Source organism: Polaribacter sp. 2305UL8-11 (genome assembly GCF_058147165.1).
Window position 1 is genome coordinate 1 of sequence record NZ_JBYVJW010000006.1, and the last position, 57671, is coordinate 57671.

A 57671-nucleotide genomic window follows, 5' to 3' on the forward strand; every position below is an offset into this window, starting at 1 on the left:
TTTCAATAAACTTTTAATTTAATCAGTATTACAAAGGGATTCAGAGGTTTTTACCAACCATTTTTTGCCATTAAGCCCAAAATGACAACTAAATTAACTTTTTAGACAACCTCTTTTTATTTATAGCTTTTGCGTGTTTAGTCTACACAAGTATTAATTATGCACTATATATTTTATCATACAAATCTTGATAAATCTTTTTAATTATAGCACGTTTCATTTTCATAGTTGGTGTTAAATGTCCACCATCTATAGACCACTCATCAGGAGTAAGTTCAAAACGTTTTATTTGTTCCCATTTTCCAAAATTTTTGTTGCATTTATCAACTTCTTTTTGAATTCTTTTTATAACTCTCTCAGAACTAATAATTTCTTCGTTAGAATCTCCAACTTTTATTTGTTTATGTTTTATCCAATCTCTTACAAAATCAAAATTTGGTTGAATAATTGCAGCTGGCATTTTTTCGCCTTCACCAACAACCATTACTTGCTCTATAAATAAAGATTGTTTTAATTCTCCTTCTAATAAAGGCGGAACTACATATTTACCTCCAGAAGTTTTAAACATTTCTTTGGTTCTTCCTGTTATTTGTAAGAATCCATCCTCATCAATTGTTCCTTTATCTCCTGTATGAAAATAACCATCCTTAATAACGCTGTTGGTTTTTTCTTTATCTTTATAATAGCCTTGCATTACATTTGGTCCTTTTACCAAAATCTCGCCAGTTTCTATAATTTTAACTTCTACACCACTAATAATTTTACCAACTGTACCAATTTTAAAACCTTTATTTCTTTGGTCATTAACTGTAACAACTGGAGATGTTTCTGTTAAACCATAACCTTCCATAATTGGCATTCCTGCAGCTGCAAATACTCTTGTTAATCTTGGCTGTAAAGCTGCACTTCCAGAAACCATTAATTTCAACTCTCCACCTAAAGCAGCTTGCCATTTAGAAAAAATTAATTTTCTAGCCAAGCCTAATTGTTTTTCATACCACCAACCATTTGCACCATTTGGTTCGTATTTTAAACCTAAATTTACTGCCCAGAAAAATAATCCTTTTTTTATTCCAGATAAGGCTTCTCCTTTTAAAATGATTTTGTCATAAATTTTTTCGTACAAACGTGGTACTGCTGTCATTACGTTTGGTTTTATTTCTTGCGCATTTTCGGACAACTTTTCTATAGATTCTGCAAAGTATATAGAAACTCCACAATATTGGTATAGATATAAAATCATACGCTCGAAAATATGACAAATAGGTAAGAAGCTTAATCCTTTAGAGCGACCATAGTCTAAAGGAACTCTTTCCATAGAACTTAAAACATTAGATACAATGTTTTTATGAGAAAGCATTACTCCTTTTGGTTTTCCTGTAGTTCCAGAAGTATAGATTAATGTAGCTAAATCATCTTCTTTTACATTCTTTTTTCTGTCTTCTACAATAATTTGATTGCTTTCATTTTGACCTAGTTCTAATACTTCTTTCCAGCTTTTTTCTCCTTTAATATCATCAAAAGTAAAAACTTCTTTTAATTTAGTATTTTTTTTAATCTTATTGATTTTTTTTAAGACTTCTTCATCAGAAACAAAACAATAAATGGATTCTGAATGATTTAAAACATACTCATAATCTTCTTTAGAAATTGTTGGATAAATAGGTACATTTTGAGCACCAGTTTGTAAAACTCCAATATCGCAAATATTCCACTCTGTTCTGTTAGTAGAAGAGATTACTGCAATTTTATCATTCGGTTTTACGCCTAATTCTATCAACCCTCTACTTATAAGGTTTGCTTGGTCTATATATTCTTGTGTAGAAATAGATTCCCATTTACCACTTGCTTTAGAAGTAAATGCATCCTTTAAATTGTAATTTTCTAGTTGATAATAAGGAAAATCAAATAATCGTGTAATTTCTACTGCCATATATTTTAATTTAAGTAAGGCAAATTATGAATTTTAACTTGATTTGACAAATACTTAAGAAAAGAGTTTTTCTTGTGTAAAATATCTATTTTTAGTTGAAAGCTAAGAAATAAAATATTGTAGCTAATTTTAGAAAATTAGTAGTAGATAATATAAAAAAAGAAAGCTAACTTCTTTAGGAAGAAGTTAGCTAAATCTGTTATGGGTTAGCCCCTAACCTAACCTATATCATTAGGTCTGCAAGTTAAAATATGTTTTTAAAATGGCTATAGGTATTAATACCTATTTTTTATCGATTAAGTATTTACTAAAGCTTCTTCCATTAATTTTTGTGTATTTAGAATCGATATCATAAGCAACTTTCATGTTTGTGATATTAAAATCGCCAGAAACTTTCATATATTTTATATTTAAATCTTCTTCAAAATTAGTGTTTTGGAAAGAAACCCCATTATAAAATTGTGTGTACTTAAAAATAGCAGCGTCTTTAAAAACAGCGTTTGAAAAACTTACATTCTTTTTAAATTTTGAATATTTAAAAGTAGCTTCTTCATCAAAAGTAGTGTTTGCAAAGCTAATATCGTCGTCAAATTTGGCATACTTAAAAGTAGTATCATCATCAAAAGAACTTCCAGAGAAATCTGTATTTTGCTCAAAACGAGAATATTTAAACATAGCTTTTCTTTCAAAATTACAGTCTTTAAAAATGGTACTATCTTCAAAACTGGCAACAAAAGTATAACCACTATCTTCATCTGGGATGTAGGCTAGTACATCGTCTTTAAAGGTACAGTTTGTAAAAGAAATTTTTACATCTATTAGTTTTTTTACAGAGTTGTCAGAACTTCCATTCCACCAGCTATTTTTTCTTCTTTTTGGAAGTTTAGCCATAGCTTCATCCATATAAGTAAAATCTAAAGTGCCAACAATAGTTGCGTTTTTGTAAGAAATTGCTTTTCCTGCTTTAATATCTTTCATAATTTTGGAAGCTTCCACAGTTTTTTGAGCAAAACTTATTGTTGCCGTTAAAAAAAGACAAATACTTAAAAGTGTAATTTTATTTTTCATTTTTATTTGAGTTTTAAAGTGTTTTATTAAATGACAACTCAAAAGTTAAAATGTGACAGTTTTAAAAAAATATTTCGGAACTTTTTAAAAAACTAAGCTTGGAGTTTATTTTGAGTGAAGATGAATGGCACTTGCTTTTTTTTTGAATAAGAAAAAAAAGCTCAAGAAATTGTAGTAATCTCTAAAGCATCAACTTTTAGCAATAAATAACGTGGTTTACCTAAAAAAATAGGATATTTATATTTCAAATTTGTACCTAAATTAAAGTATAAATGTTATTGTAAATGTTGTTTTTCCTTTTTTAGAAATAAAATTTATAGTTCCTTTATGCGCTTCAATAATACTTTTGGTAAGTGTTAATCCAATTCCAGAGCCATTTTTTCTTGTCGTAAAATAAGGTACAAAAATGTTGTCTTTAATTTCTTTAGAAATACCAATTCCATTATCCGAAATTTCTAAATGTAGTCTGTTATTATCTTTGGAAAGTCGAATTTCAATTTCTGGATGTTTGGTTTCTGCAAGCGCATACAAACAATTAGAAATTAAATTGATGAGGATTTGTTCTATTTGATTTTTATCGGCATTTATAATAAAATTATTTTCTGCATTAAAAATTAAGTTTATTTTTTTATTTAAAAAATCTTGTTTGTACAAGTCTAATGTATTGCAGATTGTTTCAGTTAAATTAATTTCTTTTTTATTTGGCAAAGGTAACTCTGCCAATTTTCTGTACGTATCTACAAAAGAAGTTAAATGTAAGGAACGTCTTTTAATAATACTTAAACCTTGAGAAAGTTCGTCAATAGTATCTTCATCTGTATTTTCTTCTTGTATTAGAGAGTGTAAGTTTTCTGCCAAACTACTAATAGGGGTAATGGTATTTATAATTTCGTGCGACATTACATTCATTAATTTATACCAAGCTTCTTTTTCTTTTTTGTTTATTAATTGTTGAATGGTTTCTAAAGAAACTACCAAGTATTCAAATTCATTGGTTTGAGTAACAGCAGTTTTTAGGAAAAAATTTTCTTTATCATTGTTTATTTTTAAGGAAATGGTGTTTCTAATTTCTTTCCAATCTTTTATAAAAGCTGATAATTCTCCAATTTTAGTTTGTAGTAATTTCCAGTTATAAAATTTGGGGATTTTTAAAAAGTTAGCAAAGGCTTTATTAATTTGAAAAACCGATATTTCTCCATTCAAATCTTTTTTCAGAATTAAAATTCCAATTCCTAAACTTTCTATGATATTCGTAAAAATAAGTTGTTCTGAAGTTTTAGATAAATTTTGTTTCCTGTGTTTTTCTAATAATAATGCTGTTTTATTATGTAACGGATTCTTTCTTTTTTTAGCAGGAATGGTGTTAGAATAATCATCAAAAAGTAAACAATCTATAGATTTTTCAATATCTGTAAATAGTTTTTTTATGTACTCAGTAAAAAGGAAAAACTGAAATAAAAGGAATAAAGAAAAGCCAATAGTATTTACAATAAAACCTTTTTTAAAACTGTAAACGATAATTACTCCATTAATAATCAATAAAATTAATCGAATTACAATTTGAATATATTGTGGTTTTCCCATTTATAATTGATGTTTTTCTAGTCTTCTGTACAAAGCAGCTCTTGTTAAACCCAAATCTTTTGCAGCTTTAGAAATATTGCCTTGATGTTTTGTAATTGCTTGCTGAATTAGCACTTTTTCGGTTTCTTCTAAATTTAAATTCTCGCCTAAATTTACATCAATTTTTTTTGAAGAAAAATGCAAATCACCTATCTCAATTTCATTATTATCTGTAATAATTACAGCCCTTTCTACAATATGTTCTATTTCTCTAATATTTCCTGGCCAATGGTATTTTTCCATTGCTTTTAAAGCTTCTGAAGTAAAATTGGTTATTTTTTTGCGATATTTTTGGGTTAATTTTTTTAGAAAATGAGTGGCTAGTAGTTGAATATCATTGGTTCTTTCACGAAGAGGAGGTAAGTTCAATTCAATGGTATTTATTCTAAATAATAAATCTTGACGAAACGTTTCTTCTTCAACCATTTTATGAATTGGCGCATTTGTTGCGCAAATAATTCTGGCATCAATTTCTCTTTCTTTTCCTTCTCCTAAACGTGTAATTTTTCGGTTTTGAATAACCGTTAATAGTTTAGATTGTAAATGGATTGGTAAATTTCCAATTTCATCTAAAAAAATGGTACCACCTTTTGCCAATTCAAATCTTCCTAAAGTATCTTTATGTGCATCTGTAAAAGCACCTTTTACGTATCCAAACAATTCACTTTCAAATAAATTTTCATTTAAAGAACCTAAATCTAAATGAATAAAAGGGTGATTTTTTCTGTTAGATTGCAAATGAATTTCTTTAGCAAATACAAATTTCCCAGTTCCGTTTTCACCTAAAATTAAAACATTGGCATCTGTTGGGGCTACTTTTTTCACCAATTTCATGGCAGTTTGCATTGCAGAAGAAGCGCCTATAATATGTTCTGTTTTCTGATGAAATTCTTTATCTTGATGTTTTTGTATGGTTTCTAATTGCGTATTTTTTCGTTTAGAACGTGCCAATTCTACACCAGCATTTACAGCTGCATAGAGTTTTTCTGTGGTCCAAGGTTTTAAGATAAAATCGGTTGCGCCTTTTTTAATGGCATCTACAGCTAAATTTACACTTCCAAAAGCAGTCATTAAAAGGGTGGTAGTTTCTGGGCTAATTTCTTTGATGTTTTTTAGCCAATACAAACCTTCTTTTCCGTCTTCAAAACCAATTCTATAATTCATATCTAACAAAACAACATCAACTGTGTTTTTTGTTAAATGTGCATTTATATGCTGTGGGTTATTTTCTGTAATTATTTTTGAAAAGTATTTTTTCAAACTAATTCTTGCTGAAAACAGAATGTCATCATCATCATCTACAATTAAAATAGTTGCTTCTTTTTTTCTCATAGCACATAATTAGTGTTTTGTTTGATTATGAACAAAAAAATGTCCGATTTTGAACATATTAAAAATCGCTGTAAATCTTAAGTATCTAAAAATCAAATCATTATAAATTGTTTTTTGATGGCATATTTGTGGCATAATAGTTATCAAACGAATTTGAAAAATATGGATAAGCAAATTACACCAAAAAATAAAAAAACAAAAAAGATGTTAATCTGGGGTATTCCAACTTTACTTTTATTAGCGGTTATTTTAATGAATGCTACAAGAAAAAAGCAAGTAAATTTAGAAAAAGATACTATTAGCATTCGTGAAATTATAAAAGGAGATTTTGAAGATGTAGTACTATTTAATAGCACAGTTGAGCCAAAAACCTCTGTTTTGGTAAATGTGATTCAAGGAGGTTCTGTTTCAGAAATATTTGTAGAAAGTGGACAAACAATTAAAAAAGGAACACCACTTTTAAAGGTTTATAACCCTAATGCAGAACTAAACTATCTAACCCAAGAAACAGCAATGGTTGAGCAAATTAATAATCTTAGAAATTTAAGAGTTAATATTAAAAATCAGCAATTGAGTTTAGACCAACAGTTGTTAAGTATAGATAATGATTTCAGAAATGCCTCAAGACAATATAAATTAGATTCTACTTTATATAAAAAAGAAGTAATTGCAAGAAATGATTATCAAAAAACGAGTCAAGAATATACTTTTCAAAAAGAAAGAAGTGGTGTCATTAAAAAAAGTGTTTCTAGCGAAAAGAAGAGTAGAGATGTACAGTTGTCTCGTATAAATTCTTCTTTGATAAATATGGAAAAAAGCCTAGAATTATTGCGTAAAAACAAAGAAAACTTCTTTGTAAAAGCACCTGTAGATGGCTTATTGTCTTCTTTTAACCCAATTTTAGGAGAAAGTTACAAGCAAGGGCAACCTATTGGAAAAATAGATGTTTTAGATGGTTATAAATTGGTAGCAAGAGTAGACGAATATTACATTTCCAAATTGCAAGAAGGGATTCATGGTAGTGTAAAAGTAGAAGATAAAGATTACAAGATTCACATCTCTAAAGTGTTTCCAGAAATTGTTGGTGGGCAATTTAAAATTGAATTAAATTTTGAAAAAGATTCACTTTCATCTTCTGTAAAAAGAGGAATGTCTTTAAAAACAAAAATGTTTTTATCTGGCAAAACAGAAGCTTTGTTAATTCCTAAAGGATTGTTTTATCAAAGTACCAATGGTAAATGGGTTTTTGTTTTAAATAGTAATAACAAAGCCGTAAAAAGAAGTATAAAAATAGGTAGAGAAAATCCTTTTTATTATGAAGTTTTAGAAGGATTAAAGGAAGGAGATAGAGTTATAACCTCTAATTATGATGATTTTAAAGACGTGGAAGAAGTTAATATTGAGTAAAATTAGTTTACAGTATTCAGTTGCAGTTTTCACAAATATCCTGCAAGGTTTCAAAAACCTTGTAGGTATAAAATAAATATAAAACAGATAGTTTTTAGTTGCAGTATTCAATCTGTAATTGGCAGTTGCAGATTTCAGTAAAAAAATAGTTTCAGTTAGAGCGCAGTCTAGAACTATTTCATAAAATAAAAAATAGAAGTTTAATTTAAAACACAGTATCCACACTGATTTTCTTCCCTTTTGGAAGAGTAAGATGGGCTTAAAAATGATAAAAATAACAGATTTAGTAAAAATTTACAGAACAGAAGAAGTAGAAACAACAGCATTAAACAAGTTGAGTTTAGAAGTAAAAGAAGGAGAATTCGTTTCTATAATGGGAGCTTCAGGCTGTGGAAAATCAACTTTGTTAAATATTATAGGTTTGCTTGATGCACCAAATGATGGAAGTTATTTGTTTGATGAAACTGAAGTTGCAAATTTCAACGAAAAACAAAGAGCGAGTTTAAGAAAAGCAAATATTGGTTTTGTATTTCAGAACTTTAATTTAATTGATGAGCTAACAGTTTATGAAAATGTAGAACTTCCTTTAATCTACAATAAAGTAAAGGCATCAGAAAGAAAACAACGTGTTACAGAAATTTTACACAGAATTGGTATCGCTCATAGAGCAAAACATTTTCCATTACAATTATCTGGAGGTCAGCAACAAAGAGTTGCAGTTGCTAGAGCTTTGGTAACCAATCCAAAGTTGATTTTAGCTGATGAACCTACAGGAAATTTAGATAGTAAAAGCGGTAATGATGTAATGGAATTACTAACAGAATTACATGCAACAGGTTCAACAATTGTTATGGTTACACACTCTGCTTACGATGCGCAGTTTTCGTCAAGAATTATCACCTTAAAAGATGGAGAAGTAATTTCTGAAAAAACAAACGAGCATAAAGTAGATGTGTTGGTTCAGTAAATTTTGGTTTGGAGTGTGAAGTTAGGAGTAGGAAGTAGGAAGTAAAGAAAATAGAAGATAGAAAAGAGATGTAAGTTTTAATAATATTTGAGTGAACGATGATTTCTACAATTCTATATGATGATTTTTTGTAAAAAGTATAAAGAGAAAAGAATAAACGTTTTGCGTCTTTATCAAAATAAAAATAGAGAGAATGTTACAAATATGGTTTAAAATATTTTTTAGAAACAGTAAAAAAAACTGGTTAAATGCGTTGATAAATATTAGTGGATTAACACTAGGTTTAGCAGGTTTGTTAATCATTTTACTATATCTAAATGAAGAAAAAAGTTACAATCAATGGAACCCAAATAAAGATGATGTTTACAGAGTAAACATTAAACAGCCAAAATCTGGTGAAGTTTGGTATTCTGTAAATGCTGGAATGTATTTAACCTACCCAAAAGAAATTCCAGAGGTTTTAGAGTCTGTTATGGTTGGTTTACACTACAGGAGTAGAGTTTTACAAGTTGATGATAATTTTGAGTTTACAGACAAAGTAATATTTACAGAACCACAGTTTTTCGATTTTTTTCCATTTGAAATTATTAAAGGTTCTGTGCAAAAATTTGCAGAAACAAGAACCAATATTGCCATTTCAGATGTGTATGCAAATCGCCTATTTAAAGGAGAAAAAGCAGTAGGGAATTTCGTAAAAATTAACGATAAGAATTATGAGGTTACTTGTGTTTATAAACTACCAAAAAATACACACCAAGAACCAGAATTGTTAATTCAGTTTCCTGAACCTTTTGAAGTAAATTGGGGGAATCATAATAATGAATTGTTTTGTAGAATTGACAAAGGTTCAGATTTATCTGATGTAAAAACAAAGATGAATCAAATTATAACAAATGCTTACAAACCTTATGCTAAAGAAGCTGGAGTATCTATTAAAGAATTTGATAAACGTTATGGAATACCAACAGTACTTTTAGATAAATTAGATACCATTTATTTGCACACAAAAGCAAGAAGAGCAGGACCAAGTGGAACAGGAAATTATCAATTATTAATGGTTTTATTGAGTTTATCAATCCTTTTAATTGTTATTTCTTGTGTAAATTTTATCAACCTATCTGTAGCCTCTGCAAGTCAAAGAGCCAAAGAAGTTGGCGTAAAGAAAACTCTTGGTCTATCAAAAAAACAATTACGTTATCAATATGTATTTGAAATTGTTTTACAAGGATTAGTTTCGTTTATTTTGGCTTTAATTATAGTAGAATTAGCAATACCTTTTTTTAATGAATTTGTTCAGAAAGACATATCAATTTTTCATGCCAATTCATTATTCATATTATTTTTAGTAGCCATTTTTATCTCTCTTTTTGTAGGCAGTATTCCTGCTTTGTATTTATCAAATTTTAAAGCCATAGAAGTTTTAAAAGGAAGTATTTCTAAAACTAAAAAAGGAAATTTAGCAAGAAATATAATGCTTGGGCTTCAATTTTTAATTTCAGGTTTTTTTATTATTAGCATGCTAATTGTTGGAAATCAGATTAATTATATGATGGAAAAAGATTTAGGTTTTGATAAAGATCAAGTTTTATCTGTAGAAGTTTTTAATATTAAAGATGAGTATAAAAAATTCTTATTAACGCAACAAGAACTCTCTAAAAATGAAAATATAATTTCTGTTACCTCTAGTATGTTTGTGCCTGGAGATGGTTTTGTAAATGGAACATCTTTAAACCATAAAATAAATGATGTTGGCTTTAATTCTGCATCTAATTTGGTAGATTATAACTATTTAGATTTTGCTAAAATAAAACTTTTAAAAGGCAGAAATTTCTCTAAAAAATATGCATCAGATACATTAAAAATAATTATTAACGAAACAGCTGCAAAAAAAATAGGAATTTATGATAAACCTTTAGGAGAAAAATTAAATGTTGGTTGGTTAGATGACAATCAACCTGGTTTTGAAGTTATTGGTATGATAAAAGATTATCATTTTGATGGTTTTGATACAGAAATAAAACCAATGTTTATGTTGCTTTGGACAGCTCTTGATTTTCCTGATGGTTGGATGCCAGCAATTCAATTTAAAATAAAAGCAGATAATATGGATAGAACTATTTCTGAAATCGAAGCATTTTGGAAACAAAATGTCGATGCCAAATATCCTTTCTCCTACGAATTCTTAGATAAAAATTTTGCTAAAACCTATGATAAGTATCAAAAGCAGCAAACTATGTTCTTAATACTATCAATTCTAGTAATTTTAATATCACTTTTAGGTTTATTCGCTTTAGCAACCTTAACAATTCAGCAAAGATTAAAAGAAGTTGCTATACGCAAAACTTTAGGTGCTTCAGTAAAAGAAATTATGTTTCAATTGCTTAAAAATTTCCTTCAAATCGTAATAATTTCTTCAATTATTTTAATTCCTATAGCATACTATTTTATGCAAAATTGGTTAGATAATTTTATTTACAGAATAGATATGCCAATACTACCTTATATAATTACGCCAATTATTTTAATTGTCTTGGTTTTTGCTGTAGTTGGTTTAAAGGCTTACAATGCTACAAAAATTAATTTAATTAAATATTTAAAATTCGAATAATTATGTTACAAACATGGTTTAAAATATTTTTTAGAAATAGTAAAAAGAACTGGTTAAATATCTTAGTAAATATTTTAGGATTAACTGTTGGGTTTGCAGGTTTATTAATTGTGTTATTATATTTTAATGATGAGCAAAGTTACAATGCTACTAATACAGATGTAAATGAAATTTACAGAGTAATTCATAAAATGTCTGATGGAGATGTTTGGGACAGTAGCACAGATGTGGAAGGAGCAAAATATAAAGAGGATATACCAGAAGTTACCAATTATTATTTAAGCGATGGTTGGTATGGAGATTTTGTAGTAAAAGTTGATGGTAAAGACATTTTTACTAGAGATATGCTAAGAGGTAGTAACAGTTTTTTCGATTTTTTTCCTTTTAAAATAATAGAAGGTAGTGTAGCAACCTTTAAAAAAGTAAACTCTAATGCAGCCATTTCAGAAAAACAAGCAAAACTATTTTTTGGAAATAAATCTGCTGTAGGCAAAACAATAACGTTTAGAGGTAGATCTTATATAATTACAACAGTTTATAAAATAGTGGGTAAACATTATTTTATGCCACAAGTTGTTACTCAATTTAAAGAACAACCCAATAATCATTGGGGGAATTTTTCTAAAAACCTATTTATAAAAACGAATAAAAATATTGTTTTACGTGAAATTAATAAAAAAGCAAATGATGTTTGGTATAAAAATGCCATAGAACCACAAGCAAAAAAAGATGGCATTGATCCTAAAGAATTTAACGAAAAATACGGAACAACCGTAATTTTTGAACCTCTAAAAGATATTCGTCTAAAAACTATAGCAGATGATGCTGGTCCAGAAGGAAAAGGAAATTATCAATTGATAATCATTATGTTGTCTTTATCAATTTTATTAATCATTATTTCTTGTGTAAATTTTATCAATTTATCAATTGCTTCTGCAACCCAAAGAGCTAAAGAAGTAGGTGTAAAGAAAACTTTGGGTTTATCTAAAACTTCACTTATTAGGCAATATTCATCAGAAATTGTATTGCAAGGTTTTATTGCATTTGTATTGAGTTTAATTTTGGTGGAATTAATTTTACCATACTTTAATGATTTTATGAAAAAGGACATTTCAATTCTAAATTTAGGATTGTTAACTAAAGTTGGTTTGTTAGCCATATTAGTATCTATTTTAGTTGGGATTGTTCCTGCAATTTATTTGTCTAAATTTAAATCTGTAGAAGTTTTAAAAGGAAATATTTCTAGAAGTAAAAAAGGTGTTTTTGCAAGAAATATCATGTTGGGACTACAATTTTTAATTTCAGGATTTTTCTTAACAGCTTCTTTAATTATTTACAATCAAGTAGATTATATGATGAATAAAGACCTTGGTTTTAAAGGAGATCAAGTAGTATTTGTTTCTATGAATGATTATGAAAACAGATATCAAAAATATCAATTGGCAAAAAAAGAATTGATAAAACACCCAAATATAGATGTAATTACAAGTAATTCATATATCATTGGAGGAGGAAGTTCTAACTCTACAAACGTAAATTATAAAGATATTGCTGTACAAACTAATGGAAATGCAATTGATTTTAACTATTTGCAAACTATGGACGTTCAACTTTTAAAAGGTAGACTTTTAGAAGAAAACAGAGCATCAGATACTATAAACAACGTAATAATAAATGAAACTTTGGCAAAAGCATTCAATATTTATGATGATCCATTAGGTAAGAAATTAAATGCTGGTTATGGAGACCAAGATTTGAATGTTATTGGTATGATTAAAGACTACCACATTAATGGTATGGATGCTAAAATACCACCTATGATGCTGATGCATTGGAATACTTTTGGATGGATGAAACAAAATTTCTGGAAAATGCAGTTTAAAATAAAACCAGAAAATATGCAGGAAACTCTAAAATATATAGAAAGTTATTGGAAAAAAAACATAGAACAAGGGTATCCATTTAGTCCACAGTTTTTAAATGATCGTTTTGCAAGAACTTATAAAAAATACCAAAATCAACAAACCTTGTTTTTTATATTAACATCTGTGGTAATTATAGTTTCTTTGTTAGGTTTATTTGCATTGGCAACATTAACAATTCAGCAAAGGTTAAAAGAGGTTGCTATTAGAAAAACATTAGGAGCATCTGTAAAAGAAATTATGTTTCAGTTAATTAAAAGCTTCTTAAAAATCACCTTAATTGCATCAATAATTTTAATTCCTATTGCTTATTATTTTATGGTAAATTGGTTAGAAAATTTTGTGTATAGAATAGATATGCCAATTTTACCATTTATAATTACACCAATTGTATTGTCTATTTTAGTTTTTGTGATTGTAGGATTAAAAGCTTTTAATGCCACAAAAATTGATTTAATTAAATATTTAAAATTTGAGTAATTATTAGGGTTTCTTAAGAGTTTATTCTAGAACACAATCTGAAGAGATTTGCTTAAAAAGAAAGAGAGTTCAAACTAAATCTGTAAATAAAAAAGGTCGAATAAAATATTCGACCTTTTTTTCATAGCAACTATATTACTTTATAAATTTTCTTTCTGTAAAGAATTAATATTTAAATATTCCCCTAATAAATTTAAATATTGTTATTTATACTGCAAAAATATAAATAGTAATTCTATAATCTTTGTAAAAAATCGTAATTCCTATTTTTTTAGTGCTTTTTTTACAATTAAATAATCTTCTTTAAAATAGCTTTTAAAAGATTTAGCCGTAAATAATTTAAAATCTTTAGAAAAATGAGACTCATCATAATAATCATACATGTAAATTAAATCCTTTAAATTAATTTGATCTTTTTCATATTTTCTCATTAAATTTAAAAACCGTTTTAATTTAGTGTATTTTTTAGGTGTTAAGCCTACTATTTTTTTAAATTTAGTTTCTAATGTTTTTTGAGAAAAAGGTACCATTTCTAAAATATCTTTTACAGAAACTAACCCCTCTTTTGTATGTATCTCCTCTATAACTGCATCAATTATTAAGGTGTTTTTGGTTTCTTTAATTGGCAAAGAAGGTATAAAAAGTTCCAACTCTTTGAATAGATTTTTAGAATTTTCTTTATGTTTTACAAACAAATGCTCTAATTTTTTAGAAAATGGGGTATTTGTAAGATGAAAAGCAGAATGCCTATTTACAAATTTAGAAAGATCTAAGTTGGTAAGTTTGTGTAAAGCAGTAGGTTTAAAACTTATTCCACAGCAAAAACCAGGCGAATCTACACACATCATATAAGATTTATCAGATTGCCCAAATAAAGATAGTCCTTTTAATTCACTTATTTTATCATTTAAAATAGTGTATTGGTTATCAGAATAAATATAAGCCAAGCTAGAAAAACCCATTGGAATTATAATAGATTTTAAAGGAACAACTTTTTCTGAATATGAGATGCTATAAAATTCTTCTACTAAATTAGAAGCATTATTTGTCTTATAATATTTTAATGTCATAGTCTAAAAATATAGAAAGTTAAGTTATGTAAAAAATCAAAAAAAACCTTTAAAATTTTCTTTTTTTACAATTAAACTTAGCTTTTTAAACTATTCTTTTATCAATCTAAATGTTTCGTAAGAACTTTTATTTTTTATTTTTAAAATATAAACTCCAGCATATAAGTTGGTTATATCTATTTGGTTGTTATTAGAAACTCCTTTTTTTATTAATTTAGATTCAAAATCATATAAATAGTATTGAAAATTTGTGCTTTCTAAATTATAAATATTTAAGATGTTTTTTACTGGATTTGGATAAATAAATAGAAGCTTAGAGTTTTCTTTTGAGGTTTTTTCGAAAGTTTTATTATTACAAGAAAATCTTAAAAACTCTTCTAGATCATATCTATCATGAGTTTTTTCATAACATAATTTTTTTGCTTTCTGTAATAATTCACAAGATTTATTATAATTACCTAAATCATTATAAATAATTCCAAGATTTCTTAAAGCAAAAGAATTCTCTTTGTTAATTTCTAATGCTTCTTCTAAATCGTTAATTCCTTTTTTAGATTCTCCTAATTTGTGATATAGCAATCCACGAATAGTTCTTAGATCTAACTCAGCAGTTCCTAAACCACGTTTGTATAAAGATTTTTCATTCTTAAAAGCAATATTTACAGCTTTCATAGCTTTCTTATAATCCCCTAAATCTGTATAAGCAATTGCCAAAACCCAATTTGCAAACGAATGGTTGGGTACCATTTCTATTGCTTTGTTTAAATATAAAATACCTAAATCGTAATTTTTTATGGTAACAAGATAAGAGCCAAGGTTGTGGTATAATCTACTTTCTTTTGGAGATTTTTTTAAAGCCTTGAATTTATAATGAATAGTATGATTTCTCATTTCGTAACTTTGATAAATACTACCAAGGTTATCGTAGACACTAGCAAGCATTTTTTTAGGAACTCTCTTAACCTTATCCGCTTTTAAAAATGTTTTTCGAATTTTATGAAAGTCGTTCAAAGCTAAGGTGTAATCACGCAAATACATTCTTAAATTTGCACGTAGATATATAGATTTAAAATCTTTTTTGTTCTCTTTTAGCTTTTTATTTAGCTCCTTTAATTTAGCATGTGCTTTTTTTACTCTTTTTTCTGTTCTTTTATTAAATTCAATAATATGGTCATTTCTTTCAATGAGTTTACCATTATCAAAAAGCCATTCTGTTGTTTTATCACCATTCTTATTTAATTTATAAGAAGTTCCATGGTATTTTGATTTATTATAATAGAAAACTTCATTTAAATTACCATTTTTATAATAAGTTTTTAAGCTGTCTAATTTTTTATGGCTATACCATCTGTTTATTGAAACAACTCCATCTTTATAAAAAAAACTTTTTTTTTGAATTGATTTTTTATTTGAATTTTGTGCATCTAAATGGCCAATAAAAAATAAAAAAAATATAATTATTGTTATAAATTTCATGAGTTTAAGGTAATAAAAAAATATAACAACTATTTTTTATTTTCAATCCAGTTTTTAGCATTTACAAAAGCCTCTAACCAAGGAGTAACTTCGTCTTTTCTCCCTTTTGGATAATTTGCCCAATTCCATTGAAAAGTAGAACGCTCTATATGTGGCATGGTTACTAAATGTCTTCCAGATTTATCACATAGCATAGCTGTATTAAAATCAGAACCATTTGGGTTATTTGGATATCCTTCATAACCATATTTGGCAACAATGTTATAATTTTCTTCAGCTTCTGGTAAACTGAATTTTCCTTCACCATGAGAAATCCAAACACCTAATTCTGTTCCTGCTAAAGATGATAACATCACAGAATTGTTTTCTTGAATTTTTACAGAAGTAAAAGAACTTTCGTGTTTTTGAGAATCATTATGATGCATTTTTCCATGCACTTCATGCTCAGGATTTATCAATTCTAATTCCATCCAAAGTTGACAACCATTACAAATACCTACAGACAAAGTATCTTCTCTTTTAAAGAAATTCTTTAAAGCCGTATTTGCTTTTGCATTGTATTTAAAAGCACCAGCCCAACCTTTTGCAGACCCTAAAACATCAGAGTTAGAGAAACCACCAACAGCACCAATAAACTGAATGTCATCCAAAGTTTCACGACCCGAAATTAAATCGGTCATGTGTACATCTTTTACATCAAAACCAGCTAAATACATGGCATTTGCCATTTCACGTTCTGAGTTGGAACCCTTTTCTCTGATGATGGCTGCTTTGGGTTTGTCATTTCGACCTTGTGGAGAAATCTTTTCTACTTTAAGATTCTTCGACTTCGTTTCTCTTCGCTCAGAATGACAAGAGTTAATTACGTCCTCTAATTTTCCAGTAAAATTCTCAGGAAATTTATAAGTTAATGGTTGCTTTTTATAATTATCAAATCTGTCTTGAGCTAAATTGTTAGCTGTTTGTTTTTGATCTAATAAAAAAGATGTTTTGTACCAAACATCTCTCATTTCAGCAACATCAAAAGCGAATTTGTCTTCGTTATTTTTGATGTTTACTTTTCCTGAATTATTTGCAGTTCCAATATTGAAAAACTCAATATTATTTTCTGATAAGATACTTTCAACTGAAGAATCTGCTTGAAAAACAATACCTGAATTTTCAGCAAATAGTACTTTGATTGAATCTTCTTCGTTTAATGAAGAAATATCAAAATTAGCTCCTAAATTTACATCAGCAAAGCACATTTCTAATAAAGTTGTAATCAAACCACCAGAAGCAACATCATGTCCTGCAACAATTTTATCTGCTTTAATTAAATCTTGAATGGTATTAAAAACAGTTTTTACATAAGCTGCATTTTTTACATCAGGAGCTTCATTTCCAATTGCATTTAATGCTTGGTTAAAAGAACTTCCTCCTAATTTAAAATCATCTTGAGAAATATTGATGTAGTAAATAGTACCACCATCAACCTGTAAAACTGGCTCAACAACTTTGCTAATTTCATTACAATTTGCAGCAGCAGAAATAATTACGGTTCCTGGAGAAATTACATCTCCATCAGGATATTTTTGTTTCATTGATAAAGAATCTTTTCCTGTTGGAACATTGATTCCTAAATCAATAGAAAATTCTGAGACTGCTTTTACAGCTTTGTACAAACGTGCATCTTCACCTTCGTTTTTACAAGGCCACATCCAGTTTGCAGATAATGAAACGCTTTTTAAATTATTTTTTAATGGCGCCCAAATCATATTTGTTAATGCTTCTGTAATAGAATTTCTGCTTCCAGCTTCTGGATGAATTAATCCAGAAATAGGGGAGTGCCCAATTGTAGTTGCAATTCCTTCTTTTCCATTATAATCTAAAGCCATCACTCCAACATTGTTCAACGGAATCTGCAAAGGTCCCACACATTGTTGCTTGGCAACTTTACCACCAACACATCTGTCTACTTTATTCGTTAACCAATCTTTACAAGCAACAGCTTCTAATTGTAAAACTTGCTCTAAATAGATTTGTAAATTTTTAGTTTTGTAACGTGGATTTTTATATTTTCTGATGACAGTTTTATCTGTCATAATTGTTTTTGGTGATGAACCAAACATATCTTCCATAGCTAAATCCATAGGTTTAGCTCCATTAGTTTTAGATTCAAAAGTAAATCGATCATCACCAGTAACATCACCAACAGTGTATATTGGAGAACGCTCACGTTCTGCAATTTTTTGTAAAGTTTTGGTGTGTTTTTCAGCAATTACCAATCCCATTCTTTCTTGAGATTCGTTTCCAATAATTTCTTTTGCTGATAAGGTTGGGTCACCAACAGGTAATTTATCTAAATCTATTTTTCCTCCTGTATCTTCTACCAGTTCAGACAAACAATTTAAATGACCTCCAGCTCCATGATCGTGAATAGAAACAATAAAATTCTCATCACTTTCTACCATTCCACGAACTGCATTTGCAGCACGTTTTTGCATTTCTGGATTAGAACGTTGCACAGCATTTAATTCAATTCCTGATGCAAATTCTCCAGTATCTGCAGATGATACTGCAGCACCACCCATTCCAATTCTGTAATTTTCTCCACCTAGAATTACAATTTTATCTCCTTCTTTTGGAGTGTCTTTTATTGCTTGGTCTGCCTTACCATAACCAATTCCTCCAGCTTGCATTATTACTTTATCAAAACCCAATTTTCTTGGGTTAGCATCACTAGATGCAGCATTTTCTTCGTGCTCAAAAGTCAATACTGAGCCTGTAATTAATGGTTGTCCAAATTTGTTTCCAAAATCTGAAGCTCCATTTGAGGCTTTGATTAAAATATCCATTGGAGTTTGGTATAACCAATCTCTAGCTTCAAATTTTTGTTCCCAAGGTCTGTTTTCTTCCAAACGAGAATATGAAGTCATATATACAGCAGTTCCTGCTAATGGTAAAGACCCTTTTCCTCCAGCCAATCTGTCTCTAATTTCTCCTCCAGAACCAGTTGCAGCTCCATTAAATGGCTCTACAGTAGTTGGGAAATTGTGTGTTTCTGCTTTTAATGAAATTACAGAATCGAAATCTTTGGTTTCGTAAAAGTCTGGTTTGTCTGCTGTTTTTGGAGCAAACTGTTCCACTTTTGGGCCTTTTATAAAAGCAACATTGTCTTTGTAGGCAGAAACAATATCATTCGGATTTTCTTTAGAAGTTTCTTTAATCATTTTAAATAGGGAAGTAGGTTGCTCTTCTCCATCAATAACAAAAGTTCCGTTAAATATTTTATGACGACAGTGTTCTGAGTTTACCTGGCTAAAACCAAATACTTCAGAATCTGTTAATTTTCTTCCTATTTTTTTAGCAACTCCATTTAAATACGCTACTTCTTCATCACTTAAAGACAATCCTTCTTGATTGTTGTAGGCAGCAATATCATCAATTTCTAAAATAGCTTCTGGTTGGATGTCTATTGTAAATGTATCTTGATTTAATCCAATAAATTTTTCTGAAATCATTGGGTCGAAATCTGTAAATTCTTCTGAAACTGCTGTAAATTCTTCAATCCTAATAATATCAGAAATCCCCATGTTTTGAGTAATTTCTACAGCATTTGTACTCCAAGGTGTAATCATAGCTGCTCTTGGTCCAATAAAAAAAGCGTCAATTGAAGACGCTTCTATTTTATTTTTATTGCCAAACAACCAAGTTAATTTTTCTATTGTTTTTTGAGCTAATTTTTTCGTGCTTTGAACAGCAAATACTTTGCTGTCTATATTTCCAAAGAAATGAATCATTTTAGTGATGTGTTTGCGTGTTGTTGTAAAAATGCAAATTTACTTTTTTTCAAATTAATTATAGAGGTTTTTTTTATTGAAAATATATAGTTATTCACGGTTTTTAAACAACCTTTATTTTATAAATTTTATCGATTTTATTTCATTTGAATTGTTGATTATTTTCAAAAAATAGATTCCTTTTTTTAAAGATGAAATATCTATTTGATTTTGCATAATTTTTCCATTTAAAATAACTTTACCAAGTGTATTGTAAATTTTGAATTTATTTGCATTGATTGTTGTATCAATTCTTAAGAAACTTGTTGCAGGATTTGGGTAAACTTTAAAATCATTTACATTCTCAGCTTTTGTACTTAATACACCATTATTCCATTGATACCAAGTTTCTCTTGTAACATTTACAATATCTTGTGTTTGGTTTCCATTACCTCCAGAACCGTTATTAAAAATAATATTGATTGCAGAAACTCCAGAAAAAGTATGTTTATACCATTCAGAATTGTGGACTTGCATTTCAATTCCAGGCCAAGTTTGGTCTGCTAAATTATTTTTAGGTGTTGCATTCCACCAATAAATTTTAGGAGTTACAGACCAATTAGCATCTGGTTTAAAATAAACCGTGAAATCTGGTATGTTACCAATATTATATGTTTTGGTTACAATATCAGATTTATTTCCATCTTTATCAATAGCAAACGCTTTTATAGTTGTAGTTTCTGTAATGTTTATGGTTTTTGTTGAAGTTGCAGAGTTTGAATTTATAGTAGGTTCAGAACCATCTAAAGTAAAATAAATTATAGGACTTGGATCTTTAGAGTCTGTTGCAGAAATGGTCACATCAATTGCATTTTCCGAATAATTATTCTCTGGAGTAAAGGAAAGTTTTGGAGCTAAATCTAAATTTTTACCAACCCAAACATGTTGGATTTTTGTTTTTTCAACATTTCCTTTTGTATCTGTTATTTCTACATAATAATCTAATAAAACTTCAGATTTCCCTTCAATTTTGGCATAATATTGATCTGCAATAAAATTGGGCAATACAAAAAAATCAATTTCAGAATCATTAGTAATATTTCCTTTTGGAAAAACTCTTTTGGTCATTAAAATGCTTTCCCAATCACCCACAGAAGTACCTCCAGCATACGTTTCGTTATCATTATTTGTGATTGGGTTTTTACCATCTTTGTCTGTTCTGAATTTTAGTTTTGCAGACTGAATTCCGCTCACATCAAAAGCAAAAGTCCAAACAGAAAAATCTGCAGAGTTTAAGTGTTGTTTATAACCATAAGTTGGTCCAAAACCAATTTCTCCTGGATTGTAAGGATATCTTTGAGGGATAAAAACAGAGGGTTTTGTTGTATCATTATTTAAATGATTATCAGTTACTTGTTTTGCAATTAGAACAGCGTTATTAGCAGCAATGGTTTGTTTAATTTCCATATCAATGGCTTTTCCATAATACATATAACCGCTTGTAAATCCTGGTAAAAGTGCGTTCCAAGCCAATTCCGATTTTTTTGATATAGCAGTTGGGTTTACAATGTTTTTAATTTGATTATTACCTTCTATATCTTCTGCCATAATTACAAAATTTTCTGCAGCAGTTAGCACAGCCCAATTTCTAGCATCTTCTGTCCAGCCATTAGCATCAAATTTAAAATTTGATGTATACATTGGCCATAACCAATTTATAAATTGCGGACTTCCCCAATCATTTGCAGCATTTACCCAGGAGCCATCTTCTACTTTTACTAAAGTATTTTCTGGTACAGGATTATCATTTAAAAATTGTTGAATTGTATTTGGGGTATATCCTTTATTGGCAGCAGCATTGGTAAAGTTTTTTACAGCTTCTTGGTAATAACTTGCTCCACCTCCCCAAGCATTGTCTCCATCATGAGCTAATAATAAAATGGATGGATGATTTGGGTCTGAATAAGGTGCAATATTAGTATCAATATCTCCTGTACCTTGTTCTGAAAAACCATCTTTGTAGCTTAACAAATCTGCCATTGGCACAACTGTTAGTTTATATTCTATACCAGTTTCTGGATTTACATATTTTGCTTTGTGTGCTTGATAAGAGTAGGGTGCTGCAAAAGTGCCTCCTCTACCATCTATTTGTCCACTCCACCAATTTGTACCATTTTTAGTTACTTTATCTGCTTTATTTGGCAGATTTGTATTGACACCAGAAGTGCCGAAATTTGTATTTGGATAATCATTTAAAGTTCTTGCCAAATGACTATTTGCAACCACAGACCACTCAAAACCCTCTTCTACTAAAACTTGAATAATTCTTTCAGAAAAAGAACATTCTGCAGGCCAATATCCTTTAGAAATGTTTCCATTAAAATTGTTTTCTACAATGTATTTGTGACCTTGAATTTCTTTTTTAAGAACTCTATCGCTTACTAGTGGTGATAAAACATGATGCCAAGTAAAACCAGTAACATCCATTCTAGGAAAATTGTTAGTTGTTTTCCAATTTTGAGCTTCTTTTATGTAATCTGTCCAATCTGATTTATAGCCCCAAGCATTATTTGACGCTAAAGAATTCATGTTTTCAATTAAACAACCTCCATAATTTACTTGTGCTCCAGCATTAGTGTGATGTTTAATTGAGTTAATAGCATTTCTAGTTTCCCATTGGTATGCATTTACTCTATCTGCCTTCCCAAAAATTTCTTGTAAGTTATTTAAAGGATGTGCCAAACCACTAGAATAAGTATTACCTCCATTTTGTTTGAGTTGATATGACTCCCAAACTTTTTGATACTCAAAAGGGTTATTTACACTTTTATCTGGCCAATAAATTGGTTGTTGCATGTGCCATAAATACGAAGTATGTACTTGTGCAGAAATTTGTATGCCAATAAATAATAGTAAGAATAATATTCTTTTTTTCATTTTTTAAAAGTATTGAAAATCAACTCTATAAAGTTACTTTTCAATACTTTGTGAAACAATAAAAAGATATTAACATTGCGAAAACGTGTTCGCTAAAAATAAAAAGATATTAATTGATAATAACTTTTTTAGAAATACTGGTTTGATTACTTGTTATTTTAAGTAAATAAATCCCTTTTTTTAAGTCTTTAATTCTAATTTTATGATTTCTTAAAATTGGCTTTTTTGTTTGATATACCCTTTTACCAATCACAGAATACAAAACAATTTCATTTATTTTTAATTGATTAGGAACAGTAATGGTAACACTACCAGTAGAAGATGGATTAGGATATACAGCAACATTTTCTAAAGTAGAAATTGTATTTGTAGATAAAACTTGACCCCAAATTTGTGCAACATATTCTGGTTTGTCTATAAATGGATTTCTATTGCCTTGAAATTTGTATGCCTCATTGTTTCTAACAATTTCTCTTTGGCTAACAGGATCTTGTAAATGCCACTTGTATAGCAATCTAATATACCAGCTTTCGTAAGCTTGATTGTTGGTGCCATTTAATGGATTGTTATTGTCTGTATGGGGTTTCCAATTGTTGCTGGTTATTTCATCTTCATACCTAGTTACAAAATAAAGTAGCATTCTTGCAATGTCTCCTTTAAATTCATTTAAAGGTTCAAATACAGTACCTGAATAGCTAAAAGCAGTATTGCTACCCAATTTTGACCCATTATTAGAAGTCCAAGTTGCATTAGAAACTTCTCCAAAAGGAAAATTACTTCTTTTTTGATTTACAAAATAATCTGAAGGAACCACATGATGAACATCTGTTCTCATAGGTGTTCTTTTGTTAAAAAAACCTTGTGGAAAAATGTGCTCTCTATTGTAACAAGAATTTTCGTTATTACTTGGTGAGCTTCCACAGTTTCTAACCCAATGATTAAAATTGTAAGGATCTGATCCAGTAGGATTCTCTGAATACATATCTAAAACAGTATTGTCTTTTTCAAAAAAAGAATCGTTATCTGTAGTTTTATATGCATCATATAAGGCTCCATATCCTTTATCTATATGACCATTAGATATGATGGTTTTTAATTGTGTTTTTAAAGTGTAACCACTTCCTGTTGCATTGTTGTAATACCCTGTTGGGATTTGTGAATACCCTAGAAAAAAGGATATTGATGCAATTAAAAAAAGTAATTTTTGTTTCATTATTTTTTGATAAATTTTGTGGTAAACAGTTTATTATCAATATCAAATTTAAGAATATAAATTCCTTTTGATAAAAAACGGACGTTAATTTTGTCTGTAAGGTTTTTAATGGTAGCTATTTTTTTACCTAAAATAGTATAAATAGATACGTTTTTAATAATGTAATTTGCTGTATTCCTGATAAATAACCTATTGTTTACTGGGTTTGGATAGAATTGTAAACCTTTTAAATTAAAATTCTCTGTACTTAAAACATTATAATATTTACCAAAATCATCTGCTGTGTCTTTAGAAAAAACATCCCATTCATTATTTAAATTGAATGTTGAATTTGGTTGTATAACCTCTTTTTTTCTTCTTAGTGTTTTATCTTTTGCAAAATTTACTTTTCCACCATTATAAGTACCAATAATATCAATTAAAACATCATTTTTAAACAAACCAATTGGATCATCTCCAGTAAAATTAATAGGAGCTCCAAAATTTGTATTTCCATCATGAACTCTAATATAATCTGCAATAGAAATTAAATAATTTCCAGCAGCAATCGCTTTTTGAGATTTACTTGCAGGATGTTCTCCAGCTGCCTCATTTACAATTACAAAAACGTCTTTGGCTTTTATGATTCCTGTTAATTGTAAATCCCACTCCCAATCAGCACCATTTAATCCACCATTTGATTGTCTTTTAATGGTATAAGCACTTAAATCGATATCTGAAGCTGTTAAATTTACTAATTCTAAGGCTTTATTATTTGAAGAACCTTCTAAATATTCTGAAAAGAAAATTTCTGTAGAAACACTATTATTTCCGTTTGTTGTAGCTGTTACAGAAGCACTTAAAGCAGATTGATTGCCTACTTTATCTTTTGCTAAAACTTGAACGTTGTAAGTAGTTGAAATTGTTAAATTGGTTACAGTGTACATGTTTTCTGTTACAGATGCTATTTTATTACTATCTAAAAAAACATCATAACCAGTAACAGCTGTGTTGTCTGTAGACTTGCTCCAAGAAACCACAAAAGATGTTGTAGTTTGATTACTTATTGTAATATTTGCAGGTACAGAAGGAGCTTTATCATCTACTAATGTAGTAGCTTCTTTAGCATTACTTTGGGCAGATAAATTGTTAGCAATGTCTTTAGCTAACACTGTAAAAGAATATTTTTTATTTGCTTCTAAACCTTTAATTGTTGTATTGGTATTTGTAGTATTTACAATAAGTTTTCCATCAACAAAAACATCGTAGCTAGTTGTAGCTGTATTGTCTGTAGAAGCTGTCCAAGAAATATCTACAGAGAAAGTTGTAATATTTGTAATGGTAACATTTGCAGGCACAGATGGTGCTTCTGTATCTGAGTTTGTGTAAATACCCCAAGTGTCTTCTGCTTTTGCACCACCCCAAATTCTAGTTGCTAAAATTGGGTTGTCTATAAAAGGGTTTCTATTACCTTGTGCATTTTGATTAGAGGTGTTTTCGTGATACGTATTTCGTTGTCTTTCAAAATCTGATACAGGATCTTCTACATTCCATTTTAAAAATAAATCAATCATATCATCTGGAGTAGAGGAGTTGTCTCCAATTCCTATATTAGAGGTTAAACATCTGTCTCCATATCTTACATACATGTACATCATCATTCTTGCAACATCTCCTTTCCATTCATCTCCTGGATACCAACCTCCATTAACTTGGGCTCCAGAATTTCCAGACCCAGCTGTAAATTTTCTGTTATTTCTTGATGAATTTCTTTGTGCGTCTGCTGGTCTTAAATGATGTGCATCTGAACCAGGACCAGAATCTGATAAAGGAGGGACTCCTAAAGATTGCGAAAAAACATGTTCTCTGTTCCAGTCTCCAGAGTTTCCACTATTGTTATTTATACCTCTTTCTCTATCGTTTGTTACATCTGCATCTGTACCGTTTTCAAAACCATAAATTAGCAATACTTGAGAACTGTTATTTGGGTTTACATCTGTAGCTTTACTAGCATCCCAAATTTGATCATAAAATAGAAAACGTGTGTGTGTACTTATAATTTTAGTTGCTAATTCTTCTTTTAAAGTAATGCCAGTAAGATTTAAATTTACATCATTATAATAACTTTGTTGCCCATAAGAAACTGTTGCAAAAGCAAGAGCGATAAAAAGTGATATTTTTTTTAACATACATTGTTTTATTAAACAATTTCTTTTTCTATTTATAAAAACTTTACTGTTAGCAATTAAAAAGTAAAGTTATTTTTTTTCTAAAAGTGCCATATAAAATCCGTCGAAACCAGAAATATGAGCTAATACTTTTTTATCGGATACAAAGGTAAACTCTTTTCCAGCATCAGATGTTAAGAAAGTATTAACTTGATTTTGATTTTCTGATGGCAAAATAGAACAAGTTGCATACACCATTTTTCCTCCAGGTTTTACCATTTTAGAATATTGTTGCAATACTTCTTGTTGTACTTTTTTAATGTTTTCTATAAATTCTGGTTGTAATTTCCACTTAGAATCTGGATTTCTACGAATAACACCTAAACCAGAACAAGGTGCATCAATTAAAACTCTGTCTGCTTTACCATGTAATTTTTTAATGGGTTTTGTAGAATCTATCACACGCATATCTATATTATGTGCTTTGTTTCTTCTAGCTCTAACTTTTAATTTTTTTAATTTACTTTCATAAATATCCATGGCAATAATTTGCCCTTTATTTTCCATTAATGCAGATAAATGCAATGTTTTACCACCAGCACCAGCACAAGTGTCTACAACTTTCATACCTGGTTTTACATCTAAATACGCAGCCACTAATTGAGATGAAGCATCTTGTACTTCAAATAAACCATTATGAAATGCTTCTGTTTTAAATACATTGGCTCTTTCTGGCAATACTAAAGCATCTGGATGATTAGGGACAAATTCTGTAATTACGTTTTCTGCTCTTAGTTTTTTTTGAAGAATTTCTTTAGATATGTTTAAGGTATTTGTTCTTAAAATTACTTTTGCTTGTTGGTTTAAAGCTGCGATTTCTTTTGTCCAGATTTCTTCTCCAAGTTCAGCAACACAGATTTTGTCCATCCAATCTGGAATAGATTCTCTAAATTTTCTAATTTTTGACAACTCTGCAAAACGCCCTTTAATTCTTCTTTCTGGTACATCACCAATTTGATTCCAATCTGGTAATGCAATTCCTCTTAAAATACACCAAACAGAAAATAGCCTCCAAATATTATCTCTGTCATAAGGTAATTTTACTTCTGCAATTTCTGCATATAAACGATTCCAACGAACGATATCATAAATTGTTTCTGCAACAAATTTACGGTCTCTTGCTCCCCAACGTTTGTCTCTTTTTAAGGCTTTTTCTACAGCTTTATCAGCATAAACTCCTTCATTAAATATATCTCTAATACTGTCTATAACAGCAAAGGTTAAATTTCTGTGTAGTCTCATTTTCTAAATTCTAATGAGATGCAAATATACGCTAAATAATAGGTTATCTTATTTTTTAAATTATTTTAAAATAGAGGGTAAGTATGAGTTTAAAACAAAAATAGCGACCTCAAAGTCGCTATTTTTGTTTTATTATTCTATTGATAATTATTCAATAATTATTTTTTTAGAAATTTCACCTTTATTGGTTTGTAATTTTACAACATAAATAGCTGTTGGCAATTTAGAATTTAATTTTAGCTCTAATTTTTGCTTTTGCTCTTTAATATTCCAAGTACTTACTTCTCTTCCTAAGATTGAATAAATTTTAACTTTATTAATATTAATATCTTGCTCTTTAGCAATAACTAATAATTTATTACTGTTATCTGTATAGATTTTTGTGAAATTATTTACTATGTTTTCATTATCATCTACAGATAGAGCAACACTTGGTTTAAAAGCCAAAACAAATCTATCTTTATATTCTCCTTTTTCTAAAGTGAAATTTGCAGTTCCGTTGATAACTTCTTGAGATATTCCTGAAACTTTATCAGTAATGTAAACACTTTGATTTACGTTTTTCATTTCGTCTACTTTAATACTAATATTTCCAGAATAACCCATTACAATTTCTAAAGGAACTTCTAAATCAGTAGAAATATCTTGTACCCCAGCAATTACAAATTTTCTTTCATCATTAGGGAATTTCCAATAAAAATCGGTGTTTCCTAAATCATAGATTTGTGCATCATAACCTCTGTCATATTCAAAAGACGTAAATTGACTGAAAGAAATACCAATTTGTCTATGGTAAAAATTCTCATCAGCATCTGTACCTTTATAATTTAAGCCTAGCTTTATTATTGGTACAGCTGTACTATTGTTATTGGTTCTACTTTTCTTAGCAGTTTTAAAGAAAACAGATTCAGCACCTTCTGTTTTGTACTCTCTTTGCGAGTTATTAAAAACAATTGTACCACCATCAACATCATCACCTTGTACAAAAAATCCTTGACCAATTGCAATATATGGTTTTGGCTCTGTATAAGTAATGCTATTGTCTCCTAAACCTGGAGCACATATAAATTGACCATCTGCATCTTCTAAATTTAATAAATCTATTTGAACGCTATTGGCATCTAAAGAAGTTAATGTAATATTATTTGTAGTTTCTACACAAATTGCAAAGCTTAACAACGCAAAATTGCTAGATGTTGCTGTTAAAGTAACTACTTGTCTTGTAACTCCATTTACTTTTACTTGAATGTCTTTGTCTACATCTGCTTTGTATCTAATTCTTATATTATCTGCAGTATTTGGAATGTTTTTAAATTCTATAGATTCTGTAGCAGCATCTAAAGTAACTACATTAATATTACCATCTGGAGTTGAAACTGTTTGTGTTGTACCTCCAGTAATTGTAGCACTTTCTGCTTGTAAATCCTTATCAACAGCCCCAGAAAAAGCATTTCTAGCAGACACGCCCATTAGAATTGTTCTTGTAGCATAACCACCAATGTAACCTGCAAAATTATGACCTTCACTTCCTACAGTATTTGCTTCTTCTCCAGCATGTTCCCAAAAATATAAGGTACCATTAATTGAATTTACATTGTCTTCTATAAATTCTTTAACGCTAATAGCCGATGAAAATGGGTTTGCAAGCAAATAAGATTCATCTTTACCAATAACTGTGGTTAGGTTACCGTCTTTAGGAACTCCCATAAATGTATAATTTTGGGCTCTACCTGGTCCTTTAAAAATAAATCCATCTGTATTTGGTATTGATCCTAAGCTTTTTTTCTGAACCCAAGAAGCTCTTGTACCCGCACTTGCTGCATAGGTATATATCCAATGACCTGCCAATTCTATTGAACCTGAAGGACTATTTGTGAAATTACCATCATAACCACCTATAAAGCTAATATTTTTGGCTATACCAGTTGCAGTTGAAGCATTGACAACTCCATCAAAATTTGTTGAATTTGTTCCGTCTTTTAAAACATTTGCTACAGTATAATCTGTTGCTCCTGCTGAATTTTTTACTGGAGAACCAATATAGTTATAACGATATTTGCTAGGTACAGTAGAGTTTTGATCAACTAGTAATCTTCCAGATCCAGTAACTAAACTTGAAGATGTATGTGTTTGAATAAATTGAGCGTTGCTATTACCTGAAGGGTCTATTAAACGAATATCTCCATTTAAAACAACATCATTGGTTACAACTAATAGATTGTTAGTAACACCTAATTTATTACCTGTATTTACTGTTAATTTTCTAGCACTTAATCTTGCTGTTGTATGATTGTAATCTTCATTAATAACCACAAAACGAGAACGATCTGGGTATCCATTATTCCAAACTCCACCTGTTCTTGTAGTTATATTTATTCTGTGCAAACCTAACAAAGTATTAGCGTCTGTGTTAGAGTTGATAATTTCTGAAATTAATGGATCATGAGGATGTCTTTCTGCACCACCTGCTCCTAAAAGTCTATATGGGTTTAATGCATCATCTACAAAAACAACCCATTCACTTGGAGTATAATTTGCATTTGTGGTAAGTCTTTCATCAATTCTTACATAAGATGTTTTGTTACCAACTGAAGTTATTGCATCATACCTATTTGCCCAAGAAGTCCCAAAAATAGTAAGAGATAGGGTTATAATATCATCACCTCCTTCTATATCTGTTAACAAATTATTGTCTACAATACTTGCATCTGCACCTAAATTTGCAATTACATTTCCAGTATTTTTAAATAAAATAGATTTACCTGGTGCTAATGATGTAGGTACTGTATATGCAACATCTGGAATTACACCTGTTTGATCTCCTGTTTTATTTTTATATAACTGAATTTTAATCAAATTTCCATCAATAGAATTTGTTGTACTTACATTGGTTATCTCAATCCATCTTTCTGAACCAAATTGATATACTTGTGTAATCATTGGTGTACCTTGAGCACCAATTGTGTCTCTATAATCTAAATCTCCAAGAGGACTACTTGCATCATTATCTCCATCACCTAAATTAGCTGGTGCAGGTGGGTTATGATTGTCATTTACAGTTGATCCAGAAATGGCAGAATCGTCATTATCATCAAAATTATTATCTAAACCATCTCCATCTGAGTCAGTGCCAGATAAAGTATTATCTGCATCTCCGTTTTCTGAAATATCTAATACCCCATCATTGTCTGAATCTGTATCTATATAATCTGGATTGTCTGTACCATCTGTGTTTTCTGGATTTAGACCTACAAAACCTCCTGTTTCATAATTATCATCAACACCATTATTGTTTGCATCTGTAATTCCAGTACCTACACCACTTGGAGCTATATAGCCTTTTGTAGGTTGCCCTTCTATATTGTCTGGAATACCATCATTGTCTGCATCTATATCTAAATAATCTGGAATACTGTCTCCATCTGCTGTTGCTGTTGGAGTATTTCCTGTTCCTGCAGAACTAGGTATTCCATTGGTAGTTACAGTTGTTCCTACTGTACCATCTGCTTTACCATCTCTATTTGCATCTGTACCACCAGATTCTATAACATCTGGTATACCATCATTATCTGAATCTAAATCTAAATGGTTAGGTATACCATCTCCATCTAAATCACAAATTTTTTGAGACTCTTTTTTAATGTCATTAGCAGACCAAGCTGTTGTATTAGAATATCTTACAGCGTCCATTAAACCTCCATAAAATGTTAAAGTGCCTGATTTTGAAGTTGAACCACCATGAATTCCTCCTAATCCACCATCATCAGAATGACCAGGAATACTATTGTAGGTAGCCGTAGTTGAGTTTGATACACCATCTACATATACTGTTAATATACCATTTGCTCCAGAAGCACTAAAAGTTGCTGCTACATGATGCCAAAGACCATCTACTGTTAATGTTACTGAACTTGAAACTGTAGTTTCTGACCCTGCACCACCATTTCTTGTTGTGTACATAACAACTCCATCGTCCATCCATAGAATAGAGCCGTTTGTACCTCCACCTTCTTCGTAAATAATTCTGTTATCACTTACTGTTGATGGTTTAATCCAAGCAGAAAAGCTAATTTGTGTATAGGCTTGCTCCATAAAAGCACCATTTTGACTGTATAGGATTTTGTTAGAAGTACCATTAAAGATTGCAGAATGAGTTCCTTGAATTGCATCTGTTGAAAATGTAGGTGTGTCTGCTGTTCCTCTTTGGTTGTGAGCATTTCCAGAGATGTCATTTGTATTATTGTCTAAAGACCAATAGGCTTGTGGTGTAGTAGAAAAAGTAGCAGAAGGGTTTGTACAAGAACTCTCTACAGTATCTAAAATACCATCATTATCATCGTCTAAATCATCTACATCTGCAATACCATCATTATCTGTATCTAAACCTGCTGTATCTCTATAATCTACATCTCCACCAGAACCAATGTCTCCATCTACATCTCCTAAATTTGAAGCATTGGGAGGGTTGTGATTGTCATTAACGGTTGAGCCTGGAATTGCAGAATCGTTATTATCATCAAAATTATCATCTAAACCATCTCCATCTGTATCTGTTCCAGATAAGGTGTTATCTGTATCTCCGTTTTCATTAATATCGCTAATTGTATCATTATCAGAATTTAAGTCTGTATAATCTGGGTTGTCTTGATTATCTGTGTTAATAGGATTTAAACCAACAAATCCACCAGTTTCGTAATTATCATCTACTCCATTATTATTTACATCTGTAATTCCTGTACCAACTCCACTAGGAGCAATCCATCCGCTTGTAGTTTGTCCTTCTATATTATCTGGAATACCATCATTGTCAGCATCTATATCTAAATAATTTGGTATAGAGTCTCCATCTGAATTGGTTGGTGTATTGCCTGTACCTGCTGTACTTGGAACACCATTTGTTGTTGGAGTAGTACCAACAATACCATCTGCTCTACCATCTCTATTTGCATCTGTACCACCAGATTCGATAACATCTGGTATACCATCGTTATCAGAATCTAAGTCTAATGAGTTTGGTATTCCATCTCCATCTTTATCGTTGAAACTTGCTGGACATTGTAAAACTCCAAAAACGATATTGTCTAAACCAACATCATTTCCTGCACCTCCATTAGGTTGATCGTTAAAAATAACAATGTTAATATTACTAGTAGTGGCAGTAAAATTTAAGACAACTCTTCTCCAAATATCATCATTTGCTACTCCTAGTCCTGTAGAACTAACAGATGCCAATGTAGTACCACTGGTATTTTGAACTTCTAATCTAAAAATAGGTATATCTGGAGTTCCTTCTGCTAAACCTGCTAAATCTAATCGATATCTATAATCTGCGCCCACGATTAAATTTGAAATAGGTTGACGATAAAACTCTACAGGAGCAGAATTAATCATATTAATAGATAAAAATCTGCCAGAAGTAGAACCACCTGCAGGACCAGTGAATTGATCTATATTTGCATCTAAATTTCCATTAGAATTTGTAGTATTATAAAAAGGAAGTCCTGGGTTTGAGGAAGAAATTATTGCATAAGAGCCATCTGGAATAGCTCCACTTGTATCATAAGTATGATTACTAACATTCGGATCTGATACTCTTGTTGTACCTGTACCAAAATCATTGCTATATAAAATAATGACTTCTTCTTTTTGAGAAATATTACAATTCCCATTTTCAATGACATCTAAAATCCCATCATTGTCATCATCCAAGTCATTTGCATCTACAATACCATCATTATCACTATCTAAACCAGGGACATCTCTATAATCTACATCGCCTCCTGTAGTTACATCTCCATCTGAGTCTGTAAAATTATCTGTTTGTGTATTGTCAAAAGAACCATTTGGGTCTGTATAATTATCTCCATTATCTAATGTGTTTATCAGTCCATTGGTACCTACTGCACCTGTAACTTTACCACTACCATCATTTGCAAGACCACTTCCAGATTCTACAACATCAAAAATACCGTCATTATCTGAATCTAAATCTAAATAATCTGGATTGTCTGTGTTGTCTGAATTTTGAGGTGTAATACCAATAGATCCTGCTCCAGTAACACTACCTGTAGGTGTTATATCATAAGCATTGTCTAAACCATCTTTATCAGAATCTAAACCTGTAGGAGCTACATAACCTGTTGTAGATTGTGCTTCTATAATATCTGGAATTCCATCATTGTCTGAATCTAAATCTAAATAATCTGCTACACCATCTCCATCTGTATCTCTAGAGGTAACGCAATTTAAATCTACTGTATACTCTAAAGCATAAGCGCCACTTCCATCGCTACAAAAATTACCTACACCAGCTGCTGTAGTAGCCTGTATTGTAATACCAGGGGTTACTCCAGCTCCAGGGTCTATGTCTATAACTGTAAGATTTCTTTGCACAAAAGGAAAAGCCGCATCTAAAGTTGTACTACATTGTGTACTTCTTACAAACAAACCACTGTCTATTGTGCCACTATTAAAGTTTAAGCTAAAGGTTTCATTACTAGCAGCTCCTCCATCTACATCACCTCTTGCACGAACATTACTTACGGAAACTAAATCTCCAACTTCTAAGCCTAAAGAAGAAACATCTATACTTTGCAAAGTTCCTGTAGCTCCATCTGCTACAGTAATTCTATCTGGTGTTGTTGTTAAAGCAACTCCTGGACAAGCACCTTCTGTAATGTCTAAAATACCATCATTATCATTATCAATATCTACATTGTCTGGAACTCCATCACTATCTACATCATTAAAATTTTCACAGAATGTAAATCCTAATAAACCAGAACCATGAACGGATCCAAGAGTACAAGTATCACAATCTTGCCATACTATTGTAATCGATTTTATTTTATCGGTATCAGAAAAATTTACTCCAACATTGTCATCATCTCCTGCTGTAGAACCATTATTTGTAGAATTGATAATTCCTGTATTATTATCTACTGTATATGATGGATTGGCAGAGCTTGTAAAGGTTGGAAAAATAGTATTATTAAAATTATCTGTTGCTGTTATGGTATATTTATCTCCATTTGTACCATTTCCATTTACATGAAATAAATCGAATCCTACAGAATATACTGGGGTGCTAAAAGAAATTGTTATGGTAACTCCATTTCCAGAAGTAAAACCACTAGTAAAGAACTGTAAAGCTTCACCTGGGTCTGCATCTGTACCAACAGCTGGAGAGTTTGTGGTAGATGTACTTCCTTGCCATTGAGCTAACGTACCAGTTTCTCCAGAAAAGGTATAGGTAATATTAACTCCACTACCATCTACATTGTTTAGTGTTCTTGTTAAATCTCCATCTGGCCAATCAAAATCGTTATTACCAGAAGGTGTTGTACTCCAAATAAAACTTGCAGCTCCATTATCACAACTACTATGTAAATATTGCGAATAAGAATTTAAAGAAAATAGAAATATTAGTATAAAACTAATTTTTTTTAAACGAATTATTCCCCCAAATAATTTCGTTTTTATTAGATATTTAATCATAAAAAAAACATTTTTTAAAAGTTGCAAAAGTAATAAAATGGTTTAACGTTACTTAATTGTAAGACACTAAATATTCTATTAAGTCACAACTACTATTAATATCTACGAAATAGATATGCACTTGGTTTTAAATTTAATAAAAAAAACACTAAGTTTTATGTATTTTCGTTTTTTAAGATTTTCTTAAGTTGAATTTAAACTATCCAATTACATATATTAAAGGAATTAGTGTACAAAGAGCAACGCTTTTGTATACAGAATTAGGTATAAAAACGTGTAATGATTTACTCAATTTTTTTCCTTTTAGATATATTGATAAAACTCGATTTTATCAAATAAAAGAATTACAGCCAAATTCTTCTGAAGTGCAAGTAGTAGGTAAGATAACTAATGTGAAATCTGTGGCTCAAAAAAGAGGAAGTAGGTTAGTAGCCACTTTTCAAGATGTATCTGGTTCTATGGAATTGGTTTGGTTTAAAGGGCAAAAATGGATAAAAGATTCACTAAAGATAAATGAGCCCTATGTTGTTTATGGAAAATTGAATCATTATAATGGTAATTTTAGCATACCACATCCAGAGATGGAGTTACTTACAGAATACAAAAAAAAGTTGCAAACAAAGATGCAACCTGTATATCCATCTACAGAAAAATTGACCAATTCTGGAGTTTCTAATAAGCTGATGCGAAATTACATTCAGAATTTACTGCAACAATTTTACGATAGAATAGAAGAAAGTCTTTCAGAGGAAATTATTAACGATTTTAAGTTGATGAATAAAAGAGATGCCTTATTAAATGCGCATTTTCCTAAAAGTCAAGAAAACTTAGCCAAAGCGCAAAATAGATTAAAGTTTGAAGAATTATTTTTTATTCAACTACAATTATTGCGTAAAAAGCTCATCAATAAAACAAAAAATAAGGGATTTGTATTCGAAAATGTTGGTGCTATTTTTAATGAATTTTATAGCACTAACTTGCCTTTCGATTTAACAAATCCCCAAAAAAGAGTATTGAAAGAAATTCGGAAAGATGTAGCTTCTGGGGCTCACATGAATCGACTTTTACAAGGTGATGTTGGTTCTGGGAAAACTATAGTAGCTTTGTTAACCATGCTTTTAGCAATTGATAACGGATTTCAAGCAACAATTATGGCACCTACAGAAATTTTGGCAAACCAGCATTTTATAGCAGTTTCAGAACTTCTAGAAGGAATGGATGTTAAAGTTGATATTCTTACAGGTTCTGTAAAAACTAAAAAACGAAGAGAAATTCATGCAAATTTAGAAGATGGAAGTTTGCATATTTTAATTGGTACACACGCTTTGTTAGAAGACAAAGTGCAATTTAAAAATCTAGGAATTGCCATTATTGATGAGCAGCACAGATTTGGAGTGAAACAACGCGCAAAATTGTGGTCTAAAAACGAGCTACCCCCACATATTTTAGTAATGACTGCAACACCAATTCCTAGAACTTTGGCAATGTCAGTTTATGGAGATTTAGATATTTCTGTAATAGATGAATTACCTCCAGGAAGAAAAGAAGTAAAAACGGTTCACAGATTTGATAGTAACAGATTGTCGGTTTTTAAATTTATGAAAGATGAGATTGCAAAAGGCAGGCAAGTGTATGTTGTGTATCCTTTAATTCAGGAATCTGAAGCTATGGATTACAAAGATTTAATGGATGGTTATGAGAGTATTTCTCGCGAATTTCCAAGTCCAAAATACCAAATTAGTATTGTACATGGAAAAATGAAAGCTGCAGATAAAGATTATGAAATGCAACGTTTTGTAAAAGGTGAAACACAAATTATGGTAGCTACAACTGTTATAGAAGTTGGTGTAAATGTGCCTAATGCAAGTGTTATGATTATAGAAAGTGCTGAACGTTTTGGGCTGTCTCAATTGCATCAATTAAGGGGAAGAGTTGGTAGAGGAGCAGACCAAAGTTATTGTATTTTACTATCTAGTTATAAATTATCTGAAGAAGGTAAAACCCGATTAAAAACAATGGTAGAAACTTCTGATGGTTTTAAAATTGCTGAGGTAGATTTAAAATTACGTGGCCCAGGAAATTTAATGGGAACACAACAAAGTGGTGTTTTAAATTTAAAAATTGCAGATGTTGTTAAAGATTCTAAAATATTAGTTGCTACTAGAAATACTGCCATTTCAATTCTGCAAGAAGATAGTAATTTATCTCAAGAAAAAAACTTACCTATAAAAAAAGCGTATACAAAAATGACCAAATCGTCTAAGATTTGGTCAAATATTAGTTAAATGATATTTTTAAAATTTTAAATTGATTTTACAACTTCTTTTATTGGTCTTCTAGATTTTGGATTTTTAGAAGGCATATTTCCATCATTTTCATCTCTATAACCAATACAAACACCAACCAAAGCTGTGTAATTTTCATCATCTAAAATAGCATTGTACTTTTCTGGCTCAATACCTTCCATTGGTGTTGCATCAATATTCATTACTCCACAAGCACTTAAAAATACACCTAAAGCCAAATACGTTTGGTCGCTAAACCAAGATTTAATTTCGTTAGCTGGCTTATCTTTTAAAAAGTTGTTGTAATAACCAACTGCACCTTCAGGTAAGCTATCATTTATTTGCTTCTCGAAAGCCTTAATATTATCTATTCTGCTAAAAACAACTAATGTATCACATTGTTCAATTTTTGGAGCATTAAAAAAAGATGCTTCAGCAAATTTTTTCTTAGTTTCTGTATCTGAAACAAATGTAAATTTCCAAGGTTGACTGTTGATTGATGAAGGACTTAACCTTAGAATTTCTTTTAATTCTGTTATTTTTTCTGAACTTATTTTTTTGGTATTGTCATACTTTTTTGTGGTATAACGTTCTTGCATTGCTTTTAAAAAACTCATTTTTATTGTTTTAATTTTATACTATCATTTTTATAGTTACAAAAATATATATAGTTTTGTAAACTCACAAGAACGGTCAAAAAGGATAGTAGTAAATTATTATAAAAATAAAAGAGTATGTATATTGTAAAAGGTAAGGAATATCCCTGTTGTGCAAGTGTAACTATGGGGATTATTGGCGGAAAATGGAAAACTGTTATTTTATTTCATTTAATTAATGCGCCTCTTCGTTATAATGAATTACGTAAAAAAATGAAAAGCGTTACAGAACGTACTTTAAGCTTACAACTAAAAAAGTTGGAAGAAGATGGTATTATAAAACGTAAAGTTTATACCACAAAACCACCCTTAAAAGTAGAATATTCTTTAACTGATTTTGGTAAAACTGCGATACCATTACTAAAATCTATTGCAGAATGGGGTGAATATGTAGTTGATAATAATGAAGATTGAAATTTATAAGTATTAATATTTAAAAAACAATAAGCCAAACTACAATTCCAATAACTTTTTAGCAGCACTAAAAGGCGTTGTTTTTCCGTTTTCTAATTTCTTTATTTCTGCTTCTAAAGCTTCTTTTACTTTTGAATTCTGATAAAAATTAGATTTTAATTGCTGCTCTATGGTAGACAATAGCCAATACTTATTTTGTTCGTTTCTTTTAGTTTGGAAGTAATTATTCTCTTTTGTTAAAGAAATATAGTCAGCAATCATTTCATCAATTTTATCAATTCCAAAATTTTTTAAAGCACTTGCAGTTAAAACTTTGGGTTGCCAATTACTTTCTTTTAAAGGATATAAATGTAAGGCTCTGTTGAATTCGACTTTAGCGATTTTAGCGTTTTTCTCATTTTCTCCATCAGCTTTATTAATTACGATTGCATCTGCCATTTCTATAATTCCGCGTTTAATTCCTTGTAGTTCATCACCAGCACCAGCCAATTTTAGTAATAAAAAGAAATCTACCATAGAGTGAACTAAAGTTTCCGATTGCCCAACACCAACAGTTTCAATCAAAATAGTATCAAAACCAGCAGCTTCACACAAAATAATACTCTCTCTGGTTTTTTGTGCAACTCCACCTAAAGAAGAGCCAGAAGGAGAAGGTCTTATAAATGCATTTTTATCTGTAACTAATTGTTCCATTCTGGTTTTATCACCTAAAATAGAACCTTTATTTACAGAACTACTTGGGTCTACAGCTAAAACTGCTACTTTTTTTCCTTTAGAAGTTAAATGTTTTCCAAAAGCTTCTATAAATGTACTTTTTCCAACACCAGGAACTCCAGTAATTCCTATCCTAACAGATTTATTTGCATAGGGTAAACATTGTTCTAAAATTTCGTTGGCTTTTTGTTGATGTTTAGCGTTTGTACTTTCTACCAACGTAATTGCTCTACTTAAAAAAGGAATATTTCCTGCTAAAATTTTTGTAACAAATTCTTCTACAGAATTTTTTTTGGCTCTGTTTTGTTTTATTTTTTCTGCACTTAATTTATTGGTGGTTTCTGGAGGAGAAACACCATCTTTTTCATGTAAAGCAGAAGAGTTTTTATTATTCAAAAGAGTAATATTTATAGTAAAAATAAGTAAATATTAAAGAATAGGTAAAATTTTTGGTCCAAGAAATTTCATCCAAAGAAAAACACTAGCAAAAAAACCTAAAATCCCATATATTAAAGTTTGAGTTCTTTGTTTGAATGAAAATATTTTTAAGAAAATAAAAGTACCAATTAATAAAAATATTAAACTAGGAATTAACATTAATAAATTTGCTTTTAAGCTATTTTGATGGTAACCATAAATTACTTTTTGTAAATTAATTATAGATTGTAAAACACTAAAGCAACTTATTAATACTAAAAACCAATCTAAGAGAGTAAATATTTTCTTTTTTTTCCATCTTATAAATAGTAATATAAAACATAAAAGCGAAGGTAGAAATTGAAGGAAAAATAATTTATACCTATCAAACCAATTTATATTTGTTTTTAATCGATTTAATTCGCTAAAATTTTCGCATCCAACAAAAGTTCCTCTATAATTATAAACAAAAACTTTAGAAATAACTCCGTCTGTAAAAAGAGCATCAAAAACAAAAACTAATGCATTTTGAAGCTGTGTTTTTAATGGAAAGAACAATAAAAACAAACAAAATATATAGATATTTTCTTTTTGTTTTAAGACAGTTATAACTTTTTTTACCATTGTATAAGTGCTACTTTTTGTAAATTTAAATATAAAATTCAATTCATTTTGCAACATCGATAAAAATGTATCGTCTTTAGAGTAAGATAGTTTTAATGAAACCAATCAAACAATTACATCAACCCATTATTAACTTGTGCAAAGATAATTGCGCAAAGTCGCAAATGCAATTGTACAACTTGTATTGTAAAGCCATGTTAATAGTAGCTCATAGATATGTAAAAGATCGTTTTATAGCAGAAGACGTTATGCAAGATGCGTTTATAAAAGCGTTTAAAAACATCAAAAATTATAAAAACGAAGTCACTTTTGGAGCTTGGTTAAAGAGAATTGTTATCAACCAAAGTATAGATTATTTAAAGAAAAATAAATTAGAGCTAATAGCTATTAATGATGAGGTCTATAAAGTAGAAAATGAAGAAAATTGGAGTGTTAGAAGTGAAGTTTCTGTTGATGGAATTGTAGAAGTTATTAATAATTTAAAAGACAAATACAGGTTGGTTTTAACCATGTATTTATTAGAAGGTTATGATCATCAAGAAATATCGGAAGTATTAAATATTACAGAAAACACTTCAAGAACACATCTGTTAAGAGGAAAAAAAATATTGAAAGAACAATTAAAAAATACGAGTTATGCAGAAAGATATTAGAGAAGAGCTAAAAAATTATAAAGAATCTAATGTAGAGTTATCTACAAATCATGCTCAAAAGTTTGAAAAACTGTTGCTGTCAGAAATGCATCCACAAAAACCAAGGAAAAAAAACCTAAAATGGTTGTCTATTGCAGCATCTGTAGTATTGTTAATTAGTTTAGGAATTAAATTTTATCCCACAAAAAATATAGATACTGAAACGAATTCAGCACAGAAGGAGATAAGTTTAGGAAGTATTTCACCAGAATTTGAAACCATAGAAAAATACTATAAAAACAGTATCAATTTAGAAATCAGTCAGTTAGAATTGACAGATGAGAATAAAGAAATGGTTGATGGTTATTTATTAAAAATAGCAGAACTCATAAAAGAGTACAAATCGTTAACCAAAGAGCTCAGTACAAAAGGTGTTAACGACTCTACAATAGATGCACTAATTAGTAATTTACAATTGCGCTTACAGCTGTTACAACGTTTGAAAAAACAATTAAAACAATTAAAAAATTTAAACAATACACAAAATGAAACACAAATTATATAAACAAATATTTACACTTTTTGTTATTTGCTTTTTAGGAACTGCTTTTGCACAAAAGTTTGATAAAAAAATTACTGACAATTTTAAAGTAAATAAAGATGTAGAAATAGGCATTAATGCTACAAATACAGATATAAACGTAACTACTTGGCCTAAAAATGAAGTTCAGGTAGATGCTTTCATAGAAGTTGAAGGAATCTCTAAAAAAGAAGCTGAAAAGTATTTCAAAAATTGGAATTTTGAAGCTTTAGGTAATAAAAGAAAGGTGAAAATTACTTCTAAAGGAAATATTTCTAATGGTAAAGATTTTATCTTTTTTAATGATATGAATTTCGATTTTGAAATCCCAGAAATAACAATCCCAGATGTAGATGCTATTATAATTCCTGATATGGATTTTGATTTCGATTTAGACTTCGATTTTGATTTTGATTCAATGGAAGATATAGAAGATAATATGAAAAGAAAAGGAAGATATTCTTTTGAATACCATAATGATGATGAACATATTGTTATAAAAACTAAAAAAGAATGGGAGAAATTTAAGAAAAGTAAAAAATACAAAGAATTAAAAAAATCTTTTGAAAAAGCAAAACATAACATAAAAGTTATTGATAAGAAAAAATTGAAAGAATCTTTAGAGAAAGCAAAACTTCAAATTAAGAATATTAACAAAGAAGAAATTAAACTAGGATTGGCAAAAGCAAGAGAAACTTTAAAAAACATGAACTTTAGTTTTGGTTCTTATTCAGATGATTTAATAATTAATGGAAAAAAAGTTAAGATTAAAAAAAGAATCGAAATAAAAGTTCCAAAAGGAGCAACTTTCGACTTAAACACCAAACACTGCAAAGTAAAATTACCAAATACAGTAGCTTCTGGAAATGTAAAATACGGCACTTTTGATGCCAATAACTTAAATGGAGGTAGATTAACCATAAACTACTCTCCAGTAAATATAAACAGTTTAAATGCTTGTACTTTATTTTTAAACAATGTAACTGATGCTAAAATAGCATCAGTTACCAATACAACTATGAGTAATAATTCTTCTAAATTAGAAATTATAAAAATAAATAACAGTGTAAACTTTTCAGATAAATTCGGTAAAATTACAATTGGAGGTTTTAATCCTAATTTTGGAGAATTTATTCTTAATTTAAGTAATTCTGAAGCAATTCTTAATTTTGGAGAAGTGCATTCTAAATTTAAATATCAGGTAAACAAAGTAAAATTAAATAACGAACGTGTAAAATATTTTAAAAACGATAATAAAACTGCTAATTTACTTAAAGTTAATGGTGAGTATAGTAGTATTGTAATTAAGTAAAACACTTCTCTTTTTTTTATTAAACTTCACTCAAATTCCATTTCTCTATTCTCTATAAAGTGCCTATCTTTATCGGCTGTAAATAGTCACTTTTTTAATGGAACGCTACAAAGAAAATCAATTAAAAGTATACAACTCTCTCTCTAAAAAGAAAGAAGATTTTAAACCCATAACAGAAGGCTATGTTGGCATGTATGTTTGTGGGCCAACTGTTTATAGCAATGCACATTTAGGTAATGTAAGAACCTTTATGTTTTTTGATGTTGTGTATAGATACTTACTTCATTTAGGTTATAAAGTACGTTATGTACGTAATATTACAGATGCTGGGCATTTAGAAAACGATGCAGAACAAGGTGAAGATAAAATTGCCAAAAAAGCACGCTTAGAGCAAATAGAACCTATGGAAGTTGTGCAAATGTATACTGTAGATTTTCATAACGTATTAAAAAACTACAACTTTTTACCACCAAGTATAGAGCCAACAGCAACAGGTCATATTGTAGAACAGATAGAAATGATTAAAGAAATCATAGAAAAAGGTTTTGCGTATGAAGTAAATGGTTCTGTATATTTTGATGTTCATGAATACAACAAAAAAGAAAATTACGGAATTCTTTCAGGTAGAAAAGTAGAGGATTTAATTCATAATACACGTTCTTTAGACGGACAATCAGATAAGAAAAATCCACAAGACTTTGCACTTTGGAAAAAAGCAGACGAACGTCATATAATGCGTTGGCCATCTCCTTGGAGTGATGGTTTTCCTGGCTGGCATTTAGAGTGTTCTGTAATGAGTACAAAATATTTGGGAGAACAATTTGACATTCATGGAGGAGGAATGGATTTAAAATTCCCTCATCACGAATGTGAAATCGCACAATCGCAAACCTGCTCAGGTGTAAAACCCGTAAATTATTGGATGCATACAAATATGTTGTCTTTAAATGGTCAAAGAATGGCAAAATCTACAGGGAATTTTATTTTACCAAACGAGATTTTATCAGGGGATAATACTATTTTACCAAAACCATTTTCAGCATCAGTTGTTCGTTTTTTTAACATGCAAGCCAATTATAGAAGTATTCTAGATTTCTCTGGAGATGCCTTAGAAGCTTCAGAAAAAGGGCATGCTAAATTAATGGAAGCAGTTAATTTTTTAGAGAAGATAGAAGCAGGAAAAACATCAACTTTCGATATTCAAAATTGGAAAACAGCTTGTTATGCTGCCATGAATGACGATTTTAACACGCCTATTTTAATATCACATTTGTTTGATGCTGTAAAACTAATCAATCAAATCAAAGAGAAAAAGGCGAGTTTAACTTTAGAAGATGTAGAAGAATTTAAAAGCACTTTAAACAGTTTTGTTTTTGATGTTTTAGGGTTGATGAATGAAAACTCTCAAGACAGTTCAGAAAAGATAAATGGAGTAGTAGAGTTGTTAATTAAATTGAGGAAAGAAGCAAGAGAAAATAAAAACTGGGCATTGTCTGACCAAATTAGAGACGAATTAGTTGAACTCGGAATTCAACTAAAAGATGGGAAAGAAGGGACAACGTTTTCAGTAAATTAAATAAATAATTACGAATTGTAAATTATGAGTTACGAGTTTGTCAGTTCGAGTGATTTCGATTTTTCATCGAAATTGTATCGAAAACTTTTTTAAAACGATTAAAATTTAATTTTTGAAAAAAATACTTTCATACCCATTTATTTTATTAGTTCGTTTTTATCAAACAGCAATATCACCATTTACACCAGCAACATGCAGGTATAGTCCTACTTGTTCTCATTATACAATAGAAGCTTTGCAAAAGCATGGCTTATTTTCTGGAGGTTGGTTAGCACTAAAAAGAATTTTTAGTTGCCATCCTTGGGGAGGCAGTGGTTATGATCCTGTTCCAGAGAAAAAATATAAATAATTGTCACCTCGAGCGCAGTCGAGAGGTTTTTATAAAAATATAAGTAATTAGGTTTCGACTGCGCTCGACCAGACATAGAAAATAATATATGAGTTTTTTAGCAATAGAGTGGAACCCTTCCATTGGAATAGATTTAGGTTTTTTTACCATTCGTTGGTACAGTTTAATGTTTGTAGCAGCTTTCTTATTAGGTTTAAGATTGATGAAAAAAATCTATATAGAAGATAAAATTCCTTTAGAAAAATTGGATACAATTTTCATGTACGTTTTCATTTCTATGTTAGTAGGTATGCGTTTAGGTGATGTTTTCTTTTATAGTTGGGATTATTACCAAGACCATTTATTAGAAATTATTTTACCATTTAAAAATACAGCAGAGGGTTGGAAATTTACAGGTTATACAGGTTTTGCCAGTCATGGAGCAGCCATAGCCATACCAATTGCCATGTATTTTTATGCAAAAAAGCATTTACAAAAACCGTGGTTGTTTATTTTAGATAGATTGGCAATAATGGTTGCTTTAGCAGGGTTTTTTATACGAACAGGAAACTTTTTCAATTCAGAAATTTACGGAAAACCAACAGGTACAGATTTTGGAGTTATTTTTAAAGCTTCTGCAGAAGCAGGTAACATAGCAAGACACCCAACACAATTGTATGAAGCTTTTGGGTATTTAACCTTGTTTTTTGTAATGTGGTATTTATTTTGGAAAACAGAGAAGAAAAAGCAAACAGGTTTTTTGTTCGGTTTATTTATGGTAGTACTATGGTCTTTACGTTTTATAATTGAGTTTTTTAAAGAACCACAAGTACAGCAAAGAGGAGAAGAGTGGTTTTTTAGCCCTTTAAATACAGGGCAAGTACTAAGTATCCCACTAATTTTAATAGGTGTGTGGTTAATGTTTAGAAAAACAAAAAAAGAAGCATAACTATTATGGAAAAGTTAAAACAACGCTGGGGAATTGAAAGTAATTGGTCGCTTTTAGCAATTTTTATCGTTTTTGCAATCAACGGATCTTTTGCAGCTTGGGTAGCTAAACCAATATGTAATTTTTTAGGCTTATATCCAGAAACTATACATCCTATAATTTACTGGCCACTTAGAATTTTACTTATCTTTCCTATTTACCAATTAACACTTCCAATTGTTGGTTGGTTATTTGGGCAGTTTAAATTCTTTTGGGAATTTGAAAAAAAATTTTTGGGCAGATTAGGTTTGGGATTTTTATTCAATAAAGAAAATTAAGCATTAGTACTATTTTCTATTTCTTGTTTTTTAAAAACATAAGTATAAAACCACATTATTGTAAAAGTTGGTATAAAGTCTGAAAAAGGAAAAATCTCTTCTACAAAACTAACAATACCAGCAATTTTTCCTTCTTTACCTTTGTACATTCTTGTTATTAAATAACTGGAGGTTGGTGCCCAAATTAAATCAAAAAAAGGAATTGGAACCATACCAATAGCATCAAAAACAATACTTAAAGCTAAGTTTTTATATTTTTTATTCATATTTATTATTTAAATCAAAATTCTTGCCAAAGACTATTTTAAGTAAATGTGATTTAATAAATTTGTTAAATGTAATTATTTCTTGTGAATTTTATAGATTTCAAAAATAGAATCGAACAACAAAATACTGCCAAGTTAGGAGGTTTAGAAGCACAATTTAAACTAGCCCCTAAGTTAAGGTTAAAATACAATGCAGATAAAATAAAGGCAAATAACCCTAAAAAAGCCGCAACTTTGGCGCTTTTTTATCCTAATGAAAAAAATGAAACTTGTTTTTTATTAACGCAAAGAGCAAGTTATAAAGGCACACATTCTGCTCAAATAAGTTTTCCTGGTGGTAAAATTGATAAAGCTGACAAAAACCTTCAAGAAACAGCTTTAAGAGAAGCACATGAAGAAGTTGGTATACTACCAGCTACAATAAATGTTGTTAGAGAATTGACAGATGTTTATATACCTCCAAGCAATTTTTTAGCGACTCCATTTTTAGGTTTTTTAAATAAAAGACCAAAATTTAAAATTAATTACGAAGTAAAAAGTATTATTGAAGTTACTTTAGAAGAGTTATTAAGTGATGCTAGCTTAACAACAGTAAATATGAACACATCTTACATGAAAAATATAGATGTACCTTGCTTTAAGTTAAATGGATTTATTGTTTGGGGAGCAACAGCTATGATGCTTTCAGAAATTAAAGAATTATTAAAACATTAAATTTTACTTTTTGTTTTGTAAATTTGCCTTTAACCAAGTATTAAACAAACTAACGAATGCCTTTATTTAAAAGAAATCCTTTTGGTCATATTTTATTTTTAAAAAAATGGATCATCAGAATTTTCGGACTCGTTTCTCATGGGAGATACCGTAAATTTAACAACTTGCAGATAGAAGGTTCTGAGATTTTAAGAGACTTACCAGAATCTGGTGTATTGTTTATTTCTAACCATCAAACTTATTTTGCAGATGTTGCTGCTATGTTTCACGTATTTAATGCATCTTTAAGTGGTAGAGATGATACAATTAAGAATGTAGGATACATTTGGAACCCAAAACTAAACATTTATTTTGTTGCAGCAGGAGAAACAATGCGTTCTGGTTTATTACCAAAATTATTTGCTTATGCAGGTTCTGTTTCTATTGATAGAACTTGGAGAAGTGCTGGTAAGAATGTAAACAGGCAAGTAAAAAATTCTGATATTTCTAACATAGGTACTGCAATAAAAGATGGTTGGGTTATTACTTTTCCTCAAGGAACAACAACTCCTTTTAAACCTATTAGAAGAGGTACAGCTCATATTATTAAAACTTACAAACCTGTTGTTGTACCCATAGTTATTGATGGTTTTAGACGTTCTTTTGATAAAAAAGGACTGAACATAAAAAAAAGAAATGTACTACAATCTATGGTAATTAAAGAACCATTAGATATTGATTATGAAAACGAAGATATTGCAGAAATTGTAACTAAAATAGAATATGCAATTGAGCAACATCCCTCTTTTTTAAAGGTACTTTCTAAAAAAGATGCAGAAGCATATTTAAAAGAAGAAGAAGAACTTAATAAAAAACGTGAGTTTTGGAGTTAATAATAAAACAAGCCAACCTCTAATCCTATAAAAAAACTGTACCTTCTTACTTTAAGATTGTGCATTTCTTTTAAATCTGTTCTCTCTGTAATTTGATTTAAGATGCTAATTTTAAATCGATTGTTAATTTTGTATGCAAGTTGTATTGTTCCAGACCAACTCATGGTGTTCTTTCTTCTGTTAATTACCCCTAAACCTATTATTGTAGAAGTATACAAATCTAAATCATCAAGAAATGGCTTGAATGTGTAACCAAATGTAGCTCCATATCTAGAATACGCCTCTTTTAAATTAGCTTTTTCATATTCTATTTCATAAATAAAATACCCAATATTTTGCTCTTTCGCTTCAAATTTTATTTTACTAATAAAATTTAAAGTTCCAGGTTTGTTTCCTCTTTCATCACCAAAAGCTAATAGTTTTAGATCGTGATGAAAAGAAAACTGAATTGCCTTTTGTGAGTGTATACTACAAACAATGAGCAGTAAGAAAAAGAGGAGGGAATTTTTCTTTTTAATCATTACTATAAATTAAACACTGTATTTCTAAAGGTAGTTAAAATATTTTTTACAAGTAATAAGTATATTTAGTAAATTCTAAAAACTATATTTGCACTCGCAAAATTTACTGTTATTTGAATTTTTTATAATAGTAATTATTTTAAATTATTAACTTTAATTAAAATACCCATTATAGTTCTCTTTCCTAAGGAAAGGGTTAGGGATAGGAATATGAAAGCTGGAATTGTAGGATTACCAAACGTAGGGAAATCAACTTTATTTAATTGTTTATCAAATGCAAAAGCGCAAAGCGCAAACTTTCCCTTTTGTACAATAGAACCTAATTTAGGAGTTGTAAATGTACCTGATAAAAGAATTGAAAAATTAGAAGAATTGGTAAACCCAGAACGTGTTTTACCTGCAACTGTAGAAATTGTAGATATTGCTGGTTTGGTAAAAGGAGCAAGCAAAGGAGAAGGTTTGGGAAATCAGTTTTTGGCAAATATTAGAGAAACTGATGCAATTTTGCATGTCTTACGTTGTTTTGATAATGAAAACATTATTCATGTAGATAATTCTATAGACCCAGTTAGAGATAAAGAAACCATTGATATCGAATTGCAATTAAAAGATTTAGAAACGGTTCAAAAAAGACTGGAAAGAGTAAAAAGAACAGCAAAAACTGGAAATAAAGAAGCACAAGCAGAATTAGTTGTTCTGTTAAAAGTGGAAGAAACTTTATTAAAAGGACAATCTGTAAGAACTTTAGATTTTTCTGAAAAAGAGTTAGAGTTTGTTCACCCTTTGCAATTCATTACTTTAAAACCAGTACTATATGTTTGTAATGTTGATGAAAATTCTGCGGTTTCTGGAAATGATTATGTAGAAAAAGTGAGAGAAGCTGTAAAAGATGAAGATGCAGAAGTTATTGTATTAGCAGTTGGCACAGAAGCAGATATTACAGAGCTAGAAGATTATGAAGAACGCCAAATGTTTTTAGAAGATATTGGTCTAGAAGAAGCAGGAGTTTCACGTTTGGTGCGTTCTGCTTATAAATTATTAAACTTACAAACTTATTTTACAGCAGGAGTAAAAGAGGTAAGAGCTTGGACAATTCCTATTGGTTCAACTGCGCCACAAGCAGCAGGAGTAATACATACCGATTTTGAAAAAGGATTTATTAGAGCTGAGACTATTTCTTACGAAGATTATGTTACTTATGGTTCTGAATCTAAAGTAAAAGAAGCTGGTAAAATGAGAGTAGAAGGTAAAGAATACATTGTTAAAGATGGTGATGTTATGCATTTTAGATTCAATGTATAACTTCTTTATGTATTTTTAAATTTTATTTTGACTTTTATTGAGAAATATCAACATAAAAATATAAAACCCAATGAGAAATCGTTGGGTTTTGTATTATAATTATTTTTTCTTAAAACTGATACCTAAAACTAATTGCTTGGTAATTTTCGCCAAAAAAGTTTTGTTCCATAACTGGTTTAAAAGAAACTGAAGAGTTTTCTTTTTTATGCAATTCAGGAATGTAGTACCCAGCTAAAGCACCTAGACCATATCCTAATAATACATCTGTAAGAAAATGTTGTCCAGCTTTCATTCTATAATATCCAACAGCTGCTGGTAAAATTGCTGCTCCTGCATAAACATAAGGAATTGCTTTAGAATTAGGATGAAAATCTTGAAATACTTTGGCTGCGAAAAAAGTAGCTGTGGCTGTAGCTGCAACATGACCCGAATAAAAAGACCTAGTGGCTGTTACACTTTTACGTTGATTTAAAGGAGCATCTGTACCATATACATAAGGCCTAGCTCTATTGGATAGACCTGCAGAAATTGTAAATAATGCAGAAGTAGTCGCTAAACTTTCTATATAAATACCAAATAACTGTCCAGCATGTTTATTTGCTTTATCATCTAAAAGAAGTGCAAAAGGAGCTGCAAAAGAAATGGCAAAAGGAATATCACTTATTTTACTAGCACTTTCAGAATAATTTCCAGCAACCCATTTATCCATAAAATTAATGTTGTTAATTTCACTTCTAATTCTTGCCAAATCAGCATCCGAATATGAATCTTTATTAGATATAATTAACAAACCACCAGCAGTTGCAGCAAAAGCTGCACCAGTCCAAATACCATCTCTTTTCCATCTCCATTCATAAGGAGATTCGTTTTGTTGAGCATTTGTAATTTGACTTGTTAATATCAGTATAATAATAATTTTAAAAAATCGCATAATTTCTTTTTTTACAAAGAAAGTAGGAATCTAAAATTTTAATTATCTCAAATCATAAAAAAATTACCTCAAAAAAATATGTTAAGCTTTTAAGATGAGATCTCTTAACCACTTATTTGGTACTAAGTCTATAGTTAAGTTTATGCGTTCTTCAGTTCCTTTATTAATAACTTCGTGTGGTTTTGTTAAATCTAGATACCAGCATTCACCAGGTTTCATATGAACAGGTGTTTTATTTAAATTAAAAACCATTTCTTTATTATTTAAAATAGGAATTGTTAATCTAATAACAGATTTCTGTACTTCTAAACCTAAAGTTGGGTCTGTATGTTCTTTTACAACAGAATTTGGTGCTAAACGAAGTAGTCTAACCAAAGTAACTTTTGTATGTTTTTGAAATGATGTTACAATACTTTTTAAATAAGGCGATTTTTCTAAATCTGGTGTGTTTAACCAATCTGTCCAAGAACCATCTGCGTAATCTTTTGCTGGAGGAGGAAATGGCAATGAAGTATTTACTAAATGTGCAGGTGCTCTTAACTGAATTACTTTGTAATAAATATATTGGTCTTCTGCTAGAACTCTTGTCTCTTTTAAAAGTGTATCAACATTATAATAAAAGGGTAGTTGAATTCTATCTTTTGTTTTCTTTAAAGTTTGATTGTCTAACATATAAAACGGATTTTTAGGTATTCTAAAATTAACAATAGTTACATTAACAAAAAGGAGTGAAACTACGTGATTTTTAAATCCCCAAACTTTTATATGTTTATGATTAAAGAAACTTTTAAATATTTATATGCAGGTTATTAAAGTTAGATTCTGCGTAAAAAAAACAAACAAGAACTTTTTTGCTTACAAAAAAGAGGCTGTCTTAAAAGTATTAAAATTTGTCATTTCTGTAATGAAGAAATCTTATTTCTTCAAAATCAATGACATAGATTTTTCTACAAAGCCTGTCTTGAGCGAAGACGAAAGGCTCAAAATAACAGATAAATTAACTTTTCAGACAGCCTCTTTAAATCAATATATACAATAAAACATTATCCCTTATAAAAAGGCAACTTAACAATAGTTGCAGGAATCGCTTTTTTACGAACCTGAATGTGTATTTGTGTTCCAGATTTTGCAAAAATTCTTGGTACATAGCCCATACCAATTCCTTTTTCTAAACAAGGACTCATTGTGCCAGAAGTTACATTACCAATAATGTTTCCATTGCCATCTACAATATCATAACCTTGTCTTGGTATGCCTCTATCATCCAATTCAAAAGCAACTAATCTTCTTTCTGGTTTGTGTTCTTTTTCTTTGGCCAAAGCCTCAGCATTCACAAAGTCTTTTGTAAATTTTGTAATCCAGCCTAAACCAGCTTCAATAGGAGATGTTGTATCATCTATATCATTTCCATACAAACAATAACCCATTTCTAAGCGTAAAGTATCTCTAGCAGCCAAACCAATGGGCTTGATACCAAAATCTGCTCCAGCTTCCATTACTTTATTCCAAACTTGTTCTACCTCAGAATTTTTACAATAAATTTCAAATCCGCCAGAACCTGTATATCCAGTCGCAGAAATAATAACGTTTTCTATTCCAGCAAAATCGCCTATTTTAAATTTATAAAAAGGAATATCTGCCAAATCTAAAGAAGACAAAGGTTGCATTGCTTCTACAGCTTTTGGTCCTTGGATGGCTAATAAAGAATAATCTTCTGATAAATCTCTTAAATCAGCTCCAAACTCTTTGTTATATTTAGAAATCCAGTTCCAGTCTTTTTCAATATTAGAAGCATTTACAACTAATAAATAGGTGTTTTCTTTAATTCTATAACAAATTAAATCATCTACAATTCCGTTTTCTGTATTTGGGAAACAACTGTATTGTGCATCTCCAATTGCTAATTTAGAAGCATCATTAGAGGTTACTTTTTGTATTAAAGCTAAGGCATTTTCGCCTTCTACTAAAAACTCACCCATGTGACTTACATCAAAAACCCCAAGAGATTCTCTTACTGTTAAGTGTTCTTTGGTTACACCTTCATATTGTACAGGCATATTATAGCCTGCAAAAGGAATCATTTTAGCTCCTAAATCTTGATGCACTTTTGCCAATGCAATATCTTTCATATATAGATTTCTTAAAATTTAGGCTAAAATATTGAAAAATTCGCAATTATCAATCACTAATTTTTTGTTAATATTTCTGCAAAAAAAATAAATAATATTACATTTACACACCAACCTTATAAACACTTAAAAATGAAGATTTCAAAATTCTTTTTTATAGCATTTTTAGCGATTTCTCTAAACAGCTTTTCGCAAACTCCAACCGATTTTCTATCAAAAGAATTTCATAAGGAAAGACGTGCTACTTTGCGTGCAAAAATGCCTAAAAACTCTGTTGCTGTAGTTTTTTCTAACCCTTTAAGAAATAGAGCAAATGATGTAGATTATGTGTTTCATCAAGATCCAAACTTCTATTATTTAACTGGTTACAGAGAGCCTAATGGAGTTTTGGTAGTTTTTTCTGACAATCAAACAGATGAAAATGGAACAACTTACAACGAAATTTTATACGTCCAAAAAAGAGATAAAAGAGCAGAGCAATGGAATGGAAAACGTTTAGGAGTTGAAGGTGCTAAAAAGGAATTAGGTTTTGAAATGGCATTTAATGCAAAAGATTTTTTGAATTCAAATATCAACTTTAAAAATTTTGATAAAGTTTTTGTTGATGGTAAATTTAAGGATGATTATAGAAATTTAAGTGGTGCAGATGTTTTTGATTTGGTAAAGAGTTTTAAACTAAAAGCAGAGTACAATCCAGCTTTATACTTATCAAGAGCCAAGGAATATGTGTATAATAATATTGTAAATACACCAGTAGAAAGCAGTGCAAATGTGGTGCAAATTATTACAAGAATAGAAGGTAGATTCTCAGAAATTAAAGAAGATAAACTAATTAATGAATATAAAAATGCAACTACAAATGCTTTAAAGAAAGAAATAAAGCAAAAAGTTACTGTTGCATTAAAACCCCAAACAAATATTGATGTCGATTTTTTAGCAAATCAGCTTGCAGATATGAGAGAGATAAAAACTGCAGAAGAGCTAAAATTATTAACCAAAGCAATTAGAATTTCTGCTGTTGGGCAGATAGAAGTAATGAAAGCTATGAAGCCACACATGTCTGAAACAGAATTACAAGGAATTCATGAGTTTGTATACAAAAAGTATGGTGCAGAATATGAAGGATATCCTTCTATAGTAGGTGCAGGAAACAATGGTTGTATTTTACATTATATAGAAAATAATAAAACCAAAGTAGGTAATGATTTGGTTTTGATGGATTTAGGAGCAGAATATAGAGGGTATACAGCAGATGTAACTAGAACAATTCCTGCAAATGGTAAGTTTACAAAAGAGCAAAAAGCAATTTATGATATTGTTTATAAAGCTCAAGAAGCAGGAATTAAAGCAAGTGTTGTTGGAGCAGGTTTTGGAGCGCCAAATGCAGCATCTAAAGCAGAAATTGATAAAGGATTATTGGCATTAGGTATTATAAAAACAATTGATGAAAAGCACAATTATTTACCACATGGAGTATCACATTATTTAGGTTTAGATGTGCATGACCCTGGAACTTATGGAGTTTTTAGAGCAAATTCTGTAATTACTGTAGAGCCTGGAATTTATATTCCAGAAGGTAGTCCTTGTGACAAAAAATGGTGGGGTATTGCAGTAAGAATTGAAGACGATATTTTAATTACAGAAAATGGCCCAGTAAACCTTTCTGCAGAAGCACCTAGAACTTCAAAAGAAATCGAAAAAATGATGAAGAAAAAATCTGTTTTAGATGAATTTGTATTACCTAATTTAGATAATTAATGAGTAAAGAACAACCCAATAACCCAATGCATGGTATAAAATTGGCAACAATTTTAGAACAACTTTTTAAAGAATATGGTTGGGAGGAGTTAGGTAATATTTTAAATATAAAAGCATTTCAAAACAACCCAACTTATAAATCAAGTTTAAAATTTTTAAGAACTACACCTTGGGCAAGAGAAAAAGTAGAAAAATTTTACGAAAAAAATATGCTTAAGTAATTATGAGTCAGGTATTTATAATTTTATTAATAGCTACTTGCTTTTGGTCTTTAACAATAACTGTTACTGCTATTATTAAAATTTTATCAAACGATTTTAAAAGTGAAAAATCAACATGGATTTTAATTTCAATGATTGCTGTTATTGGACCAATACTTTGGATTACGAAAGGTAAAAAACTGCTGATAAAAAATAGTAATTCTGGTAAACAATAATTGAAGTTTTTTGGAGCTATTTCCTGCTTTCACTATTCGCTTTTTTTGCATAAAAATGCAAAAAAGAGTTCAAAAAATTACCCTGTCTTGAGCGAAGTCGAAAGATTCAATCAGGGATAGACTTATTTGTTAGTTTTATTTAAATATTACAAGTTCTTGATTTTTATATTTTTAATTTGCTTTGTCATTCCTGCGAAGGCAGGAATCCATAAATAGTTTTTAGAATATAAATTAACAAAGTTTAGATTCCTGCTTTCGCAGGAATGACAAATCTGCAAAAATTATCTCGAAATTATGTCCAAAACCAATTCTTTTGTCAAAGCTTTACCATTAGCTGCTTTTTTAATATCATCAAAAGTAAAAACAAAATCACAACCTGTTTTATAATCAGAACAACCATAGGCAGTTTTGCCTTTTAAAATGAATCCTTTTTTACATTTTGGACAAGGGATTTTTTCAATTTTATCATTCTGAGTTTGTCGAAGAATCTTTTGACTAGAAGAGCTTTCTCGATTTCGTTCTGCTTTACTCGAAATAACATTTGGCTTGTCATTTCGACTTTGTGGAGAAATCTCTTTATTTTGTAGAGACTTCTCGACTGCGTTCGAAGTGACATTACTATTGTCATTCTGAGCTTTTCGAAGAATCTCATTAGCATTCTTTTTAGGTTCAAATTTCAGCCCAAAAGTCTCATCAAAACGAATTAAACCTTCTGTAGATTTTCCATCAACTTTAAAACCTTTTAAATTGGTTGTGCAACCTTTGTCAATCAATCTTATCAATTGATTTTCAGAAACTTTCTTTCCGTAAATTTCAAACGGAATTTTTAAATCGCAATTATTCTTATATTCAGAACAACCAAAAGCAGAAGAACCTTTTAATAATTGTCCTTTTTTGCATTTGGGACAGGTTTTACCAACAACTTGCTTTTTCGCTTTTTTGTCATTCTGAGCTTTTCGAAGAATCTCCTTATTATTGGTTGATTGCTTCATTTCATTCGCAATGACAGCAGAAATTCGTTTTTTAGAAGTATTGGAACGCACTTCATATACCAATTCATCTACCATTTTTTTCATATTTTTTATGAAAGTTCCAGCATTGAATTCTCCACGTTCAATTTCTTTCAAACGTTTTTCCCATCTACCAGTTAATTCAGCAGATTTCAACAATTCATTGTCAATAATATTAATTAAATCGATTCCTGTTTGTGTAGGGATTACCAATTTCTTTTTACGCTCAATATATTTTCGTCTGAATAAAGTTTCAATAATACTTGCTCTGGTTGATGGTCGTCCAATGCCATTTTCTTTCATCAACTCTCGCATTTCATCATCATCTACTTGTTTTCCAGCAGTTTCCATGGCTCTTAATAAAGAGGCTTCTGTATAATTTCTTGGAGGTTTGGTTTCTTTTTCTAAAAAAGAAGGTTCGTGTTTTCCTTTTTCTCCTTTGACAAAGTTGGGTAGTAAATTTTTATTATTATTATTAGATTTTTCAACTGCGCTAGAAATGGCATTGGATCTCTCATTGTCATTTCGACCTTGTGGAGAAATCTCATTTTTTTTAACTTCAAAAACAACTCTCCAACCTTTATTTATGATTTCTTTTCCAGTTGTTTTAAAAGGAACATCAGCAGCTTTACCAATTACAGAGGTGTTAGAAACATCAGAATCTGGATAAAAAACAGCAATAAATCTTTTAGTAATAATATTATAAACTTGTTGTTGATTGTATTGTAAGTTTCCTTGAATTCCTGTTGGAATTATGGCATGGTGATCTGTTACTTTTTTATCATCAAAAACACGTTTGGTTTTCTTTATTTTTTTACCTAAAAGCGGTTGCGTTAATTCGTTATAGTTTGTTAATTTAGATAAAATTCCATGCACTTTTGGGTACAAATCATTAGGTAAAAAAGTAGTGTCTACTCTTGGGTAAGTAACTACTTTCATTTCATACAACTTCTGAACAATTTTCAAAGTTTCATCCGCAGAAAATCCAAATTTATTGTTGCAATACACTTGTAACCCTGTTAAATCAAACAATTTTGGTGCGTATTCTTTTCCTTTCTTTTTAGTAACAGAAACAATTTCGAATTCAGATTGTGCAACTTTATCTGCTAAAATTTGTCCATCTTCTTTTTTTAGAAAACGCCCATCTTCATAATTAAAAAGCGTATTTCTATAAGTAGTTTGTAACTCCCAATAAGGTTGTGGTTTAAAATCTCGAATTTCAAAATAACGATTCACCAACATTGCTAGAGTAGGAGTTTGCACTCTACCAACAGACAATACTTGTTTGTAACCACCAAATTTTACGGTGTATAAACGTGTTGCGTTTAAACCTAATAACCAATCTCCAATAGCTCTAGAATATCCTGCATAATACAAATTATCGTATTTTTCTGAAGATTCTAAGTTTTCAAAACCCTCTTTTATGGCTTCTTCTGTAAGTGATGAAATCCATAAACGTTGCACTTTTCCTTTATAATTACATTGATTAATTACCCATCTTTGAATCAATTCTCCTTCTGTTCCTGCATCCCCACAATTGATAACGACATCTGCTTTTTTAAATAAACTTTTTACAATATTAAATTGTTTTTTAATACCTGCATCTCCAGTTACTTTTGTGTCAAAGCGTTCAGGAAGCATGGGTAAGTTGTTCAAATCCCAACTTTTCCAATGTGGTTTATAATCTTTAGGTTCTAAAAGTGTGCACAAATGCCCAAAAGTATAGGTTACAGCATAGCCATTACCTTCATAGAAACCATCACGTTTTGTTTTGGCTCCTAGAATGTTAGCAATCTCTCTTGCTACACTTGGTTTTTCGGCTATACAGACTTTCATTTATGTTTTTTGTAAATTCGAAAATAGGAAAATATTTGTTATAATTATTCCTTTTTTTCTTTTTCAAATGATTCCACTAAATCCTTTTTAAAAACCTTTACATTCTTATTACTAGACTCAAAGAAAATATATTCGTTTGTTGCTAAAATAAAATCATAGTTTATGATTTTATCATTAAGATTTTTGTCTTTAAAAACAATTTTTAAATTTACTTTTTCATCACTATGATACTCTGAAACTGCTTTGGTTGATAATCCTACGAAAAAAATAGAAGTAAATAATAAAACAGGAAAAATTTTTAAAGGGTTTTTAAAATATTTAAAACTAATGTTTTGTATTACTATTAGAG

Annotated in this window: 41 protein-coding genes (1 of these 41 running past the window's edge); 19 read left to right on the top strand and 22 right to left on the bottom strand. The window is 29.8% G+C overall.

The window, feature by feature from the left end; translation table 11 throughout:
* Positions 1-157: 157 nt before the first annotated feature.
* From ACY2RW_RS06780 to ACY2RW_RS06795, 4 genes are all read right to left on the bottom strand, one after another.
* Positions 158-1933 (bottom strand): AMP-dependent synthetase/ligase, encoded by a 1776-nt coding sequence (locus ACY2RW_RS06780; RefSeq protein WP_490121953.1) that lies wholly within the window; start codon positions 1931-1933, stop codon positions 158-160.
* A 282-nt stretch (positions 1934-2215) separates the two neighbouring features.
* Positions 2216-3001, bottom strand: coding sequence for a pentapeptide repeat-containing protein (locus tag ACY2RW_RS06785; protein WP_490121954.1), 786 nt, complete (start codon positions 2999-3001; stop codon positions 2216-2218).
* A 261-nt stretch (positions 3002-3262) separates the two neighbouring features.
* Complete coding sequence (locus ACY2RW_RS06790; RefSeq protein ID WP_490121955.1) at positions 3263-4585, bottom strand: sensor histidine kinase; 1323 nt, start codon at positions 4583-4585, stop codon at positions 3263-3265.
* On the bottom strand, positions 4586-5956 hold the full coding sequence (locus ACY2RW_RS06795; protein ID WP_490121956.1) for a sigma-54-dependent transcriptional regulator: 1371 nt from the start codon (positions 5954-5956) through the stop codon (positions 4586-4588).
* 162 nt (positions 5957-6118) lie between these two features.
* Between ACY2RW_RS06795 and ACY2RW_RS06800 the strand changes: the two genes are divergently transcribed.
* The 4 genes from ACY2RW_RS06800 to ACY2RW_RS06815 all read left to right on the top strand — a co-directional run bounded on the left by ACY2RW_RS06800 (position 6119) and on the right by ACY2RW_RS06815 (position 13340).
* Complete coding sequence (locus ACY2RW_RS06800) at positions 6119-7363, top strand: efflux RND transporter periplasmic adaptor subunit (protein ID WP_490121957.1); 1245 nt, start codon at positions 6119-6121, stop codon at positions 7361-7363.
* 265 nt (positions 7364-7628) lie between these two features.
* Positions 7629-8330: an ABC transporter ATP-binding protein gene (locus ACY2RW_RS06805; RefSeq protein WP_490121958.1), complete on the top strand. Its 702-nt coding sequence runs from the start codon at positions 7629-7631 to the stop codon at positions 8328-8330.
* Between the two features lie 193 nt (positions 8331-8523).
* Positions 8524-10938, top strand: coding sequence for an FtsX-like permease family protein (locus ACY2RW_RS06810; RefSeq protein WP_490121959.1), 2415 nt, complete (start codon positions 8524-8526; stop codon positions 10936-10938).
* A gap of 2 nt (positions 10939-10940) precedes the next feature.
* On the top strand, positions 10941-13340 hold the full coding sequence (locus ACY2RW_RS06815; RefSeq protein ID WP_490121960.1) for an ABC transporter permease: 2400 nt from the start codon (positions 10941-10943) through the stop codon (positions 13338-13340).
* A gap of 263 nt (positions 13341-13603) precedes the next feature.
* Here the strand turns inward: ACY2RW_RS06815 and ACY2RW_RS06820 are convergent, their stop codons facing one another.
* The 8 genes from ACY2RW_RS06820 to ACY2RW_RS06855 all read right to left on the bottom strand — a co-directional run bounded on the left by ACY2RW_RS06820 (position 13604) and on the right by ACY2RW_RS06855 (position 34743).
* A complete protein-coding gene (locus tag ACY2RW_RS06820; protein WP_490121961.1) occupies positions 13604-14410 on the bottom strand; it encodes a helix-turn-helix domain-containing protein in 807 nt (268 codons plus the stop codon).
* Between the two features lie 90 nt (positions 14411-14500).
* Complete coding sequence (locus ACY2RW_RS06825) at positions 14501-15886, bottom strand: T9SS type A sorting domain-containing protein (protein WP_490121962.1); 1386 nt, start codon at positions 15884-15886, stop codon at positions 14501-14503.
* A 29-nt stretch (positions 15887-15915) separates the two neighbouring features.
* Entirely contained in the window at positions 15916-19668 is a 3753-nt protein-coding gene (purL, locus tag ACY2RW_RS06830) for a phosphoribosylformylglycinamidine synthase (RefSeq protein ID WP_490121963.1), read from the bottom strand.
* 114 nt (positions 19669-19782) lie between these two features.
* Positions 19783-22584 (bottom strand): starch-binding protein, encoded by a 2802-nt coding sequence (locus ACY2RW_RS06835; protein WP_490121964.1) that lies wholly within the window; start codon positions 22582-22584, stop codon positions 19783-19785.
* Positions 22585-22693: 109 nt separating this feature from the next.
* Positions 22694-23797 (bottom strand): endonuclease, encoded by a 1104-nt coding sequence (locus ACY2RW_RS06840; protein ID WP_490121965.1) that lies wholly within the window; start codon positions 23795-23797, stop codon positions 22694-22696.
* Positions 23797-25965 (bottom strand): endonuclease, encoded by a 2169-nt coding sequence (locus ACY2RW_RS06845; protein ID WP_490121966.1) that lies wholly within the window; start codon positions 25963-25965, stop codon positions 23797-23799. Before ACY2RW_RS06845 ends, ACY2RW_RS06840 begins: the two co-directional genes overlap by 1 nt.
* Positions 25966-26034: 69 nt before the next feature.
* Complete coding sequence (locus ACY2RW_RS06850; RefSeq protein WP_490121967.1) at positions 26035-27246, bottom strand: RsmB/NOP family class I SAM-dependent RNA methyltransferase; 1212 nt, start codon at positions 27244-27246, stop codon at positions 26035-26037.
* Positions 27247-27393: 147 nt separating this feature from the next.
* Positions 27394-34743, bottom strand: coding sequence for a DUF8693 domain-containing protein (locus ACY2RW_RS06855; protein WP_490121968.1), 7350 nt, complete (start codon positions 34741-34743; stop codon positions 27394-27396).
* A 188-nt stretch (positions 34744-34931) separates the two neighbouring features.
* Here ACY2RW_RS06855 and recG point away from each other — a divergent pair, with 188 nt between their 5' ends.
* Positions 34932-37028 (top strand): ATP-dependent DNA helicase RecG, encoded by a 2097-nt coding sequence (gene recG / locus ACY2RW_RS06860; protein WP_490121969.1) that lies wholly within the window; start codon positions 34932-34934, stop codon positions 37026-37028.
* A 17-nt stretch (positions 37029-37045) separates the two neighbouring features.
* Here the strand turns inward: recG and ACY2RW_RS06865 are convergent, their stop codons facing one another.
* Positions 37046-37645, bottom strand: a complete 600-nt coding sequence (locus tag ACY2RW_RS06865) for a nitroreductase family protein (protein WP_490121970.1) — start codon at positions 37643-37645, stop codon at positions 37046-37048.
* A gap of 117 nt (positions 37646-37762) precedes the next feature.
* On the opposite strand from ACY2RW_RS06865, the gene ACY2RW_RS06870 reads away from it, so the two are divergent.
* Positions 37763-38098, top strand: a complete 336-nt coding sequence (locus ACY2RW_RS06870) for a winged helix-turn-helix transcriptional regulator (RefSeq protein WP_490121971.1) — start codon at positions 37763-37765, stop codon at positions 38096-38098.
* 39 nt (positions 38099-38137) lie between these two features.
* Here the strand turns inward: ACY2RW_RS06870 and meaB are convergent, their stop codons facing one another.
* Both meaB and ACY2RW_RS06880 read right to left on the bottom strand, forming a co-directional pair.
* Complete coding sequence (meaB, locus tag ACY2RW_RS06875) at positions 38138-39208, bottom strand: methylmalonyl Co-A mutase-associated GTPase MeaB (protein WP_490121972.1); 1071 nt, start codon at positions 39206-39208, stop codon at positions 38138-38140.
* A gap of 33 nt (positions 39209-39241) precedes the next feature.
* Entirely contained in the window at positions 39242-39853 is a 612-nt protein-coding gene (locus ACY2RW_RS06880) for a hypothetical protein (RefSeq protein ID WP_490121973.1), read from the bottom strand.
* Between the two features lie 95 nt (positions 39854-39948).
* On the opposite strand from ACY2RW_RS06880, the gene ACY2RW_RS06885 reads away from it, so the two are divergent.
* From ACY2RW_RS06885 to ACY2RW_RS06915, 7 genes are all read left to right on the top strand, one after another.
* Positions 39949-40506, top strand: coding sequence for an RNA polymerase sigma factor (locus ACY2RW_RS06885; protein ID WP_490121974.1), 558 nt, complete (start codon positions 39949-39951; stop codon positions 40504-40506).
* Positions 40490-41050 (top strand): hypothetical protein, encoded by a 561-nt coding sequence (locus ACY2RW_RS06890; protein ID WP_490121975.1) that lies wholly within the window; start codon positions 40490-40492, stop codon positions 41048-41050. The genes ACY2RW_RS06885 and ACY2RW_RS06890 overlap by 17 nt, the downstream gene beginning before the upstream one ends.
* A complete protein-coding gene (locus tag ACY2RW_RS06895) occupies positions 41031-42377 on the top strand; it encodes a hypothetical protein (RefSeq protein WP_490121976.1) in 1347 nt (448 codons plus the stop codon). The genes ACY2RW_RS06890 and ACY2RW_RS06895 overlap by 20 nt, the downstream gene beginning before the upstream one ends.
* A gap of 97 nt (positions 42378-42474) precedes the next feature.
* Positions 42475-43953 (top strand): cysteine--tRNA ligase, encoded by a 1479-nt coding sequence (gene cysS / locus ACY2RW_RS06900; protein ID WP_490121977.1) that lies wholly within the window; start codon positions 42475-42477, stop codon positions 43951-43953.
* A gap of 112 nt (positions 43954-44065) precedes the next feature.
* On the top strand, positions 44066-44302 hold the full coding sequence (yidD, locus tag ACY2RW_RS06905; RefSeq protein ID WP_490121978.1) for a membrane protein insertion efficiency factor YidD: 237 nt from the start codon (positions 44066-44068) through the stop codon (positions 44300-44302).
* Between the two features lie 88 nt (positions 44303-44390).
* Positions 44391-45230, top strand: coding sequence for a prolipoprotein diacylglyceryl transferase (gene lgt, locus ACY2RW_RS06910; protein ID WP_490121979.1), 840 nt, complete (start codon positions 44391-44393; stop codon positions 45228-45230).
* A gap of 5 nt (positions 45231-45235) precedes the next feature.
* Positions 45236-45547, top strand: a complete 312-nt coding sequence (locus ACY2RW_RS06915; RefSeq protein WP_490121980.1) for a DUF6787 family protein — start codon at positions 45236-45238, stop codon at positions 45545-45547.
* Here the strand turns inward: ACY2RW_RS06915 and ACY2RW_RS06920 are convergent.
* The gene (locus ACY2RW_RS06920) at positions 45544-45813 is read right to left on the bottom strand and encodes a hypothetical protein (RefSeq protein ID WP_490121981.1); all 270 of its coding nucleotides are present in this window, start codon (positions 45811-45813) and stop codon (positions 45544-45546) included. The genes ACY2RW_RS06915 and ACY2RW_RS06920 overlap by 4 nt on opposite strands.
* Before the next feature lie 84 nt (positions 45814-45897).
* Between ACY2RW_RS06920 and ACY2RW_RS06925 the strand changes: the two genes are divergently transcribed.
* Together ACY2RW_RS06925 and ACY2RW_RS06930 are read left to right on the top strand one after the other, a co-directional pair.
* Positions 45898-46527: an NUDIX hydrolase gene (locus ACY2RW_RS06925; RefSeq protein ID WP_490121982.1), complete on the top strand. Its 630-nt coding sequence runs from the start codon at positions 45898-45900 to the stop codon at positions 46525-46527.
* A gap of 56 nt (positions 46528-46583) precedes the next feature.
* Positions 46584-47399: a lysophospholipid acyltransferase family protein gene (locus tag ACY2RW_RS06930; protein WP_490121983.1), complete on the top strand. Its 816-nt coding sequence runs from the start codon at positions 46584-46586 to the stop codon at positions 47397-47399.
* Here the strand turns inward: ACY2RW_RS06930 and ACY2RW_RS06935 are convergent.
* Entirely contained in the window at positions 47396-47920 is a 525-nt protein-coding gene (locus ACY2RW_RS06935) for a hypothetical protein (protein ID WP_490121984.1), read from the bottom strand. The two genes, ACY2RW_RS06930 and ACY2RW_RS06935, sit on opposite strands and share 4 nt — an antisense overlap.
* A 210-nt stretch (positions 47921-48130) precedes the next feature.
* On the opposite strand from ACY2RW_RS06935, the gene ychF reads away from it, so the two are divergent.
* The gene (ychF, locus tag ACY2RW_RS06940; protein ID WP_490121985.1) at positions 48131-49222 is read left to right on the top strand and encodes a redox-regulated ATPase YchF; all 1092 of its coding nucleotides are present in this window, start codon (positions 48131-48133) and stop codon (positions 49220-49222) included.
* Between the two features lie 109 nt (positions 49223-49331).
* On the opposite strand, the gene ACY2RW_RS06945 is transcribed toward ychF, so the two are convergent.
* The 3 genes from ACY2RW_RS06945 to gcvT form a co-directional block, all read right to left on the bottom strand.
* Positions 49332-50153, bottom strand: coding sequence for a phosphatase PAP2 family protein (locus ACY2RW_RS06945; RefSeq protein ID WP_490121986.1), 822 nt, complete (start codon positions 50151-50153; stop codon positions 49332-49334).
* 81 nt (positions 50154-50234) lie between these two features.
* Positions 50235-50825: an aspartyl/asparaginyl beta-hydroxylase domain-containing protein gene (locus ACY2RW_RS06950; protein WP_490121987.1), complete on the bottom strand. Its 591-nt coding sequence runs from the start codon at positions 50823-50825 to the stop codon at positions 50235-50237.
* A 371-nt stretch (positions 50826-51196) separates the two neighbouring features.
* Complete coding sequence (gcvT, locus tag ACY2RW_RS06955) at positions 51197-52282, bottom strand: glycine cleavage system aminomethyltransferase GcvT (RefSeq protein WP_490121988.1); 1086 nt, start codon at positions 52280-52282, stop codon at positions 51197-51199.
* Between the two features lie 132 nt (positions 52283-52414).
* On the opposite strand from gcvT, the gene ACY2RW_RS06960 reads away from it, so the two are divergent.
* From ACY2RW_RS06960 to ACY2RW_RS06970, 3 genes are read left to right on the top strand one after another with little or no spacing between them, the layout of a single operon-like run.
* Positions 52415-54040, top strand: coding sequence for an aminopeptidase P family protein (locus ACY2RW_RS06960; protein ID WP_490121989.1), 1626 nt, complete (start codon positions 52415-52417; stop codon positions 54038-54040).
* The gene (locus tag ACY2RW_RS06965; protein ID WP_490121990.1) at positions 54040-54261 is read left to right on the top strand and encodes a VF530 family protein; all 222 of its coding nucleotides are present in this window, start codon (positions 54040-54042) and stop codon (positions 54259-54261) included. The genes ACY2RW_RS06960 and ACY2RW_RS06965 overlap by 1 nt, the downstream gene beginning before the upstream one ends.
* A gap of 2 nt (positions 54262-54263) precedes the next feature.
* Entirely contained in the window at positions 54264-54476 is a 213-nt protein-coding gene (locus ACY2RW_RS06970) for a hypothetical protein (RefSeq protein ID WP_490121991.1), read from the top strand.
* 281 nt (positions 54477-54757) lie between these two features.
* Here the strand turns inward: ACY2RW_RS06970 and ACY2RW_RS06975 are convergent, their stop codons facing one another.
* Both ACY2RW_RS06975 and ACY2RW_RS06980 read right to left on the bottom strand, forming a co-directional pair.
* On the bottom strand, positions 54758-57322 hold the full coding sequence (locus ACY2RW_RS06975; protein WP_490121992.1) for a type IA DNA topoisomerase: 2565 nt from the start codon (positions 57320-57322) through the stop codon (positions 54758-54760).
* Positions 57323-57366: 44 nt separating this feature from the next.
* Positions 57367-57671: the end of a hypothetical protein gene (locus ACY2RW_RS06980; RefSeq protein WP_490121993.1), read on the bottom strand. 862 nt of this gene lie beyond the right edge of the window; 305 of the gene's 1167 nt are visible here — the last part of the coding sequence; the start codon falls outside the window, past its right edge; the stop codon is at positions 57367-57369.

What these genes read in the sequence shown, in the direction of transcription:
- ACY2RW_RS06780 (WP_490121953.1), bottom strand. Translation starts at nt 1,933, where the DNA reads ATGGCAGTAGAAATTACACGATTATTTGATTTTCCTTATTATCAACTA.
- ACY2RW_RS06785 (WP_490121954.1), bottom strand. Translation starts at nt 3,001, where the DNA reads ATGAAAAATAAAATTACACTTTTAAGTATTTGTCTTTTTTTAACGGCA.
- ACY2RW_RS06790 (WP_490121955.1), bottom strand. Translation starts at nt 4,585, where the DNA reads ATGGGAAAACCACAATATATTCAAATTGTAATTCGATTAATTTTATTG.
- ACY2RW_RS06795 (WP_490121956.1), bottom strand. Translation starts at nt 5,956, where the DNA reads ATGAGAAAAAAAGAAGCAACTATTTTAATTGTAGATGATGATGATGAC.
- ACY2RW_RS06800 (WP_490121957.1), top strand. Translation starts at nt 6,119, where the DNA reads ATGGATAAGCAAATTACACCAAAAAATAAAAAAACAAAAAAGATGTTA.
- ACY2RW_RS06805 (WP_490121958.1), top strand. Translation starts at nt 7,629, where the DNA reads ATGATAAAAATAACAGATTTAGTAAAAATTTACAGAACAGAAGAAGTA.
- ACY2RW_RS06810 (WP_490121959.1), top strand. Translation starts at nt 8,524, where the DNA reads ATGTTACAAATATGGTTTAAAATATTTTTTAGAAACAGTAAAAAAAAC.
- ACY2RW_RS06815 (WP_490121960.1), top strand. Translation starts at nt 10,941, where the DNA reads ATGTTACAAACATGGTTTAAAATATTTTTTAGAAATAGTAAAAAGAAC.
- ACY2RW_RS06820 (WP_490121961.1), bottom strand. Translation starts at nt 14,410, where the DNA reads ATGACATTAAAATATTATAAGACAAATAATGCTTCTAATTTAGTAGAA.
- ACY2RW_RS06825 (WP_490121962.1), bottom strand. Translation starts at nt 15,886, where the DNA reads ATGAAATTTATAACAATAATTATATTTTTTTTATTTTTTATTGGCCAT.
- purL (WP_490121963.1), bottom strand. Translation starts at nt 19,668, where the DNA reads ATGATTCATTTCTTTGGAAATATAGACAGCAAAGTATTTGCTGTTCAA.
- ACY2RW_RS06835 (WP_490121964.1), bottom strand. Translation starts at nt 22,584, where the DNA reads ATGAAAAAAAGAATATTATTCTTACTATTATTTATTGGCATACAAATT.
- ACY2RW_RS06840 (WP_490121965.1), bottom strand. Translation starts at nt 23,797, where the DNA reads ATGAAACAAAAATTACTTTTTTTAATTGCATCAATATCCTTTTTTCTA.
- ACY2RW_RS06845 (WP_490121966.1), bottom strand. Translation starts at nt 25,965, where the DNA reads ATGTTAAAAAAAATATCACTTTTTATCGCTCTTGCTTTTGCAACAGTT.
- ACY2RW_RS06850 (WP_490121967.1), bottom strand. Translation starts at nt 27,246, where the DNA reads ATGAGACTACACAGAAATTTAACCTTTGCTGTTATAGACAGTATTAGA.
- ACY2RW_RS06855 (WP_490121968.1), bottom strand. Translation starts at nt 34,743, where the DNA reads ATGATTAAATATCTAATAAAAACGAAATTATTTGGGGGAATAATTCGT.
- ACY2RW_RS06865 (WP_490121970.1), bottom strand. Translation starts at nt 37,645, where the DNA reads ATGAGTTTTTTAAAAGCAATGCAAGAACGTTATACCACAAAAAAGTAT.
- ACY2RW_RS06870 (WP_490121971.1), top strand. Translation starts at nt 37,763, where the DNA reads ATGTATATTGTAAAAGGTAAGGAATATCCCTGTTGTGCAAGTGTAACT.
- ACY2RW_RS06880 (WP_490121973.1), bottom strand. Translation starts at nt 39,853, where the DNA reads ATGGTAAAAAAAGTTATAACTGTCTTAAAACAAAAAGAAAATATCTAT.
- ACY2RW_RS06885 (WP_490121974.1), top strand. Translation starts at nt 39,949, where the DNA reads ATGAAACCAATCAAACAATTACATCAACCCATTATTAACTTGTGCAAA.
- ACY2RW_RS06890 (WP_490121975.1), top strand. Translation starts at nt 40,490, where the DNA reads ATGCAGAAAGATATTAGAGAAGAGCTAAAAAATTATAAAGAATCTAAT.
- ACY2RW_RS06895 (WP_490121976.1), top strand. Translation starts at nt 41,031, where the DNA reads ATGAAACACAAATTATATAAACAAATATTTACACTTTTTGTTATTTGC.
- cysS (WP_490121977.1), top strand. Translation starts at nt 42,475, where the DNA reads ATGGAACGCTACAAAGAAAATCAATTAAAAGTATACAACTCTCTCTCT.
- lgt (WP_490121979.1), top strand. Translation starts at nt 44,391, where the DNA reads ATGAGTTTTTTAGCAATAGAGTGGAACCCTTCCATTGGAATAGATTTA.
- ACY2RW_RS06915 (WP_490121980.1), top strand. Translation starts at nt 45,236, where the DNA reads ATGGAAAAGTTAAAACAACGCTGGGGAATTGAAAGTAATTGGTCGCTT.
- ACY2RW_RS06920 (WP_490121981.1), bottom strand. Translation starts at nt 45,813, where the DNA reads ATGAATAAAAAATATAAAAACTTAGCTTTAAGTATTGTTTTTGATGCT.
- ACY2RW_RS06930 (WP_490121983.1), top strand. Translation starts at nt 46,584, where the DNA reads ATGCCTTTATTTAAAAGAAATCCTTTTGGTCATATTTTATTTTTAAAA.
- ACY2RW_RS06935 (WP_490121984.1), bottom strand. Translation starts at nt 47,920, where the DNA reads ATGATTAAAAAGAAAAATTCCCTCCTCTTTTTCTTACTGCTCATTGTT.
- ychF (WP_490121985.1), top strand. Translation starts at nt 48,131, where the DNA reads ATGAAAGCTGGAATTGTAGGATTACCAAACGTAGGGAAATCAACTTTA.
- ACY2RW_RS06945 (WP_490121986.1), bottom strand. Translation starts at nt 50,153, where the DNA reads ATGCGATTTTTTAAAATTATTATTATACTGATATTAACAAGTCAAATT.
- ACY2RW_RS06950 (WP_490121987.1), bottom strand. Translation starts at nt 50,825, where the DNA reads ATGTTAGACAATCAAACTTTAAAGAAAACAAAAGATAGAATTCAACTA.
- gcvT (WP_490121988.1), bottom strand. Translation starts at nt 52,282, where the DNA reads ATGAAAGATATTGCATTGGCAAAAGTGCATCAAGATTTAGGAGCTAAA.
- ACY2RW_RS06960 (WP_490121989.1), top strand. Translation starts at nt 52,415, where the DNA reads ATGAAGATTTCAAAATTCTTTTTTATAGCATTTTTAGCGATTTCTCTA.
- ACY2RW_RS06965 (WP_490121990.1), top strand. Translation starts at nt 54,040, where the DNA reads ATGAGTAAAGAACAACCCAATAACCCAATGCATGGTATAAAATTGGCA.
- ACY2RW_RS06970 (WP_490121991.1), top strand. Translation starts at nt 54,264, where the DNA reads ATGAGTCAGGTATTTATAATTTTATTAATAGCTACTTGCTTTTGGTCT.
- ACY2RW_RS06975 (WP_490121992.1), bottom strand. Translation starts at nt 57,322, where the DNA reads ATGAAAGTCTGTATAGCCGAAAAACCAAGTGTAGCAAGAGAGATTGCT.